The sequence below is a fragment of the Streptomyces sp. NPDC047061 genome (assembly GCF_040643955.1).
Taxonomy (GTDB): domain Bacteria; phylum Actinomycetota; class Actinomycetes; order Streptomycetales; family Streptomycetaceae; genus Streptomyces.
Genome location: NZ_JBEYVI010000042.1, coordinates 57,672 through 101,273 on the forward strand (window position 1 = coordinate 57,672; position 43,602 = coordinate 101,273).

37 protein-coding genes (1 of these 37 cut by a window edge) are annotated in these 43,602 nt (G+C 71.9%); 20 read left to right on the top strand and 17 right to left on the bottom strand.

Annotated elements, in window-relative coordinates; translation table 11 throughout:
* The 10 genes from ABZ887_RS40885 to ABZ887_RS40930 all read left to right on the top strand — a co-directional run.
* Window positions 1-473: the final stretch of an LCP family protein gene (locus tag ABZ887_RS40885; RefSeq protein ID WP_361301860.1), read on the top strand. The gene continues 1,225 nt to the left of window position 1, outside the view; the window shows 473 of its 1,698 coding nt (coding positions 1,226-1,698); its start codon lies off the left edge, out of view; its stop codon occupies window positions 471-473.
* 119 nt (window positions 474-592) lie between these two features.
* Window positions 593-2,413, top strand: coding sequence for a gamma-glutamyltransferase (locus ABZ887_RS40890; RefSeq protein WP_361301863.1), 1,821 nt, complete (start codon window positions 593-595; stop codon window positions 2,411-2,413).
* A gap of 131 nt (window positions 2,414-2,544) precedes the next feature.
* Window positions 2,545-3,393 (top strand): inositol monophosphatase family protein, encoded by an 849-nt coding sequence (locus tag ABZ887_RS40895; RefSeq protein ID WP_361301866.1) that lies wholly within the window; start codon window positions 2,545-2,547, stop codon window positions 3,391-3,393.
* Window positions 3,394-3,477: 84 nt separating this feature from the next.
* A complete protein-coding gene (locus ABZ887_RS40900) occupies window positions 3,478-4,887 on the top strand; it encodes an NAD(P)/FAD-dependent oxidoreductase (protein ID WP_361301869.1) in 1,410 nt (469 codons plus the stop codon).
* Window positions 4,884-5,393, top strand: a complete 510-nt coding sequence (locus ABZ887_RS40905) for an O-acetyl-ADP-ribose deacetylase (protein ID WP_361301872.1) — start codon at window positions 4,884-4,886, stop codon at window positions 5,391-5,393. Before ABZ887_RS40900 ends, ABZ887_RS40905 begins: the two co-directional genes overlap by 4 nt.
* 391 nt (window positions 5,394-5,784) lie before the next feature.
* Entirely contained in the window at window positions 5,785-6,666 is an 882-nt protein-coding gene (locus ABZ887_RS40910; protein ID WP_361301875.1) for a YhjD/YihY/BrkB family envelope integrity protein, read from the top strand.
* Between the two features lie 105 nt (window positions 6,667-6,771).
* Window positions 6,772-9,438, top strand: coding sequence for a LuxR C-terminal-related transcriptional regulator (locus tag ABZ887_RS40915; protein ID WP_361301878.1), 2,667 nt, complete (start codon window positions 6,772-6,774; stop codon window positions 9,436-9,438).
* Between the two features lie 111 nt (window positions 9,439-9,549).
* A complete protein-coding gene (locus tag ABZ887_RS40920; RefSeq protein ID WP_361301881.1) occupies window positions 9,550-9,747 on the top strand; it encodes a hypothetical protein in 198 nt (65 codons plus the stop codon).
* 126 nt (window positions 9,748-9,873) lie between these two features.
* A complete protein-coding gene (locus ABZ887_RS40925; RefSeq protein WP_361301884.1) occupies window positions 9,874-10,344 on the top strand; it encodes an SHOCT domain-containing protein in 471 nt (156 codons plus the stop codon).
* Between the two features lie 33 nt (window positions 10,345-10,377).
* Window positions 10,378-10,821 carry a hypothetical protein gene (locus tag ABZ887_RS40930; RefSeq protein WP_361301887.1) on the top strand — a complete coding sequence of 148 codons (444 nt, stop codon included), beginning with the start codon at window positions 10,378-10,380 and terminating at the stop codon, window positions 10,819-10,821.
* Window positions 10,822-10,861: 40 nt separating this feature from the next.
* On the opposite strand, the gene ABZ887_RS40935 is transcribed toward ABZ887_RS40930, so the two are convergent.
* Window positions 10,862-11,767, bottom strand: coding sequence for a LysR substrate-binding domain-containing protein (locus ABZ887_RS40935; RefSeq protein ID WP_361301890.1), 906 nt, complete (start codon window positions 11,765-11,767; stop codon window positions 10,862-10,864).
* Between the two features lie 145 nt (window positions 11,768-11,912).
* Here ABZ887_RS40935 and ABZ887_RS40940 point away from each other — a divergent pair, with 145 nt between their 5' ends.
* The 3 genes from ABZ887_RS40940 to ABZ887_RS40950 all read left to right on the top strand — a co-directional run bounded on the left by ABZ887_RS40940 (window position 11,913) and on the right by ABZ887_RS40950 (window position 14,869).
* Window positions 11,913-12,803, top strand: coding sequence for an SDR family oxidoreductase (locus ABZ887_RS40940; RefSeq protein ID WP_361301893.1), 891 nt, complete (start codon window positions 11,913-11,915; stop codon window positions 12,801-12,803).
* Between the two features lie 84 nt (window positions 12,804-12,887).
* Complete coding sequence (locus tag ABZ887_RS40945; protein WP_361301896.1) at window positions 12,888-14,366, top strand: AlkA N-terminal domain-containing protein; 1,479 nt, start codon at window positions 12,888-12,890, stop codon at window positions 14,364-14,366.
* Between the two features lie 20 nt (window positions 14,367-14,386).
* Complete coding sequence (locus ABZ887_RS40950) at window positions 14,387-14,869, top strand: methylated-DNA--[protein]-cysteine S-methyltransferase (protein WP_361301899.1); 483 nt, start codon at window positions 14,387-14,389, stop codon at window positions 14,867-14,869.
* A 70-nt stretch (window positions 14,870-14,939) separates the two neighbouring features.
* Here the strand turns inward: ABZ887_RS40950 and ABZ887_RS40955 are convergent, their stop codons facing one another.
* The 3 genes from ABZ887_RS40955 to ABZ887_RS40965 are packed head-to-tail and all read right to left on the bottom strand — an operon-like array spanning window position 14,940 to window position 17,329.
* Window positions 14,940-15,677 carry a Sir2 family NAD-dependent protein deacetylase gene (locus ABZ887_RS40955; RefSeq protein ID WP_361301902.1) on the bottom strand — a complete coding sequence of 246 codons (738 nt, stop codon included), beginning with the start codon at window positions 15,675-15,677 and terminating at the stop codon, window positions 14,940-14,942.
* 57 nt (window positions 15,678-15,734) lie between these two features.
* A complete protein-coding gene (locus ABZ887_RS40960; protein ID WP_361301905.1) occupies window positions 15,735-16,229 on the bottom strand; it encodes an NUDIX hydrolase in 495 nt (164 codons plus the stop codon).
* The gene (locus ABZ887_RS40965) at window positions 16,226-17,329 is read right to left on the bottom strand and encodes an ADP-ribosylglycohydrolase family protein (protein WP_361301908.1); all 1,104 of its coding nucleotides are present in this window, start codon (window positions 17,327-17,329) and stop codon (window positions 16,226-16,228) included. Before ABZ887_RS40965 ends, ABZ887_RS40960 begins: the two co-directional genes overlap by 4 nt.
* A gap of 156 nt (window positions 17,330-17,485) precedes the next feature.
* On the opposite strand from ABZ887_RS40965, the gene ABZ887_RS40970 reads away from it, so the two are divergent.
* Complete coding sequence (locus ABZ887_RS40970; protein WP_361301965.1) at window positions 17,486-18,622, top strand: glycerate kinase; 1,137 nt, start codon at window positions 17,486-17,488, stop codon at window positions 18,620-18,622.
* Window positions 18,623-18,649: 27 nt separating this feature from the next.
* Here ABZ887_RS40970 and ABZ887_RS40975 read toward each other — a convergent pair whose 3' ends face one another.
* The 10 genes from ABZ887_RS40975 to ABZ887_RS41020 form a co-directional block, all read right to left on the bottom strand.
* The gene (locus tag ABZ887_RS40975; RefSeq protein WP_361301911.1) at window positions 18,650-19,876 is read right to left on the bottom strand and encodes an alpha/beta fold hydrolase; all 1,227 of its coding nucleotides are present in this window, start codon (window positions 19,874-19,876) and stop codon (window positions 18,650-18,652) included.
* 230 nt (window positions 19,877-20,106) lie between these two features.
* Entirely contained in the window at window positions 20,107-20,931 is an 825-nt protein-coding gene (gene pssA, locus ABZ887_RS40980; protein ID WP_361301968.1) for a CDP-diacylglycerol--serine O-phosphatidyltransferase, read from the bottom strand.
* Between the two features lie 22 nt (window positions 20,932-20,953).
* Window positions 20,954-21,610, bottom strand: a complete 657-nt coding sequence (locus ABZ887_RS40985; RefSeq protein WP_361301914.1) for a phosphatidylserine decarboxylase — start codon at window positions 21,608-21,610, stop codon at window positions 20,954-20,956.
* A 169-nt stretch (window positions 21,611-21,779) separates the two neighbouring features.
* Window positions 21,780-22,985, bottom strand: coding sequence for an acyl-CoA dehydrogenase family protein (locus tag ABZ887_RS40990; RefSeq protein WP_361301917.1), 1,206 nt, complete (start codon window positions 22,983-22,985; stop codon window positions 21,780-21,782).
* Window positions 22,986-22,988: 3 nt separating this feature from the next.
* A complete protein-coding gene (locus ABZ887_RS40995; RefSeq protein ID WP_217547894.1) occupies window positions 22,989-23,501 on the bottom strand; it encodes a MaoC family dehydratase in 513 nt (170 codons plus the stop codon).
* Between the two features lie 5 nt (window positions 23,502-23,506).
* Complete coding sequence (locus ABZ887_RS41000) at window positions 23,507-24,472, bottom strand: CoA ester lyase (RefSeq protein WP_361301921.1); 966 nt, start codon at window positions 24,470-24,472, stop codon at window positions 23,507-23,509.
* Complete coding sequence (locus tag ABZ887_RS41005; RefSeq protein ID WP_361301924.1) at window positions 24,469-26,517, bottom strand: protein meaA; 2,049 nt, start codon at window positions 26,515-26,517, stop codon at window positions 24,469-24,471. The genes ABZ887_RS41000 and ABZ887_RS41005 overlap by 4 nt, the downstream gene beginning before the upstream one ends.
* Before the next feature lie 17 nt (window positions 26,518-26,534).
* Entirely contained in the window at window positions 26,535-27,878 is a 1,344-nt protein-coding gene (ccrA, locus tag ABZ887_RS41010; protein ID WP_361301927.1) for a crotonyl-CoA carboxylase/reductase, read from the bottom strand.
* A 425-nt stretch (window positions 27,879-28,303) separates the two neighbouring features.
* Entirely contained in the window at window positions 28,304-29,119 is an 816-nt protein-coding gene (locus ABZ887_RS41015; RefSeq protein WP_361301930.1) for a TetR family transcriptional regulator, read from the bottom strand.
* 136 nt (window positions 29,120-29,255) lie between these two features.
* Window positions 29,256-31,061 carry a 3-hydroxyacyl-CoA dehydrogenase family protein gene (locus tag ABZ887_RS41020; protein ID WP_361301933.1) on the bottom strand — a complete coding sequence of 602 codons (1,806 nt, stop codon included), beginning with the start codon at window positions 31,059-31,061 and terminating at the stop codon, window positions 29,256-29,258.
* A gap of 379 nt (window positions 31,062-31,440) precedes the next feature.
* On the opposite strand from ABZ887_RS41020, the gene ABZ887_RS41025 reads away from it, so the two are divergent.
* Window positions 31,441-32,016, top strand: coding sequence for an adenylosuccinate lyase (locus ABZ887_RS41025; protein ID WP_361301936.1), 576 nt, complete (start codon window positions 31,441-31,443; stop codon window positions 32,014-32,016).
* Here ABZ887_RS41025 and ABZ887_RS41030 read toward each other — a convergent pair.
* The 3 genes from ABZ887_RS41030 to ABZ887_RS41040 all read right to left on the bottom strand — a co-directional run bounded on the left by ABZ887_RS41030 (window position 32,003) and on the right by ABZ887_RS41040 (window position 35,419).
* A complete protein-coding gene (locus tag ABZ887_RS41030; protein ID WP_361301939.1) occupies window positions 32,003-32,569 on the bottom strand; it encodes a GNAT family N-acetyltransferase in 567 nt (188 codons plus the stop codon). The genes ABZ887_RS41025 and ABZ887_RS41030 overlap by 14 nt on opposite strands.
* Window positions 32,570-32,654: 85 nt before the next feature.
* Window positions 32,655-34,223: an alpha/beta hydrolase gene (locus tag ABZ887_RS41035; RefSeq protein WP_361301942.1), complete on the bottom strand. Its 1,569-nt coding sequence runs from the start codon at window positions 34,221-34,223 to the stop codon at window positions 32,655-32,657.
* A 155-nt stretch (window positions 34,224-34,378) separates the two neighbouring features.
* Window positions 34,379-35,419 carry an Rv2578c family radical SAM protein gene (locus ABZ887_RS41040; protein WP_361301944.1) on the bottom strand — a complete coding sequence of 347 codons (1,041 nt, stop codon included), beginning with the start codon at window positions 35,417-35,419 and terminating at the stop codon, window positions 34,379-34,381.
* 193 nt (window positions 35,420-35,612) lie between these two features.
* Between ABZ887_RS41040 and ABZ887_RS41045 the strand changes: the two genes are divergently transcribed.
* From ABZ887_RS41045 to ABZ887_RS41065, 5 genes are all read left to right on the top strand, one after another.
* Complete coding sequence (locus tag ABZ887_RS41045) at window positions 35,613-36,056, top strand: SRPBCC family protein (RefSeq protein WP_361301947.1); 444 nt, start codon at window positions 35,613-35,615, stop codon at window positions 36,054-36,056.
* Window positions 36,057-36,211: 155 nt separating this feature from the next.
* The gene (locus tag ABZ887_RS41050; protein ID WP_361301950.1) at window positions 36,212-38,602 is read left to right on the top strand and encodes an MFS transporter; all 2,391 of its coding nucleotides are present in this window, start codon (window positions 36,212-36,214) and stop codon (window positions 38,600-38,602) included.
* Between the two features lie 233 nt (window positions 38,603-38,835).
* On the top strand, window positions 38,836-41,283 hold the full coding sequence (locus ABZ887_RS41055) for a SpoIIE family protein phosphatase (RefSeq protein ID WP_361301953.1): 2,448 nt from the start codon (window positions 38,836-38,838) through the stop codon (window positions 41,281-41,283).
* Between the two features lie 152 nt (window positions 41,284-41,435).
* On the top strand, window positions 41,436-42,161 hold the full coding sequence (locus ABZ887_RS41060) for a class I SAM-dependent methyltransferase (RefSeq protein ID WP_361301956.1): 726 nt from the start codon (window positions 41,436-41,438) through the stop codon (window positions 42,159-42,161).
* A 128-nt stretch (window positions 42,162-42,289) separates the two neighbouring features.
* Window positions 42,290-43,507: a hypothetical protein gene (locus ABZ887_RS41065; RefSeq protein ID WP_361301959.1), complete on the top strand. Its 1,218-nt coding sequence runs from the start codon at window positions 42,290-42,292 to the stop codon at window positions 43,505-43,507.
* Window positions 43,508-43,602 lie beyond the last annotated feature (95 nt).

The following is a 43,602-nucleotide window of genomic DNA, read 5'->3' on the forward strand; positions in this document are numbered from 1 at the left end:
CCGCGACCGTCCCCGCGTCCCAGATCGCCGTGACCGTCGAGAACGGCACCGACATCACGGGCCGCGCCTCCGCCATCGCCAACTCCCTGATCTCGCAGGGCTTCAGCACCGGCACGAGCACGGCCAACGCCCCGAACTCCGCGACCACCACCACCCTGACCTACGGCAGCGGCGACAAGGCCGAGGCGCAGACCGTCGCGAAGGCCCTCGACCTGCCCAGCTCGCACGTCAAGTCGGGCAGCGGCACCGGCGTCACCCTGGTGATCGGCAGCGACTGGACGACCGGCACCTCCTTCCCGGCGAGCGCCGGCGACACCAAGGCGGCCGTCGCCAACGCCAACGCCTCGACCGCCAGCGACTCCAAGACCTGCGCCAAGGTCAGCCAGTACAAGACGGTCAGCCTCAACGGGATCGCGATGACACCGGCCCAGGCGTACGCGGCGGCGACCAACAAGCCCGACTCGGACAAGTAGGGACGCCAAGCAGGGACGCGGGAGAGGCGGGCCCCCGGGAGGGGGTTCGCCTCGCCACGGCCGTGAAAGCATGTAACCGCCAGACACCTGGCCCGGCCGTGCGCACAGCGAGGTGACCGATGCAGTTCACCACCCGTCCGACCCTCCAGGGCACCTTCGGCATGGTGTCGTCCACGCACTGGCTGGCCTCCCAGTCGGCCATGGCCGTCCTGGAGAACGGCGGCAACGCGTACGACGCGGCCGTCGCCGGCGCCTTCGTCCTGCACGTGGTCGAGCCGCACCTCAACGGCCCGGCCGGCGAGGTGCCGATCCTGCTCGCCCCGGCCGGCGGCGAGGTGCGGGTGCTGTGCGGCCAGGGCGTGGCCCCGGCCGGCGCCACCGTCGCCCACTACCGCGGGCTCGGCCTCGACCTCGTCCCCGGCACCGGCCCGCTGGCCGCGGCCGTCCCCGGCGCCTTCGACGCCTGGCTGCTCCTGCTGCGCGACCACGGCAGCAAGCCGCTGGACGAGGTCCTCGCGTACGCCGTCGGGTACGCCGAGCACGGGCACCCGCCCGTGGAGAACGTGGGCGCGACGGTGGAGAGCGTCCGCAAGCTGTTCGAGACCGAGTGGACGTCCTCGGCCGAGCTCTACCTGCCCGGCGGCCGGGCGCCCCGCACCGGCGAGCTCTTCCGCAACCCCGCCCTCGCCGCCACCTGGAAACGGCTGCTCGCCGAGACCGCGGGCGCCGGGGACCGGGAGGCCCGCATCGACGCGGCCCGCGAGGTGTGGCGCACCGGCTTCATCGCCGAGGCACTGGTCCGGCAGGCCGCCCGCCCCACCATGGACACCAGCGGCACCCGGCACACCGGCACCCTCACCGCCGCCGACCTGGCCGCCTGGTCCGCGAGCTACGAGCGCCCGGTGTCGTACGAATGGAACGGCTGGACCGTGTGCAAGGCGGGCCCCTGGAGCCAGGGCCCGGCCCTCCTCCAACAGCTCGCCCTGCTGCCGCCCGACCTGCCCGCGTACGGCTCCGCCGACTACGTCCACCTCCTCGTCGAGGGCTGCAAACTCGCCATGGCCGACCGCGAGGCCTGGTACGGGGACGCGGCCGAGGTACCGCTGGCCGACCTGCTCTCCGACGCGTACAACGCCGGGCGGCGGGACCTGATCGGTGCCAAGGCCTCCGACGAGCTGCGGCCCGGCAGCCCCGGCGGGCGCGTGCCCCGGCTGCCCGGGTACGCGCGCGTGGAGGCCGGGAGGAGCGGCGTCTTCGACCCGCTGGGCGCCGGCGAGCCGACCGTCGCGCAGTTCGCCGCCGACGGCAGCACCCAGGTCGCCGCCGACGGAACCACCCGGGGCGACACCTGCCACCTGGACGTCGTCGACCGCTGGGGCAACATGGTCGCGGCCACGCCCAGCGGCGGCTGGCTCCAGTCCAACCCGGTCGTCCCCGAGCTGGGCTTCCCGCTGGGCACCCGGCTTCAGATGGCCTGGCTGGAGGAGGGACTGCCCAACTCCCTCACGCCCGGGCGGCGCCCCCGCACCACCCTCACCCCGTCGATCGCCCTGCGCGGCGGCGTCCCGGCGCTGGCCTTCGGCACGCCCGGCGGCGACCAGCAGGACCAGTGGCAGCTGCACTTCTTCCTCGCCGTCGCGCTGCGCGGCGAGGTCCGCGGCGGCCTTGACCTCCAGGGCGCGATCGACGCCCCGAACTGGCACAACGACAGCTTCCCCAGCTCCTTCTACCCGCGCGGCCGCCGCCCCGGGAGTCTGACCGTCGAGTCGCGCACGGACCCGGAGACCGTGGCGGAGCTGCGGCGGCGCGGCCACGACGTGACGGTCGGGCCGGGCTGGTCGGAGGGACGCCTGTGCGCGGTCGCGCGGGACCCGGAGACAGGGGTGCTGTCGGCGGCGGCCAACCCGCGCGGGATGCAGGGCTACGCGGTGGGACGCTGACGCCGGCCCGCTGACCTGGTACGTCCGGTGACCGCCCGCCGGACGTCGGCACCGGTTGTTCGTCCGTATTCCATGTGGCGTACATCCGACCCGTGGGGATTGTTGTCAGTGGCGCGTGCTCTCATGGAGGCATGATCGAAGCAACGGAGACCATCGACGAGTTTCTCCTCCAGCACGCCGGTGACGTCGAGGACGCCATCCGCAAGGCCGCACGGACCGAGATCCTGCCCCGCTGGCGCCGGCTCGCCGACCACGAGGTCGACCAGAAGAGCGGCCCGCACGACCTGGTGACCGACGCCGACCGGCTCGCCGAGCGGTATCTCACCGGGGAGCTCGGCGCCCTCCTGCCCGGCTCCGTCGTGGTCGGCGAGGAGGCTGTGCACGCCGACCCGGAGACGTACGACGCGCTCCAGGGCGACGCGCCGGTGTGGATAGTCGACCCGGTCGACGGCACCCGCCAGTTCGTGCGCGGCGAGGACGGCTTCTGCACCCTGGTGGCGCTCGCCCACCGGGGCGTTCTGCTCGCCTCCTGGACCTACGCCCCGGCCCGCGAGCAACTCGCCACCGCGGTACGGGGGAAGGGCGCCTTCCTCGACGGCGAGCGGCTGCTCTCCGGTGCGCCCGAGGCGGGCCGCGACCTGCGCATAGCCACCTCCCACCCGGACTACACGACCGACGCGCAGAAGCGCGCGCTGCACGCCCTGTGGACCGACGGCGTCGCCCCGCGGGCCTGCGGTTCGGCGGGTCTGGAGTATCTCGCCGTCGCCCGGGGCGAGTTGGACGCCACCGCGTTCAGTTGGGAGGCCGCCTGGGATCACGCGGCCGGGCTGCTGCTGGTCGAGGAGGCGGGCGGCGCCCACCTCACGATCGCCGGCCAACCCTTCCGGATCACGGGCGACAACGCCCTGCCGTTCACCGCGGCCCGCGACGCCGCCACCGCCCACCGGATTGTGGACCTGCTGCTGAACCCGCACTGGTGACCCGAGCGAGGGGAGTGTCAGTCCCCCGGCATATCCTGAACCCGAGTGGCCATCGGCTGACGAAGGGGTCCGAAGGTGCCGTCGATGCTCGATGCGGTCGTGGTGGGGGCGGGGCCGAACGGCCTGACGGCCGCCGTGGAGCTGGCCCGGCGCGGCTTCTCCGTGGCGCTCTTCGAGGCGAGGGACACCGTGGGCGGCGGTGCCCGCACCGAGGAGCTCACGCTCCCCGGCTTCCGGCACGACCCGTGTTCCGCGGCCCACCCGCTGGGCATCAACTCACCGGCGTTCCGCGCCCTGCCCCTGGAGCGGTACGGCCTGGAGTGGCTGCACGCGGACCTGCCGATGGCGCACCCGTTCCCCGACGGCCGCGCGGCCGTGCTGGCCCGCTCCGTCGCCGAGACCGCGGCCTCCTTCGGGCCGCGTGACGCGGGCACCTACCGCAGGCTGGTCGAGCCGTTCCTGCCCAAGTGGGACACCCTGGCCCGGGACTTCATGTCCCTGCCGCTGACCTCGCTGCCGCGCGACCCGGTCACCCTCGCCCGGTTCGGCCTGGCCGGGCTGCCGCCCGCCACCCTGCTGCTGCGCCGCTTCCGCGAGGAGCGGGCCCGCACCCTCTTCGCCGGACTCGTCGCCCACGTCATGGCCCCGCTCAGCGGCTTCGCCACCGGCGCCGTCGGCCTGGTCTTCGCGCTCGCCGCGCACGCCCGCGGCTGGCCGGTGGCCCGAGGCGGCTCCCAGGCCATCTCCGACGCCCTCGCCGCGTATCTCAAGGACCTCGGCGGCGCGATCCACACCGACTACGAGGTCAAGCGCCTCGACGACCTGCCGCCCGCGCGGTCGTACATCTTCGACACCTCGCCCACCGCCCTGGCCCGTATCGCCGGCTTCGGCACCTACTACCAGGGCTACCGGTACGGCCCGGGCGTCTTCAAGATCGACTACGCGCTGGACGGGCCGGTCCCCTGGACGGCGCCGGAGGCCCGCCGCGCCGGAACCGTGCAGATCGGCGCGGACAGCGCGGAGATCGGTACCGCCCTGCGCGCCGCCGCCCGCGAGGGCCGCGCCCCCGACCGGCCGTTCATGATCACCGTGCAGCCGAGCGTCGTGGACCCGGGCCGTGCCCCCGACGGCAAGCAGGTGTTCTGGGCCTACGCCCATGTGCCCAGCGGCTGGATCGGCGACCTCACCGAGGTGATGGAGCGTCAACTGGAGCGGTTCGCCCCGGGGTTCCGCGACCGCGTGCTGGCCCGCGCCACCGCCGGACCCGCCGAACTCGCCGCCCGCAACGCCAACTACGTCGGCGGCGACATCGGTACCGGCGCGGTCTCCGGCCTGCAGATCATGCTGCGCCCCAAGCTGTCCCTGCACCCGTACGGCACCCCGCATCCGGCCGTCTTCATCTGCTCGTCCGCCACCCCGCCCGGACCGGGCGTACACGGCATGTCGGGGCACAACGCGGCGAAGGCCGTGTGGAGGAGGTTGCGACAGTCATGACCCGTATCTCCCTCGTCCAGGGCGACATCACCCGGCAGAGCGTCGACGCCATCGTCAACGCGGCCAACTCCTCCCTGCTCGGCGGCGGAGGCGTCGACGGCGCCATCCACCGCCGCGGCGGCCCCGCCATCCTCGCGGAGTGCCGGGAGCTGCGCGCCTCGCACTACGGCAAGGGCCTGCCCACCGGACAGGCCGTCGCCACCACGGCCGGCGACCTCGACGCCCGGTGGGTCATCCACACCGTCGGCCCCGTCCACTCCCAGAGCCTGGACCGCTCCGAGCTGCTGGCCTCCTGCTACCGCGAGTCCCTGAAACGGGCCGACGAGCTGGGCGCCCGCACCGTCGCCTTCCCCGCCATCTCCACCGGCGTCTACGGCTGGCCGATGGACGACGGCGCCCGGATCGCGGTCGAGACCGTCCGGGACGCGGACACCGCCGTCGAGGAGGTGCGATTCGTGCTCTTCGACGAGCGGGCCTACGAGGCGTTCGCCCAGCAGCTGCCCTGACGGCACCGCCCGGCACCGCCCGGCACGGGGTGCCGTCGCACCGCCCGCCCCGCACCCTGGACGGCAGGGAAAGGAGCAGGCGATGCCGACCAGCGGGCGGAGACCGCAGGGCGGGTCCCGGGCAGGCGCGTCCGGGTCCGGCGGGGCGAGAGCCGGTGGGTCCGGGTCCGGTGGGTCCGGGTCCGGCGCATCCGGATCCGGCTCCGGGTCCAGCACGTCCGGGTCCGGCGTGTCCAGGGCTGGTGGGTCCGGGGCTGGCGTGTCCGGGGCTGGCAGGTCCGAGCCCAGCTCCGGGTCCGGGGGATCCGGGTCCAGCACGTCAGGGCCCGCCGCACCCGGGTCCGGTGCATCCGGGTCCGGCGCATCCGGATCCACCGCGTCCGGGGCCGGTGTGTCCCGGTGGCGGGCGCGGGCCGCGCGTCTGGTCGGCGCCGCGAAGGCCGCGCACCGGCGGGCGGAGACCCGCTTCCCGGTCGTCACGCACCTCGCCGACCGCATGGTGTCCGTGAACATCTTCGACACCGCCACCCGCCTGGCCGCCCAGTGCTTCCTGACCGCCGTCCCGCTGCTCTTCGTCTTCGCCGCGTACGCCCCGCCGGTCGTCCGGGACCAGCTGCTCCACTCCATGCGCTCGGTCTTCGGACTGTCGGGCCCGATCGACACCGGAGTCCAGCAGCTGATGCAGCCGCCGAACGAGAGCCTGCGGCAGACCACCGGCGTGGTCGGCGGCCTCATGGTGCTGATCTCGGCCACCGCCGTCAGCCGGGCCGTGCAGCGGCTGTGCAAACGCGCCTGGGAGGTCCCCCGGGGCGGCATCCGGATCGCCCCCTGGCGCTGGGTGGCCTGGCTCGCCCTGTGGATCGCCGCCCTGCTCGTGCAGGGCACGCTGCGCAACGGCTTCGGTCTGGGCGTCTGGCTGGGCGTACCGGTCACCCTCGTCTGCCAGACCGGCCTGTGGTGGTGGACGCAGCACCTGCTCCTCGGCGGCCGGATCACCTGGAGGCCCCTGCTGCCCGGCGCCCTGCTCACGGCGGCCGCCCTCACCGCCCTGGCCGCGACCGCCCAGCTGTACATGCCGAGGACGCTCGACCGCACCGTCGCCGAGTACGGCCCCGTGGGCTCCGTGTTCGTGCTGCTGTCCTGGCTGATCGTGATCTGCCTGACCGCCACCGTCAGCGTCAGCACCGGGGCGGTCCTCGCCCAGGAGCCGTTCCTCGCCACCCGCCTCGGCAGCCCGCCGCCCGGCCGGGACCCGGACGCGCAGCTGCCCTGATGCCGGGCCGCGGGCCCCCGTGCGCCCTGCGCGGCGGCGCCGACACTGGGATCCTGATCGTGTGGAGCGCCGACCACGGCCGACCGGACCCGGGAGGTGATCTCTGTGACCGCGAGGGACGACAGCACACGGGGACCGGCCGTCGGGTACGCCGATCCACTGGGGGAGCCGTTTCTGCGCACCCGGTTCGCCGTCCCGGCCAGACCCGCCACCTTCGTCCGCAGGCCCCGGCTGACCGCCCACCTCGGCCAGGCCCTCGACACCCCGCTGACCATGGTCAACGGCGCCGCCGGAGCCGGTAAGACCCTTCTCGTCGCCGACTGGGCGGCCGGGCTCGGCCGACCGGTCGCCTGGCTCACCAACGAGGCGGGCGACCAGGGATCCGGCATGTTCTGGGCCCATGTCCTGCACGCCCTGCACACCGCCGGAACACCGCTGCCCGCCGGAATCGGCGGCTCTCCCGGCGGCGTCCGCATGGTGGACCACCGGCTGCTGGGCCGCCTCGCCGACGAGCTGAACGGCCGCGACCGGCCCGCGATCCTCGTCCTCGACGAGTTCGACCGGCAGACCGCCCCGGAGACGGCCGAGCAGCTGGAGTTCGTCCTCCACCACGCCGGACGGGGACTGCGGCTGATCCTGGTCACCCGCACCGAACCCCTGCTGCCCCTGCACCGCTACCGGGCGGCGGCGGCCATCACCGAGATCAGGAACGACGAGCTGGCCTTCACCCCCGAGGAGGCGGCCGACCTGCTGGCCCGGCACGGCCTGCGGCTGCCCGCCGACGCCGCCCGCGCCCTGGTGGAGCGCACCCGGGGCTGGGCGGCCGGACTGCGCCTGAGCGCCCTGGCCGCCCAGCAGAGCACGGATCCGGAGACGTACCTGAAGGAGTTCGAGGCCGGGCACAGCACCATCGCCGACTTCCTCCTCGCCGAGGTGGTCGGACGGCAGCCGTCCCGGACGCGGGACCTGCTGCTGCGGGTCAGCGTCCTGGACCGGTTCGGCCCCGAGCTGGCGGAGGCGCTCACCGGCCGCCCCGACGCCGGGCCGCTGCTGGCCGGGCTGTGCCGGCAGAACGCCTTCGTCGAGGACCTCGGGCACTCCTGCTACCGGCTGCATCCGCTGTTCGGGGAGATCCTCCGGGTCCATCTGCGGGCGCGCACCCCGGGCCTGGAACCCGAACTGCACCGGCGCGCCGCCTGGTGGCTGCGGGCCCACGGCGCGGTGCCCGAGGCGCTGGCCCACGGCGCGGCGGCGGCCGACTGGGAGTGCGCCGCGGGCGCCCTCGTCGACGACCTGGCGATCGGCCGGCTTCTCACGGGCCCGCGCGCCGACGACCTCACCGAGCTGTTCTCCGGGATGGGCCCGGAGGCCGGCGGAGCGGACGTGGACCTGGTGCGCGCGGCCCGTGAGCTGTCCGAGCACGATCTCGACCACGGCCTGGCCCACCTCGGCCGCGCCGAGGAGAGCCTGAACCCCGGCGCCCTGAACCCCGGCGCGACCACCGCCGCCGGCCGGCTGAGCTGCGAGCTCCTGGAATCCCTGGCGGCCAGGCTGACCGGTTCCCCGGACCGCGCCGAACAGGCGACGGCCGCGGCCGCGCGACTGCGCCGCGAGGTGCCCGCCCACCTCCTCGACAGGCATCCCGAACTCACCGCCCTGCTCCTCACCCAGCTGGGCTCGGCCCGGGTGTGGGCAGGGCACTTCGAGGCGGCCCGCGCCGCCCTGACCGAGGTGGCCGACCTCCCCGGCGCCGCCCTGACCGAACTGCGCCGGGAGGACTGTCTCGGGCATCTGGCACTGCTCGACTACCTCGACGGCTGGCCCGACCGCGCGGAGAGCCGGGCCCTGGCCGCGACGGACGTGACGCGGCACTGCGGCGGGCGCCCGTTCCCCGGCGCCGGGCTCGGACAGCTGGTGCTGGCCGCCGTGGCCGTCGACCGCGACGAGCTGGAGCGGGCCCGGGCCCTGCTGGCCGAGGCCGCCGAGTACGGTCCCGGACCCGGCGTACCCGACCCGGTGACCGAGGCGTGCCGCGCCCTGGCGACGAGCCGGCTGCACCTCGCCCTCGGCGACCCGGATGCCGCCGCGCACGCCGCCGACCCGGTCGTACGGACCCAGGTGACCTCGCCCTGGGCCCGCGCCAACGCGGCCCTGGCCGGCGCGGCCGCCCTGCTCGCCGAGGGACGGGCCGGCCCGGCCGCCGAGGTGCTGGACGGGATCGATCACCCCGGCGCACCCCTGTGCGCCGCGGACGTCGCGTGGGCACGGCTCGCCGCCGGCCGGTGCGAGGAAGCCGTCGAGACGGCCGACCGGCTGTGCGCGGAGGACGGGACCGGCCCCGGGGTCACGGTCCGGGCCACCCTGGTACGGGCCCGCGCCGCGGCCGACGCGGGGGACACCGGCACCGCCCGCAAGCTGCTCGCCAGAGCCCTGCTGGAGGCACGCCGGGACCGGCTGCGGCGCCCGTTCCTCGATGCCGGGCCGGGGATCCGCCGCCTCCTGGACACCCCGCCGCTGCACGGCCTGGCCGCGGGCTGGCTGCACGGCGACGGCCGCGGAGACTCCGCGCCGCTGCTCGTCGAGGAGCTCAGCGGCCGGGAGCGCGAGGTGCTCGGCCGGCTGGCGCAGATGATGTCCACGCAGGAGATCGCCGCCGATCTGTACGTCTCCGTGAACACGGTGAAGACGCACCTCAAGAGCATCTACCGGAAACTCGGCGTGGGCCGGCGCGGCGACGCGGTGCGCCGGGCCCGCGAACGCGGACTGCTGTGACCGCCGCCCGCCCCGGCCCCCGGTTCACCTGCGCCGGGTGAGGCCGGCGGGCGGCCGCGAGGAGCAGGATCACTGGACAGACCGCAGCAGACCCGCGGCGGGAGACGGCTCATGCGCTACGAGATCCGCGTCGAAGGGACCATGTCGGAGTTGCTGACCCGGGCCTTCCCGGAGATGGAACACGTGACGATGTCCGGCGAGACGGTCCTGTTCGGTCCCGTCGTCGACGAAGCGCATCTGTACGGCCTGCTGAACCGCTGTCTGTCCCTGGGGCTGCGGGTGGTCGAGATGCGGCGCCTGCCGGAGTGACGGGGCCGCCGACCCGGGAGCGGCGCACGATCACCCGCCCCGGGTGAGGAACCCCGGCGCCCGCCGTGCGCACGCTGGGACCGCAGGGCGCGGCCGACCGGCCGGCGCCGTGGACGGAGGACGTACATGAGCGCGCAGACCTACCTCGCATACGACTATCCGCTGCTGAGCGCCTTCTGGACGATGCTGTGGCTCTTCCTGTGGATCATGTGGCTGGTCCTGCTGTTCCGGGTCATCGTGGACATCTTCCGCGACGACTCGATGGGCGGCTGGGCCAAGGCCGGCTGGCTGGCCCTCTGCATCGTGGTCCCCTTCCTGGGCGTCCTCGTCTATGTGATCGCCCGCGGCAAGGGCATGGGGCAGCGGGAGATCACCCAGGCCCGCGACCAGCAGAAGGCGTTCGAGTCGTACATCCGGCAGACCGCCCAGGGCGGCCCCGGCCAGACCAGCAGCGTCGACGAACTGGCCAAGCTCTCCGAGATGAAGTCCCGCGGTGACATCTCGGACGAGGAGTTCCGCAAGGCCAAGGCACTGGTCCTGAGCGACTACCCGCCGGCCGAGCGCTCCGGCTCGGTGCCCACCGCCCACGGGCGCTGAGCACCCCCTCCGAGAACGAATCGAGGCAGCCCTATGACCGCCACACATCCCGCGCACCACCCGCACCAGCACACCGCCAAGATGGCGTGGGCCGGCGGACTGACCGCCTTCGCGGGCGTCATGCTCCTGATCGCCGGACTGCTCGCCGTGTTCCGGGGCATCATGGCGATCGCCCAGGACGACGTCTTCGTCACGACCCCCAACTACGTGTTCAAGTTCGACCTCACCAGCTGGGGCTGGATCCACCTGGTCCTGGGCGTGATCGCCGTGGTCGTCAGCATCGGCCTCTTCCAGCCGGCCGCGTGGGCACGCGGCGCCGGTGTGGCCATCGCCGCGCTGGTGATCATCGCCAACTTCCTGTCCCTGCCGTACTACCCGGTCTGGTCCGTGGTGATGATCGCGCTGTCCGGGTTCATCATCTGGGCGCTGTGCGTGGCGCGCGACGACTCGGCGGACACGGGCACGGACCTGGGCTGACCGGCGCGGCCGGTGCCGTATCCCGCGTGCGGGACTCGCTTCACACCGAGTCCCGCACGCGCGGCGTGACTTTCCCGTCGGGCACCAGACGCGCCTCGGCCGCGCGGCGGAACGCCGCGCCCAGCGGGTGGCGGTCGCCCGTGCGCGTGGCCAGCACCACCTGGACGGGGCCCGCGTCCACGACCGGGACGAGGGCGATGTCCGGCCGCACGTTGCCGCGGAACCCGGCCGGCGCCAGGGACACCACCTCACCGCTCGCGACCAGCTCCAGCTTGTCCTCCAGGGTCTCCACCACGGGGCCCAGGTTGGTGTGGCCGGGGGGATTCGCCCCGATCCGGTCGGAGCCGGTGAAGCGGGGGAGCGGCTCGTCGGCGAAGTCGGCGAGGGTGACCGACTCCCGGCCGGCCAGCCGGTGGCCGAGCGGCACCAGGAGGACGCGCGGCTCGTCGTAGAGGACCGTGATGTCCAGGCCGTCGGCGGAGAACACGAGCCGCGTGACCACCACGTCGACCCGGTGGTCGAGCAGTGCGTCCCGCGGTTCGTTCCAGTCCACGTGCAGGGTGCGGACGTCGGCCGCCGGGTGGCGGTGGCGCAGCTCGCGCACGGCCGGGGTGACGATCATGTTGGTGGTGTAGCCGACGGTGAACGTGCCCTGCGCGGCCGCCGAGCGCGCACTCGCGGCGGCCCGGCCCGCCGTCCGCAGCAGCTCCCTGGCCTGGGGCAGGAAGACCGCCCCGGCTTCGGTGAGCCGGGTCCCGCGCGGCGTACGGTCGAGCAGCCGGGCGCCCAGCTGGTGCTCCAGGCGCCGGATCTGACGGCTCAGCGACGGCTGGGCCAGATGCAGCGCGTCGGCGGCGCGGCCGAAGTGCAACTCCTCGGCGACCACGGTGAAGTAGCGCACCAGGCGCAGCTCCAGGTCCACCGGCGGTACGAGGGAATCGGGCACCCGTCGACTCTACTCCGGCCGCCGTGAGCTGCGGTCATGACCGGACGGGCATCACCGGGTGCGGAACAGGTCTTGGACCCGGGGTCCGGGCTGGGCGCACGCTGGAGTCATCCCAACACATTCACTCTCCGTGAGGTGATCTGTCATGCGTGTGTTCGTCACCGGCGCCACCGGTTTCATCGGCAGCGCGGTGGTCCGCGAACTGCTCGGCGCCGGCCACCAGGTGCTCGGCCTCGCCCGCTCGGACGCGGCCGAGGCGGCCCTGAAGGAGGTGGGGGCGGAGGTGCACCGGGGCGACCTGAACGACGTCGACGGGCTGCGGATCGCGGCGGCCGCGACGGACGGGGTGGTCCACACGGGCTACAACCACGACTTCTCCGACATGCCGGGTGCTCTCCGTACCGAACTCGGCGTGCTGCGGGCCCTCGGTGACGCGCTCGCCGGGTCCGGCCGGCCCCTCGTCGTCACCTCCGTGACCGGCCTCCTCGCCCCGGGCCGCCTCGGCACCGAGGAGGACGGGCCCGACCGGGCGGGCCCCGGCGTCCACCGGGCCGAGGCGGAACGCTCCGCCCTGGCCCTCGCCGACCGGGGGGTACGGGTCTCGGCGATCCGGCTCCCCCAGGTGCACGGAGCCGGCGACCATGCCTTCGTCCCGCACCTGATCGGTATCGCCCGCGAGAAGGGCGCCGCCGCCTACGTCGGTGACGGCACCAACCGCTGGGCGGCCGTGCACCGCCTGGACGCCGCCGGCCTCTACCGCAGGGCCGTGGAGACGGCCCCGGCCGGCGCGGTGCTGCACGCGGTCGCGGACGAGGGGGTCACGCTCCGAGACATCACCGAGGTCATCGGCCGCCGGCTCGACCTGCCGGTCGTGTCCCTGGCACCGGAGGAGGCGGCCGGCCACTTCGGCTGGCTGGCCCGCTTCGTCGGCAACGACAATCCCACGTCGAGCGCCGCCACCCGGAAGCGGTACGACTGGCAGCCAGAGCAGCCCGGGCTGCTGGCCGACCTCGACCAGGACCACTACTTCGGCTGAGGGCCGAAGGCTCCCGGAGGCCAGCCCACCTTCGTGTCGGATTTCCGCCAGCATCGGCCCCACCCGGTGGCCGATGCTGGATCCATGCAGAAAGGGATGCACCACGACCGCGAGCACTGCGTACGGGCCGTGCAGTCGAAGGACGCGCGGTTCGACGGCTGGTTCTTCACGGCCGTCCTGACCACCCGCATCTACTGCCGGCCCAGCTGCCCGGTGGTACCGCCCAAACCCGAGAACATGACGTTCTACCCGAGTGCGGCCGCCTGCCAGCAGGCCGGGTTCCGGGCGTGCAAGCGCTGCCGTCCCGACACCAGCCCCGGTTCCCCGGAGTGGAACCAGCGCGCCGACCTGGTCGCCCGCGCCATGCGGCTGATCGCCGACGGGGTCGTGGACCGCGAGGGCGTACCCGGCCTCGCCGCCCGTCTCGGCTACAGCGCCCGGCAGGTGGAGCGCCAGCTGCTCGCCGAACTCGGCGCCGGCCCGCTGGCCCTGGCCCGGGCCCAACGCGCCCAGACCGCCCGCCTGTTGATCGAGACGACCGCCCTGCCGATGGCGGAGATCGCCTTCGCCGCCGGCTTCTCCTCGATCCGCACCTTCAACGACACCGTCCGCGAGGTCTTCGCGCTCTCCCCGAGCGAACTGCGCGACCGGCGCCCCAGGTCGGCGCATCAAGCCCCGGGTGCACTCACCCTCCGCCTGCCCTTCCGCGCCCCCCTCAACCCCGACAACCTCTTCGGCCACCTTGCGGCCACCGCCGTACCCGGCGTCGAGGAGTGGCGGGACGGCGCCTACCGGCGGACCCTGCGGCTGCCGTACGGCCACGGCATCGCCGCCCTCGCCCCGAAGCCCGACCACATCGCCTGTCGGCTCACCCTCAGCGACCTGCGCGACCTGCCCGTCGCCATCAGCCGCTGCCGGCGCATGCTCGACCTGGACGCCGACCCGGTGGCGATCGACGACCAGCTCCGCACGGATCCCTTCCTGGCGCCGCTGGTGGACAAGGCGCCCGGCCGTCGGGTGCCGCGCACCGTCGACGAGGCGGAGTTCGCCGTCCGGGCCGTGCTCGGGCAGCAGGTCTCCACGGCCGCCGCCCGCACCCACGCGGCCCGCCTGGTGACCGCCCACGGCACCCCGGTGGACGACCCCGAGGGCGGCCTCACCCACCTCTTCCCGTCCCCGGAGGCGCTCGCGGAGGCGCCCCCCGACTCCCTGGCGATGCCCCGCACCCGCCGCACCACCTTCACCACCCTGGTGGGCCAACTCGCGGACGGCACCCTCCACCTGGGCGTCGAGAGCGACTGGGCCGAGGCGCGCGCCAGGCTCCTCGCCCTCCCCGGCTTCGGCCCGTGGACCGTCGACGTCATCGCCATGCGCGCCCTCGGCGACCCCGACGCCTTCCTCCCCACCGACCTCGGAATCCGGCGCGCCGCCCAGGAGTTGGGCCTGCCCGGTACCCCGGCCGCGCTCACCGCACGCGCGGCGGCCTGGCGCCCCTGGCGGGCCTACGCCGTCCAGTACCTGTGGGCGACCGACAGCCACCCGATCAACTTCCTGCCCGTGTAAGCACGTTCAAGGACATTGCCGTGAAGAACCACACCGTGACCGACAGCCCCTATGGCCCCCTCACCCTGGTCGCCGAGGACGGCACCCTCTGCGGCCTCTACATGGAGGACCAGCGCCACCGCCCACCGGAGGAGACCTTCGGCACCCGCGACGACGACCTCTTCGCCGAGACCCAGGACCAGCTCTCCGCCTACTTCGCGGGCGAGTTGAAGGAGTTCACCGTCGAACTGTGCCTGAACGGCACTCCGTTCCAACGCAGCGTCTGGGAGCAGCTGTGCCTGATCCCCTACGGCGAGACCCGCTCGTACGGCGAACTGGCCGAGGCCCTCGGCAACCCCCAGGCCTCCCGCGCGGTCGGCCTCGCCAACGGGAAGAACCCGGTCGGCATCATCGTGCCCTGCCATCGCGTCATCGGCGCCAACGGCGGCCTCACCGGCTACGGCGGCGGCCTGCCCCGCAAGCAGCGCCTGCTGGACTTCGAACGGGGAGAGGGCCTCTTCTGACCGGATCCGTGGCCCGGAGGACCTGGATGTCGTCGTGACGCAGGTGCGCCCCGCCCGGGCCCAGGAACCGCTAGGAGTCGTTCTCCGCGCTCAGCCGATGGACCAGCTTGGGCAGCGCGGTACCGATGGGCTCGCGGATGACTTCGGCGGCGAGTTCGTCGTACGGCGTGGGCTCCGCGTTGACGATGACCAGCCGGGCGCCGTGGTCGGCGGCCACGCCCGCGAGTCCGGCGGCCGGCTGCACCTGGAGGCTGCTCCCGACGGCGATGAACACCGTGCACGCCTTGCTGATGGCGAGGGCCTCGCCGAGGACGTCCGGGTCGAGCCGCTCACCGAACATCACGGTCGCCGACTTGAGGATGCCCCCGCACTCCAGGCACGGCGGGTCCTCCTCGCCGGCCTCGACGCGGGCGAGCGCGTCCGCCATCGATCCCCGGGCGTGGCACCTGGTGCACACCACACTGCGCGCCGAACCGTGCAGTTCGAGCACCTTGCGGGCGGGCATCCCGGCAAGCTGGTGCAGCCCGTCGACGTTCTGCGTGATCACCCGTACGGGTGTCCCCGCCTGCTCCAGCTCGGCGACGGCCCGGTGCGCCGCGTTGGGCTCGGCCTTCAGCGTCCGGTTCTTGCGCCGCATCTGCCAGGACCGGCGCCGGATCTCCGGGTCGCCCATGTAGTACTCGTACGTCACGAGCTTCTCGGCCTCGGGATCCTTGCGCCACAGCCCGTTCGGGCCGCGGTAGTCGGGGATCCCGGAGTCGGTCGAGATACCGGCGCCGCTGAGGATGGCGACGAGGGGCTTGGTCATGTGTTCGAGGGTAGGGCGGGGCCGGTGCGGGCGGCGAGCGGATATCGGTCCGGCCGGTCACCCCACGCGGTTGCCGTTCTCCAGCTCGGCGGGGCCCGTGCCCTCGGCCAGTACGTCCAGCGCGACCAGGACGCGACGGCCCAGCGAACCCGGGAGGTGGGCGGTGATCTCCTCGCGCGGCACCAGCCGCCAGGACAGCAGCTCCTCCTCCTGGAGCCTGATCGCCCCGAGGTCCGCGTCGGCGAGGACACCGCCGTCGTACACGTAGGCCACGATCGGCGGACGTCCGGCGCCGTGCACCCAGTCCACCGTCAGCAGCCGGCCCATCTCCCGGTCCAGGCCGATCTCCTCCAGGGTCTCCCGGCGGGCGCCCTGGCGCGGGGTCTCCCCGTCGTCGGACTCGACGGTCCCGCCCGGCAGCGCCCAGCCCTCCCGGTAGTTGGGCTCCACGAGCAGAACCCGTCCCTCCGTGTCCCGGAAGAGGGCGGCGGCCCCGGCGAGGATCCGGGGGAGGCTCGCGATGTACGCGGCGTAGGCGTCAGTCGTGGTCACTCGGGAAGCGTAGCGAGTGCGGACCCGCTGCCGGTCCGGGCGACGTGTACGGTGCGTGCCGCCAGCTCGCCGACGCGGGCCCCGTCGAAGCCGAGGACGGCGCTGCGGACCGTGTCCTCCAGGGGGTCCTTCCACTGGCCCGGGACGGCCGCCGCGCCGGTCAGCACCCCGGCCACCGAACCGGCCGTCGCCCCGTTGGAGTCGGTGTCCAGGCCGCCGCGCACGGTGAGGGCGATGGTCCGGGTGAAGTCGCCGTCGCCGTACAGCAGCCCGGCGGTCAGGACGGCCACGTTCGGGACGGAGTGGATCCAGCCGAGGCCGGAGGTCTCGGCCGAGACGGTGGTGAGGGTGTCCTCCCAGCTCAGCCGGGTCTCGTGGAGGGAGACGACCCGGCGCACGGTCCTGGCCAGCCGGCAGCCCGCCGGTACGACGGTGAGCGCGGTGTCGACCGCCTGCCGCACCGTCGGCGCGGTGAACGCCGCCGAGATCAGCGCGGCGGCCCACATCGCGCCGTACACCCCGTTCCCGGAGTGGGAGAGCACCGCGTCGCGGCGGGCGAGGGCGGCGGCCCGCCGCGGGTCGCCGGGGCAGGTCCAGCCGAAGACGTCGGCGCGGATCAGGGCGCCGATCCACTCCTGGTAGGGATTGTCGTAGGTGGCGGTGAGGGGCGGTCTCAGCCCGTTGACGAGGTTGCGGTAGGCGGCCCGTTCCGCCGTGAAGGTCTGCAGGTACGGCAGCCTCTGCAGCCACAGTTCGCCGACCTGCTCGGTGCTGAAGCCGAAGCCGTGGGTCTCCAGGAGGTGCAGGCCGAGGATCGCGTAGTCGACGTCGTCGTCGCGGCAGCTGCCGTGGATCCGGCCGCGCACGCACTGGCGCCACTCCGGGCGCAGCGCGCGGGCGTCGCTCTCGTCGGCGGGCTCGGGGAGGTAGTCGGTGAGCGGCAGGGCGGCGGCCCGTCGCAGATAGCCGTCGATGCGCTGCCGGGTCCACACGTCGCCCTGCTCGACCGGTTTGCCGAGCATGTTGCCCGCGATCCGGCCGAGCCAGCCGCCGAGCACCCGGTCGGCGAACTCGGGTACCGGAGGTCCGAGACTGCTCATGGCTGTGGTGTACCCGTTTTCCGGTGTCCTGTCCTCCCAGCCGGTTCCCAGCCCCTGCCCAGGCTTCGGGCCGGGCATGACGGGGAGGGTGTCCTCCGGTTAAGGTCACAGCGGCGCGACTGGCCTTGACGTGCACGAGGCCCGGAGAGCAAGGGGATACAGGTGACACAGCGCGTGCTCATCGCCGCGGACAAGTTCAAGGGCTCGCTGACGGCCGTGCAGGTCGCCGAGCGGGTCACGGCGGGGCTCAGGCGGATCGTGCCGGGCCTCGACGTCGAGGCGCTGCCCGTCGCGGACGGCGGGGACGGCACGGTGGCCGCGGCCGTCGCGGCCGGATTCGAACGGCACGAGCGGGAGGTCGCCGGTCCGCTGGGGCAGGAGGTCACCGCCGCGTTCGCGCTGCGCGGCGACACCGCGGTCGTGGAGATGGCCGAGGCGAGCGGCCTGCAGCGACTGCCCCGCGGTGTCTTCGCACCCCTGACGGCCTCCACGTACGGCTCCGGAGAGCTGCTGCGGGCCGCACTGGACGCGGGTGCGCGCACCATCGTCTTCGGGGTCGGCGGGAGCGCCACGACCGACGGCGGCGCCGGGATGCTGTCGGCGCTCGGGGCGCGGTTCCTGGACGAGGACGGCGAACCTGTTGCGCCGGGTGGCGGCGGTCTCGCCGACCTGGCCCGCGTGGACCTGTCCGGCCTGGACCCGCGCCTGTCCGACGTCGACCTCGTCCTCGCCAGCGACGTCGACAACCCGCTCACCGGCCCCAAGGGCGCGCCCGCCGTGTACGGCCCGCAGAAGGGGGCCTCGCCGGACGACGTGGCGACCCTGGACGAGGCGCTGAGCCACTTCGCCAAGGTCGTGGAGGCCGAGGCCGGTCCGCGCACCGCCGGGTACGCGACCGCGCCGGGCGCGGGGGCGGCCGGGGGCATCGGATACGGCGCCCTGCTGCTCGGCGCCCGTTTCCGGCCCGGCATCGAGGTGATGCTCGACGTCCTGGGCTTCGCGCCCGCGCTGGAGCGGGCGTCGCTGGTGATCACGGGCGAGGGCTCGCTGGACGAGCAGACCCTGCACGGAAAGGCACCGGCCGGAGTGGCGGCCGCGGCCCGCGCCGCCGACAAGGAGGTCGTGGCGGTCTGCGGCCGCCTCGCCCTGCCGCCGGCGGCGCTCGGCCGGGCCGGGATCCGCCGCGCCTACCCGCTGACCGAGGTCGAACCCGACGTGGTGAAGTGCATCGCGGACGCCGGGCCGATCCTGGAGCGGGTGGCGGAGCAGATCGCGCGGGACTTTCTCTGCTGAGGGCGGCCTGGCTCTGCTGAGGGCGGCCTAGACCGGCGTCAGGACACCTGTCGAGTCTCGGTAGTAGCTGCCGCTCGTGAGGCCCCACACCTTGTGCTTGTTGTGGAGCCACTGGAACGCGATCTCGTGCACGATCGTGGCGGGGCGCTCCCAGACTACGGAGTGTCCCGCACCCTCCAGCTCGAACATCAGTTTCTCGGGCCCTCCGATCGCCTTGTAGAGGGCCGGCACGGAGAAGCGCAGGGGCGGGGGAACCGGGACGTTCGGCTGGGTGTTGGCCGTCTTGTCCAGTTCCCCGTAGACGATGGCGACGGGAACCCGGTCACCGAGGATGTAGTTGGCCAGCGCGTCCTGGTAGGGCACCGTCTCCTTGGTCCAGCCCCAGAAGTAGGGGTTCCGGAACCGGTGGATGCCCTCGTACGCGCCGGACGGCAGCTTCTGGCCCCATGTGCTGCCGACAGGGTCGTTCGCCATCATGGCGGCCCATACCCTGTCCTCCATGCCGGGCTCCCGTTGGGGTGGGTCGCCCTGCTCGCGGTTCCACGCGTCCACGAAGCCCTGCTTGCTGCTGACGAACATCGGGAAGCCGTACAGGGTGGGCGGTTCGGAGACCGGCAGCTGGGTGCCCGGCGGGATCGCGAAGGGGTCCGCGGGGTCGCCCGACCACCGCCCTGCAGGCGGGAAGACGGGGGCGAGCAGGAAGAGGCTCTTGACCATCTCGGGGTGCTGGAGGGTGTACGGCCCCATGGACGGTGCCGCGGCGGACCAGCCGATGAAGTCCATCGGCTTGTTCCTGCCGGGCAGCGACCTGATGAAGTCGACCACGGTGGCCAGCTCCGCGCATTCGCTGTCGGTGTTGCTCAGCTGGTGCGGGTACAGCGGCGGCCCGGTGTACGGGGGCGACAGCGGATTGGGCGACAGGACGCTGCGCTGTGCCGGGCTGGCGTTGCGGGGCTCGTCCATCTTCGGGCGTGGCGACCGCCCGTTGCCCTGCAGGTCCATCATGAAGACGTCGTAGTGGTGCTTGGCCAGGTCCTGTGCCCAGTTGTAGTCGATGGCGGACCCGGGGACCGTCAGGTCGTACCCGGCGAGGACCGGCACGCTCCTGCCGTGGAGCATCAGTACCACCTCGTGAGGCTGGTTGCCCTGGGTGCCGTCGTACTCCCGGACGAAGAGACTGACGGTGTCGCCCTCGTTCGCCGGGATCTTCGAGACGTGCGGGACCGAGTAGTCCTTGGGGGTGGGTGCGGGCATGGCTGTCCTCCGATCCGTAAGAGGCGGGTCATCCCCATCCCCGAATGGGGACAAATCCCCGTAAAATTCAACCCGATTCCACCGTCCTCTCCTGCCCGGTCCCCTGCAACTCGGCCCCGGCGAGGGGTGGTTGACCGGTCAATGGCCAACGCCGTACGCCCTTGAACGCGAAACGGGTGTGGCCCGAGCCTCGAAGGCTCGGGCCACACCCGTCGGCGGTACGCGGAACGTCAGGGCAGCTGGGCCGTCCGCGCCTCGCGCCTGTTGTCGCGGAAGTTGTTCACCCGGCGGGCCGTGGCGAACAGCGGGATCACCGCGCCCATCACCAGCTGCAGCGCGCAGCCGGTCTGGAGGAGCAGCTGGCCGCCGGGGGCGTCGAAGGCCCAGGCCGCCAGGAGGCCCATCGAGAGGACGATCCAGGCCAGCATCGCCCCGGCGAGGCGGCCGCGCGGCTTCGGGTACTCGACCCGGCTCACCATCAGCCACGCCGTGCCGAGGATCGCCAGGAGCGTCGCGAAGAACGGCAGCTCCAGGAGGACGATCGAGACGACGGTCAGCGCCCCGAAGGGGCTCGGCATGCCCTGGAACATGCCGTTCGGCGGCGTCACGCACGAGAAGCGCGCGAGTCTCAGCACCACGGCGAGGAGCACCACGACCGCTCCGACGGCGGCGACCTTCTGGTACGCGTCGTCGGCCACCATGCCGTAGACGAGCACGAAGTACGCCGGTGCGAGGCCGAAGCTGATCAGGTCGGAGAGGTTGTCCAGCTCCGCGCCCATGGGGGAGGAGCGCAGCTTCCGTGCCACCAGGCCGTCGAACAGGTCGAAGACCGCCGCGCAGAGCATGAGGATGACCGCGGTGGCGGCGCTGTGGCGTGCCATGCCGGCCGACTGGTCGTCCCCGGTGAGGTGCGGGATCAGGATGCCGGTGGTGGTGAAGTACACCGCCATGAAGCCGCACGTGGCGTTGCCCAGCGTGAGGGTGTCCGCTATCGACAGGCGGAGAGAGAGGGGCATCTCCTCCTCGTCCTCGCCGATCTCGTCGGCCTCGGGCACCCAGCCCGCCTGGGTCTCAGGATCAATCACGGTCAATGCGAGTCACCCCAGCCACGGTCTTCTGGCCGACCTCGACCGCGACCTTCACGCCCTCCGGCAGGTAGATGTCGACGCGCGAGCCGAAGCGGATCAGACCGATGCGGTCACCCTGCTCGACCTTCGTGCCCTGCGGGACGTAGGGGACGATACGGCGGGCCACCGCGCCGGCGATCTGGATCATCTCGATGTCGCCGAGTTCGGTGTCGAAATGCCAGACTACGCGCTCGTTGTTCTCGCTCTCCTTGTTGAAGGCGGGAACGAAGCCACCGGGGATGTGCTCCACCGACGTCACCTGGCCCGAGAGGGGCGCGCGGTTGACGTGGACGTTGAGCGGGCTCATGAAGATGGCGACGCGGGTACGTCCGTCCTTCCACGGCATGATGCTCTGCACCACACCGTCGGCAGGGGAGATGACACGGCCCTGGGCGATCTCACGCTCGGGGTCGCGGAAGAACCACAGCATGCCCGCCGCGAGCGCGGTGGCGGGCAGGGCGACGGCCTTGGCGGCGCCGGAGCGACGGGCGCGGAGCAGGCTGACGGCTGCGGTGGCGACGGTCGGGAGAAGCCACGGCGATGCTCCGCGCGCGAGGCGTACGCCGGCCAGGCTGTCTCGATGTGCAGAGGTTTGGCTGTGGGGCATGGATGACCTTCGTAGCGGATGATGCCGCGCAGGATACGGGGACGGCGGCTTTCCGGGATCGTACCGGTCGGGGGCCACAACTGGGCAAGCCAGGAAGACGAGTCGGCGGCCGAAGACCGTTGACGGGGTGTGATCTTCTTCTCGAAGAAAACACCCCGTACCGGGACAATCAGCCCTGGAATCGATACTCTTCGAGCAACCTTCGCCCGATGATCATTTTCTGGATCTCGGCGGTACCTTCGCCGATCAGCAACATCGGCGCCTCACGGTAGAGGCGTTCGATCTCGTACTCCTTCGAGAAGCCGTAGCCGCCGTGGATCCGGAAGGCGTCCTCCACGACCTCCTTGCAGTACTCGGAGGCGAGATACTTCGCCATCCCTGCCTCGAGGTCGTTTCGTTCCCCGGAGTCCTTTTTGCGTGCAGCGTTGACCATCATGGCATGCGCGGCCTCGACCTTGGTGGCCATCTCCGCCAGCTTGAACTGGATGGCCTGGTGCTGGGCGATCGGCTTGCCGAAAGTGTGACGCTGCTGGGCGTACCGGACGCCGAGCTCGAACGCGCGCTGGGCGACACCGCAGCCGCGCGCCGCCACGTTGACGCGGCCGACCTCGACTCCGTCCATCATTTGGTAAAAACCTCGGCCGGTGACCCCGCCGAGCACCCGATCGGCCGGGATCCGCAGCCCGTCCATGATCAGCTCGGTGGTGTCGACACCCTTGTAGCCCATCTTGTCGATCTTTCCGGGGATGGTGAGGCCGGGGCGGACCTCTCCGAAACCGGGCTCCTTCTCGACGAGGAAGGTCGTCATCGACTTGTGGGGGGCTGTGCCCTCGGGGTGTCCTTCGTCACTCCGGACGAGGACGGCCACCAGGGACGACGTGCCGCCGTTCGTGAGCCACATCTTCTGGCCGTTCAGGACGTACTCGTCGCCGTCCTTCACCGCCTTCGAGGTGATCGCCGACACGTCCGAGCCGAGCCCCGGCTCCGACATCGAGAACGCGCCCCGGATGTCGCCGGCCGCCATCCGCGGCAGGAAGTGCTCCTTCTGCTCCTGCGTGCCGTGCTGCTTGAGCATGTACGCCACGATGAAGTGCGTGTTGATGATCCCGGAGACGGACATCCAGCCGCGGGCGATCTCCTCGACGCACAGCGCGTACGTCAGGAGGGACTCGCCCAGGCCGCCGTACTCCTCGGGGATCATCAGGCCGAAGAGGCCGAGCTCCCTGAGGCCGTCGACGATCGCCTGCGGGTACTCGTCGCGGTGCTCCAGCTCGGTGGCGACCGGGATGATCTCCTTGTCCACGAAGTCGCGGACGGTGGAGAGGATCTCCTGCTGGACGTCGGTCAGACCGGCGGTCTGGGCGAGACGGGCCATCGCTTACTTCCCCTGTTCCTTCAGCTCGGGGCGGCCCGGCTGCTCGCCGCCGCGCTCCTTGATGTACGTCTCGGTCGGCACCATCACCTTGCGGCGGAAGATGCACACGAGCGTGCCGTCCTGCTTGTAGCCCTTGGTCTCGACGTAGACGATCCCGCGGTCGTTCTTCGACTTGGACGGCCACTTGTCGAGCACGGTCGTCTGGCCGTAGATCGTGTCGCCGTGGAAGGTCGGCGCCACGTGCTTGAGCGACTCGATCTCCAGGTTGGCGATCGCCTTGCCCGAGATGTCCGGTACGGACATGCCGAGCAGCAGCGAGTAGATGTAGTTCCCGACCACCACGTTCTTGCCGAAGTCCGTCGTCTTCTCGGCGTAGTTCGTGTCCATGTGGAGCGGGTGGTGGTTCATGGTGAGGAGACAGAACAGGTGGTCGTCGTACTCCGTGACCGTCTTTCCGGGCCAGTGCTTGTACGTCGCCCCGACCTCGAACTCCTCGTACGTGCGTCCGAACTGCATCGCGCTCAGCCCTCCGGGATCTCGAACTTCGACGTACGGGTCATCCCGGCGGCCCGGCCCTTGCCGGAGATGACCAGGGCCATCTTGCGGCTGGCCTCGTCGATCATCTCGTCGCCGAGCATCGCGGAGCCCTTCTTGCCGCCCGCCTCGGACGTGTAGTAGTCGTACGCGTCCAGGATCAGCTCGGCGTGGTCGTAGTCCTCCTGCGACGGCGAGAAGATCTCGTTGGACGCCTCGACCTGGCCCGGGTGCAGCACCCACTTGCCGTCGAAGCCGAGGGCCGCTGCGCGCTGGGCGACCGCGCGGTAGCCGTCGATGTTGCGGATCTGGAGGTAGGGGCCGTCGATCGCCTGGAGGTTGTTGGCGCGGGCGGCCATCAGGATCTTCATCAGGATGTAGTGGTAGGCGTCCGCCGGGTAGCCGGGCGGCTGCTCGCCCACGACCAGCGACTTCATGTTGATGGACGCCATGAAGTCGGCCGGGCCGAAGATGATCGTCTCGACGCGCTGGGAAGCGGTGGCGATCTCGTTGACGTTGTTGAGGCCCTGAGCGTTCTCGATCTGTGCCTCGATGCCGATCTTGCCGACCTCGAAGCCCATGGTCTTCTCGATCTGGGTGAGGAGCAGGTCGAGCGCGACGACCTGCTGGGCCGTCTGGACCTTCGGCAGCATGATGCAGTCGAGGTTCTGGCCGGCGCCCTCGACGACGGTCACGACGTCACGGTACGTCCACTCGGTCGTCCAGTCGTTGACGCGGACCACGCGCGTCTTGCCGGTCCAGTCGCCCTCGTTGAGGAACTTGACGATGGTGTGCCGCGCCCCGGGCTTGGCGAGCGGCGCGCACGCGTCCTCCAGGTCCAGGAAGACCTGGTCCGCCGGGAGACCCTGCGCCTTCTCCAGGAAGCGGGGGTTCGAGCCGGGCACGGCCAGGCAGGAGCGCCGCGGGCGGAGCCGGTTGACGGGCGTGGTCATGCGGGGACCTCCAGGGGGTCGAGCTTGTTCGCTTTCCGGATCTCGTCGACGATGCGGCCGATGATTCCGGTGATGTCGAAGTCCTTCGGGGTGAAGACCGCGGCCACTCCGGCTTCCCTGAGCTGCGCGGCGTCACCATTCGGGATGATGCCACCGGCGATCACCGGTATATCTGTGGCACCGGCCACACGGAGTCGTTCCAGGACGTCCGGGACCAGCTGGGCGTGCGACCCGGAGAGGATCGACAGGCCGACCGCGTGCACGTCCTCGGCGATGGCCGCGTCCACGATCTGCTCGGGCGTCAGCCGGATGCCCTGGTAGACGACTTCGAAGCCGGCGTCCCGGGCCCGCACGGCGATCTGCTCGGCACCGTTGGAGTGCCCGTCCAGGCCCGGCTTGCCGACCAGGAAGCGGAGCTTGCCGGAGCCCAGGTCGCGGGCGGTCGCGTCCACCTTGGCCCGCACCTCGGCGAGCGCCGAGCCCGCCTCGACGGGGACGGCGACGGGAGCGGAGGACACCCCGGTGGGCGCCCGGAACTCGCCGAACACCTCCCGCAGCGCCCCGGCCCACTCACCGGTCGTCACGCCCGCGCGGGCGCACTCCAGGGTGGCCTCCATGAGGTTGCCGGTGCCCTTGGCGGCCTCCTTCAGCCGCTCCAGGGCCTTGCAGGGCCGCGGGTGGTTGAACGGCGGCTGGTAGCGCGTGTCGCGCCAGTGCCCGATCGCCGCCACCACCTTCGCCTCGACCGCCGGGTCGACCGTCTGGATCGCGGTGTCCAGGTCGGCGGTGAGCGGGTTCGGCTCGGTCGTCTCGAAGATGTTGACGCCGACGATCTTCTCCTGCCCGGACTCGATCCGGGCCCGCCGCTCCGCGTGGGACGAGACCAGCTGCGACTTCAGATAGCCCGACTCGACGGCGGCCATCGCGCCGCCCATCTCCTGGATCCGGTCGATCTCCGCGAGGGAGTCCCCGACCAGCTGGGCGACCTTCTTCTCGATGACGTGCGAGCCCTCGAAGATGTCCTCGTACTCCAGAAGGTCGCTCTCATGGGCGAGCACCTGCTGGATCCGCAGCGACCACTGCTGGTCCCAGGGCGTCGGCAGCCCGAGCGCCTCGTTCCAGGCCGGCAGCTGCACGGCACGTGCGCGTGCGTCCTTCGACAGCGTCACCGCGAGCATCTCCAGCACGATCCGCTGGACGTTGTTCTCCGGCTGCGCCTCGGTCAGACCCAGGGAGTTGACCTGGACGCCGTACCGGAACCGCCGCTGTTTGGCGTCCTCGATGCCGTACCGCTCGCGGGTGATCTGGTCCCAGATGCGGCCGAACGCCCGCATCTTGCACATCTCCTCGACGAACCGGACGCCCGCGTTCACGAAGAAGGAGATACGGGCGACGACGTCACCCATGCGCTCCTGCGGCACCTGGCCGCTGTCGCGCACGGCGTCGAGGACGGCGATCGCGGTGGACATCGCGTACGCGATCTCCTGGACCGGCGTGGCGCCCGCCTCCTGCAGGTGGTAGCTGCAGATGTTGATCGGGTTCCACTTCGGGATGTGGGAGACCGTGTACGCGATCATGTCCGTCGTCAGCCGGAGGCTCGGCCCCGGCGGGAAGACGTGCGTCCCCCGGGACAGGTACTCCTTGACGATGTCGTTCTGGGTCGTGCCCTGGAGCTTGGTGATGTCCGCGCCCTGCTCCTCCGCGACGACCTGGTAGAGCGCCAGCAGCCACATGGCGGTGGCGTTGATCGTCATCGAGGTGTTCATCTGCTCCAGGGGGATGTCCTGGAACAGCCGGCGCATGTCACCGAGGTGCGAGACGGGCACGCCCACCCGGCCGACCTCGCCGCGGGCGAGGATGTGGTCGGGGTCGTAGCCGGTCTGCGTCGGCAGGTCGAACGCCACCGACAGGCCGGTCTGGCCCTTGGCGAGGTTGCGCCGGTACAGCTCGTTGGACGCCTCGGCCGTGGAGTGTCCGGCGTACGTGCGCATGAGCCACGGCCGGTCCTTCTCCCGCTTGCCTTCGGCATTCTGACGCTCAGTCATCTATGACCTCGGGTGTCTCAGATGTTGCGGAAGCGGTTGATGGCGTCGAGGTGCTTGGCCCGCATCTCCCCGTCGCGCACGCCGAGGCCCTCCTCGGGAGCGAGGCAGAGCACGCCGACCTTGCCCTGGTGGAGGTTGCGGTGCACGTCGTAGGCGGCCTGGCCGGTTTCCTCCAGGGAGTAGGTCCTCGACAGCGTCGGGTGGATCTTGCCCTTCGCGATCAGCCGGTTGGCCTCCCAGGCCTCGCGGTAGTTGGCGAAGTGCGAGCCGATGATCCGCTTCAGGGACATCCACAGGTAGCGGTTGTCGTACTCGTGCATGTAGCCCGAGGTGGAGGCGCAGGTGGTGATGGTGCCGCCCTTGCGGGTGACGAAGACGGAGGCGCCGAAGGTCTCGCGGCCGGGGTGTTCGAAGACGATGTCGATGTCCTCGCCGCCGGTGAACTCGCGGATGCGCTTGCCGAAGCGCTTCCACTCGCGGGGGTCCTGCTCCCGCTCGTTCTTCCAGAACTTGTAGTCCTCGGCGTTGCGGTCGATGATCGCCTCGGCGCCCATGGACCGGCAGATGTCCGCCTTCTGCGGCGAGGACACGACACAGACGGGGTTGGCGCCGCCGGCCAGCGCGAACTGCGTGGCGTACGAGCCGAGTCCGCCGCTCGCGCCCCAGATGAGCACGTTGTCGCCCTGCTTCATGCCGGCGCCGTTGCGGGAGACCAGCTGCCGGTAGGCGGTGGAGTTGACCAGGCCCGGGGCGGCGGCCTCCTCCCAGCTGAGGTGGTTCGGCTTCGGCATCAGCTGGTTGGACTTGACGAGCGCGATCTCGGCGAGGCCGCCGAAGTTGGTCTCGAAGCCCCAGATCCGCTGCTCGGGGTCGAGCATCGTGTCGTTGTGCCCGTCGCTGGACTCCAGCTCCACGCTGAGGCAGTGCGCGACGACCTCGTCACCGGGCTTCCAGGCGTTGACGCCCGGGCCGGTGCGCAGGACGACGCCCGCGAGGTCGGAGCCGATGATGTGGTACGGCAGGTCGTGCCGCTTGGTCAGCTCGCTGAGGCGGCCGTACCGCTCCAGGAAGCCGAAGGTCGACAGCGGCTCGAAGATCGAGGTCCACACCGAGTTGTAGTTGACACTCGATGCCATGACGGCGACCAGGGCCTCGCCCGGGCCCAGCTCGGGCAGGGGGACCTCGTCGAGGTGGATCGACTTGCGCGGGTCCTTGTCGCGGGTCTCCAGGCCCGCGAACATGTCCGTCTCGTCCTTGTGCACGGTGATCGCGCGGTACGACTCGGGGAGCGGCAGGGCGGCGAAGTCGGCCGGCGTAGATTCCGGCGACTGGATCGCGTCCAGAATGGCCTGAGTGGTCACGGTGTTGCCTCCGGCGATGCGCGCCCCCGAGGGAAGGGGCGCTGAGGGTTACGTCGGTGCTGCTGAGGGTTTGGGGAGAGGTGCCGTCGGTTCGGCGGGGGTGGTGCTTCGGCAGCGCTTTGTGGCGCGGGAGGTTGCCTGTGACGCAGGCGTCCGGCGGGCGAACTGGTGGGTTCGCCGGGACAGGCCGGACACCATCAACGTATGACACCGCGTGTCAGGTGGCAAGGCACTGAGTGCCAGGAATCGCTCTCAGATGAAATCTTTACGTAACAAATGAGCGATGATCGATCAAAGTTCCCGACAAGTAGGCACTAAAGCGCACTTTTCAGCCCGGGCTGTGGGTACCCACTCAGCCCGTCCGGCGTTTGAGGACGAGCGGCGGAGCCGCGGTTCGGTGACCGCAACCCGCCACTACCGTCGTGCTACGACCGCTCCTTCAGCGCCTGCTCGATCGTGCGCATCACTTCGTCCAGCGGCGCATCCGTGCGAGCCACCGTCACCAGCACCTCACCCTGCGAGGCCACTGAAGCCGGCGCGGCCGGCCGGGGCGCAGCCTCCCTGCCCGCCCCGATCCCGTTCCCGAACGTCTTGCGGACGATCGCGAAGGCGTGGTCCAGCTGCAGCTCGACGTCACCTTGTCCCCCCGCCCGCAGCCAGCGCCGCAGCACGTGGTTGTGGGCGGTGACCACCGCCGACGCCGCGACCTCGGCCAGCAGCGGGTCGTCGTTCGCGTCGTCCGCGTGGGCGTGCTCGTCGAAGTGGCCGAGGAGGTAGCGGGTGAAGAGCCGCTCGTAGCGGGCCACCGAGGCGATCTCGGCCTCGCGGAGGGTGGGCACCTCGCGGGTGAGCTTGTAGCGGGCGACCGAGATCTCCGGCCGGGCCGCGTACATCTTCATGACTTCCTTGATGCCGCGGCACACCGTGTCGAGCGGGTGTTCATGGGCCGGCGCCGCGTTCAGCACGGCCTCGGCGCGGATCAGCGTGTCGTCGTGGTCGGGGAAGATCGCCTCTTCCTTGGAGCGGAAGTGGCGGAAGAAGGTGCGCCGGGCGACCCCGGCCGCGGCCGCGATCTCGTCGACGGTGGTCGCCTCGTACCCCTTCGTCGCGAAGAGCTCCATCGCGGCTGCCGCCAGTTCCCTGCGCATCTTGAGCCGCTGGGCCGCCGCGCGGCTGCCCGCGGCACTCTCCGGCGCGTCGGGCGTGGCGGCGGTACGTGAGGACTTCGCGGGCTGGGGCATGACCCGAACGTACTGCATGTGCGCAGCTTGATGCGCATGTCCGGGGTTTCCCCCGCCCGCGAAGGGCGGGGGGCCGGCGGTGGGGTCGAGCAGCCCGCCCCACTCCTTCTCGTCCCGGAACCAGTCGCCGACGCCGTCAGCGGCGGGCATATTCGCGGAAGCCGCGGCCGGTCTTGCGGCCGAGGCAGCCCGCGGCCACCAGGTGCTCCAGGAGCGGCGCGGGCGCGAGGCCCGGGTCGCGGAACTCCCGGTGCAGCACCTTCTCGATGGCGAGCGACACGTCCAGGCCGACCACGTCCAGGAGCTCGAACGGACCCATCGGGTAGCCGCCGCCCAGCTTCATCGCCGCGTCGATGTCGTCGAGGGACGCGTAGTGCTCCTCGACCATCTTGATCGCGTTGTTGAGATACGGGAACAGCAGCGCGTTGACGATGAATCCGGCCCGGTCGCCGCAGTCGACCGCGTGCTTGCGGATCTTCGCGCAGACCTCGCGGACCGTGGCGTGGACGTCCTCCGCCGTCAGCACGGTACGGACGACCTCGACCAGCTTCATGGCCGGCGCCGGGTTGAAGAAGTGCATGCCGATCACGTCCTGCGGACGCGAGGTGGCGCGGGCGCAGGCGACGACCGGCAGCGAGGAGGTGGTGGTGGCGAGGACCGCGCCCGGCTTGCAGACCTTGTCGAAGGTCGCGAACAGCTGCCGCTTGACCTCCAGGTCCTCCGCGACCGCCTCGACGGCGAGGTCGACGTCGGCGAAGGCGTCGTACGAACCCGCCGGGGTGATCAGGTCCAGGGTCTGCGCGGCCGCCTCGGCGGTCATCCGGCCCTTGCCGACGGAGCGGTCCAGGGACTTGCCGATCCTGGCCTTCGCCGCCTGCGCCTTCTCCTCGCTGCGGGCGGCGAGGACGACCTCGTACCCGGCCTTGGCGAAGACCTCGGCGATGCCGGAGGCCATGGTGCCGGAGCCGGCGACACCGACCGAGCGGACCGTACGGCCCGGGGTGGGCGCGGCCCCGTCCAGCGGGGTGAGGGCGTCGCGGACGACGGTGGCGCTGCCGGGGGCCTCGTAGGTGTAGAAGCCACGCCCGGACTTGCGGCCGGTCAGGCCCGCCTCGCTGAGCTGCTTGAGGAGGGGCGCCGGGGCGTGCAGGCGGTCGCGGGACTCGGCGTACATGGCCTCCAGGACCGTACGCGCGGTGTCGATGCCGATCAGGTCGAGCAGGGCGAGGGGGCCCATCGGCAGGCCGCAGCCGAGCCGCATGGCCGCGTCGATGTCCTCGCGGGAGGCGTACTTCGCCTCGTACATCGCGGCAGCCTGGTTGAGGTAGCCGAACAGCAGGCCGTCCGCGACGAACCCGGGGCGGTCGCCGACCGCGACCGGCTCCTTGCCCAGCTCGATCGCCAGGTCGGTGACGGCGGCGACGGCGCCCGGCGCGGTGAGCACCGAGGAGACCACCTCGACCAGCTTCATCGCCGGGGCCGGGTTGAAGAAGTGCAGGCCGAGGACGCGCTCGGGGTGGGCCGAGTCGGCGGCGAGGCGGGTCACGGAGAGCGCGTTGGTGCCGGTCGCGAGGATCGTCCCGGGGCGGACGACGGCGTCCAGCTCGCGGAAGATCTGGTGCTTGATGTCGTACGACTCCGGGACCACCTCGATGACGAGGTCGGCGTCGGCCGCGGCCGTCAGGTCGGTGCCGGTGCGGATCCGGCCGAGGACGTCGGCGCGCTCCTGCTCGGTCAGCCTGCCGCGGGCCACGGCACGGGCCGTGGAGGTCTCCAGCGCGGCGACGGACCGGGCGGCCTGGGCCTCGCTGACGTCGATGCCGATCACCTCGCGGCCGGCCTTCGCGAGGACCTCGGTGATACCGGTGCCCATCGTGCCGAGGCCGACGACGGCGATCGTCTTGAGCGGGGACAGAGAAGAGTCGGACTGGGGAGTGGCCATCGCGGGACTCCAGGAATGAGGGTGACGACTGGAAACGCGCCCGGGTGCGCCGAGGGGGCGCACCGGGTGCGGAGAGAGCTGCGTGAATGCGGGTGTCGCCGGGCTGCGAGCGCACACGCCCGGTGCTGCTGCCGCGGGCGTGCACACGCCCGGGAGCGGCGGATTCCGACCGGCCCTGTCCCAAAGCCGAGTCGTACTGCGGTACCGAGGTACCGAACCGACCTGATACTCACGCGGCTGCGTCACCAAACCGGCGTGAGCGTTACTGCGAGTGGGTGACTCGCTCGATTGAGCTTAACCGGCGGGTAACGAGCGCGCCAGCCCCCGGACTTTGTGATGTACGTCCCCCTGCTCCCGCGACCCCTCTAATCTGGGCTTCGTGGACGAAGAGTTGCGATCACTCACGGAGCGTTTGCGGCAGGAGTCGCAGGGGACCGCCGCCTACCACCGGCTCCTGGCCACCGGGGACCACGACGAACTGGCGGAGGTGCTCACCGCCGCCGGACAGCCCCTGTGGGCCAGGGAGCTGGCGGCGTTCCGGCTGGGGACGGCCGGTGACCGGCGGGCCTTCGAGACCCTGGTCCTGCTGCTCAACCACCGTGACCCACCCCGCTGCGCCTCCGCGGCCTACGCCCTCTCCCGACTCCAGGACCCGCGCACCGCCCGCGCGGCCGCCGCCCTCGCCACCAACGAACTCCGCGTCGCCTACGCCCTGCACCCCGTCCGCCTCCTGGTCGAACTCCGGGCCCCGGAGTCCGTCCCCGCCCTGATCACCACCCTGGAACGCCGGCTGCGCCCGCACGATCCCTATCGCAAGGTCGCCCTCGCCTGCGTGGACGGCCTCGGATGCCTCGGCGACACGCGCGCCCGCCGCGTCCTGAACGAGGCCCTGGCCCATCCCACCCTCGCCGAAGCCGCGGTCCAGGCCCTGGCCCGCATCCCTAGGCCGAGGTGACGCCGGGCTCGATGACGTACCGCACCTCGGGCACCGGCACCCCGTCGACCACGTACGGCTCCTCGGCGCCGTCCGCCGCGAAGCCCGCGATCTCGTAGAACCGCCGGGCGCGCGCGTTGCCCTTCAGCACCCACAGGTACACGCGCGCGTACCCGGCGCACTGCCCGAGGACCGTCGCGAGCAGCGCCCGCCCGGCGCCGGTGCCCAGGTGCGCGGCGTCCACGTAGATGGCGTACAACTCGGCGTCCCCGGTGCGCACTTCGCCCTCCCGGTACGGCCCGTGCGCGGCCCACCCCACGATGGCGCCGTCCCGCTCGACGACCAGCTCCGTCACCCCGTCCCCGCCGTCCAGGAACCGGGCCCGCCGCCGCTCAGCGTCCCGTTCGACACTGAGCCCGTCCAGGAACGGCTGCGGCATGAGACCCCGGTAGGCGTACTGCCAGCCCCGGACGCGTATCTCCGAGACCCGGTCGCAGTCGTCGAGTGTCATCGGGCGGACCTGGAGGGAGGGGGCGTCGGGGGCGGGGCCGCGGAGCGGGTTCTCGTCGTTCATGACGGCACCCTAGGGGAGGGGACGGCCCCGCCCGCCCGGGATCCGGCGGCGGCCGGCCACCACCGCCAGGGCCTTCAGGGCCGGTTCAGCCGCGGAAGCCCAGCAGGCCGTGCAGGGTCGAGCCGCGGGACGACGTCGAGGCCGCCTTGGCGGTGAGGGGCTTCGGGTCCGGGGTTTTCCGGCAGACCGCGTCGGCGGTGCCGTCGCCGTGCGGGACCGTGCCGTCGGTCAGGTACGTGGCGAGGTACGTGTCCAGGCAGGTGTTGCCGCTGAGGGTGATGCCGTGGTTGCCGCCGCCCTGTTCCACGACCAGGCCGGAGCCGGCCAGCAGCCGGTGGACCGTGACGCCGCCCTGGTAGGGCGTGGCCGCGTCGTCCGTCGCCTGGAAGAGGAGGGCCGCCGGCAGCTTGCCGTTGGCGATGTTCGGCGGCTGCAGCGTCTTCGTCGGCCAGTACGCGCACGCCGCGTTGTACCAGGCGTTGTTCCAGACCATGAACGGCGCCTTCTCGTACGCCGCCCAGTTGTCCTTGCGCCACTGGTCCCAGTCCCGCGGCCAGGAGGAGTCCCGGCACTGGACGGCCGCGTAGACGCTGTACCCGTTGTCGCCGGACGCGTCGACGGCGGCGAAGTTCTCGTACGCCTCGACCAGCGCCGCCGTCTTCCTGCCGTTGACGTAGGCGGAGAACGCGTCGGCCAGGTAGGGCCAGTAGCCGTTGTAGTAGCCGCCCGGGATGAAGGTGTCCTCCAGTTCGGAGGCGCCCACCTTGCCGCCCGCCGGCTTCTTCGCCAGTGCGGCCCGCATGGCGTACCACGCGGCCTCCACCTTCGCCGGGTCGGTGCCGAGCCTGTACGTCGAGTCGTACTTGGCGATCCACGCCATCAGGGCGTGCTGGCGGTCGTCGAACGCGTAGTCCTGGCTCAGGTTGTCCTCGTACCAGACGCCCGTGGGGTCGACGATCGAGTCCAGGACCAGGCGGCGGACCCGGTCCGGGTGCAGCTTCGCGTACACCGCGCCCAGGTAGGTGCCGTAGGAGTAGCCGAAGTAGCTGATCTGCCGGGCCCCGAGGGCCTCGCGGACCGAGTCCATGTCCTGCGCGGCGCTGACCGTGTCGAGGTACGGCAGCACGCTCGCGTACTTCTTGCCGCAGGCCGCCGCGAACGACTGCACCCGCTTGAGGTTCGCCTGTTCGAGAGCGGGGGTGGCCGGGACCGAGTCGGGGCGCACCGGCTTGAAGTAGCCGGGCGCGCAGTCGACCGCCGGACCGCTCCTGCCGACCCCGCGCGGGTCGAAGCCGATGACGTCGTACTGGGCCGCCACCTTCTTGGGCAGCGTGGACGCCACGAAGCCCGCGAGGGCCAGCCCGCTGCCGCCGGGGCCGCCCGGGTTGACCAGCAGCGGCCCCTGAGAGGCCGGCGCGGTGTGCGGGACGCGGGAGAGGGCGAGGGTGATCTGCCTGCCGCGGGGGTTCCGGTGGTCGAGGGGCACCCTGACCGAGCCGCACTGGAGCGTCGGGTAGTCGGTGGTGCCGCACTTCTTCCAGGTGACCGGGGACACCTGGACGGGGGCTCGGGTGGCGGCGCTCGCGGGCAGGGCGGTGACCGAACCGGCCACGACAGCGGCGGCGGCGCACAGCACGGCTGCGCGTGTTCGCATGGGGTCCTCCCAGGACGGAGGGTCGCGGACCGCACGTGTCACGGTCCCTCGCCGCATAGTCCCGGCAACGGCCCCCGGAAGAACCCATTCTGACGATTAATGACCCAATTGCGCCCAGGTGTGCGCCCGAACGCCCCCTCCGGTCGCCGACGCCCTCAGAGCAGCGTTAGCTGCGTCGGCTCCGGCAGCGCGGGCTCCTCGACCGCCGCCGGCACCGGGATCCGGCGGGGGGTGTCCGCGCGGTTCGGCCCGATGCCGTACTCCTGGGCCAGCTCGTGCACCTGACGGGTGATCCGGCGCTGGTACCACTTGGGCGCGTAGGCGCCCTCCGCGTACAGCCGCTCGTAGCGCCGCACCAGATGCGGGTGATGCGCCGCGAGCCAGCTCATGAACCACTCGCGGGCGCCGGGCCGCAGATGCAGCACCAGGGGCGTCACCGAGGTGGCCCCGGCCGCCGCGATCGCCCGTACGGTGGCCCGGAGCTGGGCCGGGTGGTCGCCGAGGAAGGGGATCACCGGCGCCATCAGGACCCCGCAGCCGATGCCGGCCTCGGCGAGGGCGCGTACGACGTCCAGCCGGCGCTCGGGGGCGGGGGTGCCCGGCTCCACCGTGCGCCACAGCTCGGGGTCGACGAAGCCGACCGAGACCGAGATCCCGACGTCCGTGACGTCCGCCGCCCGGCGCAGCAGGTCGAGGTCGCGCAGGATCAGGGTGCCCTTGGTCAGGATCGAGAACGGGTTCGCGTGCTCGGTGAGGGCGGAGAGGATCCCCGGCATCAGCCGGTAGCGGCCCTCGGCGCGCTGGTAGCAGTCGACGTTGGTGCCCATCGCGATGTGGTCGCCGAGCCAGCGGCGTGAGCCCAGCTGGCGGCGGAGCAGGTCCGGCGCGTTCACCTTGACCACGATCTGGCTGTCGAAGCCGAGCCCGGTGTCCAGGTCCAGATAGCTGTGGGTCTTGCGGGCGAAGCAGTACACGCACGCGTGCGTGCAGCCCCGGTACGGGTTCACGGTCCACTCGAACGGCATCCGCGAGGCGCCGGGCACGCGGTTGATGATCGACCGCGCCCGCACCTCGTGGAAGGTGATTCCCCGGAATTCAGGCGTGTCGAAGGTCCGGGTCGTGACCACGTCCGCGCCGAACAGCGCGGTGCCGGCCCGGGCGGGCCCGGTCTCCTCGGTGAGGTTCTCCCAGCGCATGACGCCTCCTCGGTAGCACTGCCCCAGAGAATAGAACATCTGTTCCCATGATCGTGCGAACGATCTGTGGAGACCGCGCGGACACCGATTCCGATCGCGTTTCCGACCGCTTCCGGCACCCCGATTTGGGCGGCCGGGCGCCGGGGTGATTGGCTTGGCGCAACCCCGAGAACTCAGGTGCTGGAGGAAAGCGATGGCGCAGGTCGAGGCCACTACGGAGCGGGTCGTCGCCGCGGACGCGGAGACGGTGTTCGACGCGATCGCCGACTACAGCGGCACGCGCGCGAAGCTGCTGCCCGAGCACTTCAGCGAGTACGAGGTGCGCGAGGGCGGCGACGGCGAGGGCACCCTGGTCCACTGGAGGCTCCAGGCCACCAGCAAGCGCGTCCGCGACTGCCTCCTGGAGGTCAGCGAGCCCACGGACGGCGAGCTGGTCGAGAAGGACCGCAACTCCTCCATGGTCACCACCTGGCGCGTCACCCCGGCCGGCGAGGGTCGGTCCAAGGTGGTCGTGCACACCACCTGGCAGGGCGCCGGCGGTATCGGCGGCTTCTTCGAGAAGACCTTCGCGCCCAAGGGCCTCGGCCGGATCTACGACCTGGTGCTCGACCGGCTCGAAGCCGAGGTCGGGAAGTAACCTCCCGGAGATCCGGGCCTGTTGGCCCCTCACCGGTTCGAGTGGATCTACGGTCCGGCCGGTCGCGTGCCGTAACTCGTCGTGCTTGCTCGCAGTTGTCGCCCTACGGGAAATAAGGCGGGAATTGTGCGCAGGCGCGACGAGGGGAGCGGTACGTGGGCGGAACGACGCTGGTGCAGTACGAGGAACCGGCCGCGGCGCCCGTGGACGCCCCCGTGCCGGAACCCGCCCCGGCCTCCGGACTCGGCCCGCGCCGCACCCGGTTGGTGTTCTGCGGGCTGATGCTCGCCCTGCTCCTCGCCGCGCTGGACCAGATGATCGTGGCCACCGCGCTGCCGAAGATCGTCGGCGAGCTGCACGGCCTCGACAGGATGTCCTGGGCGATCACCGCCTACCTGCTCACCGCCACCGTCGGCCTCCCCGTCTACGGCAAGCTCGGCGACCTCATCGGCCGCAAGGGCGTCTTCCAGTTCGCGATCCTGGCCTTCGCCGTCGGCTCCGCGCTGGCCGGACGGGCGCAGAGCATGGACCAGCTGATCGCCTTCCGCGCCGTCCAGGGCGTCGGCGCGGGCGGGTTGATGATCGGGGTGCAGGCGATCATCGCCGACATCGTGCCGCCCCGGCAGCGCGGCCGCTTCATGGGCCTGATCGGCGCCGCCTTCGGCCTCGCCTCCGTCGCCGGGCCGCTGCTCGGCGGCTACTTCACCGACCACCTCACCTGGCGCTGGTGCTTCTACGTCAACGTGCCCTTCGGGCTGGTCACCCTGGCCGTCATCACCCTCGTGCTGAAGCTGCCCAAGCCCCGGGCCCGCGGCCGTTTCGACGTGCTGGGCGCGCTGTTGCTCGCCACCACCTCCACCTGCCTTGTCCTGCTGACCAGTTGGGGCGGCACGGAGTACGCGTGGGGCTCGCGCGCCATCATCGGGCTGGGGGCCGGCGCGGTGGCCGCCACCGTGCTGTTCCTCGTCGTCGAGCACCACGCGGTCGAACCCCTCATCCCGCTGCGGCTGTTCCGGGACTCCGTCTTCAACGTGAGCGGACTCGTCGGACTGGTCGTCGGCGTCGCCCTGTTCGGCGCGGCCAGTTATCTGCCGACCTTCCTGCAGATGGTCGACGGCGCCTCGGCGACCGAGTCCGGGCTGCTGATGCTCCCCATGATGGGCGGGATCGTCGGCGCCTCGATCGTCTCGGGACAGCTCATCAGCCACACCGGTCGCTACCGCATCCACCCGGTGCTCGGCGGCGGGCTGTCCGTCGTGGGGATGTGGCTGCTGTCCCGCCTCGAAGTCGACACCCCGCGCTGGCAGTACAGCATCTGGATGGCCGTGCTCGGCGCCGGGATCGGCATGGTGATGCCGGTGCTCGTCCTCGCCGTGCAGAACTCCGTACGGCCCGCCGACCTCGGCACCGCCACCAGCGCCAACAACTACTTCCGGCAGATCGGCGGCAGCGTCGGCGCCGCCGTCTTCGGCACCCTCTTCGCCGACCGGCTCACCGACGCCCTGCACCGACGTCTCCCCGCCCGGGCCGGCACCCGCCTGCCCGACCCCGAGTCCCTCACCCCGCAGGTCGTGCACGCGCTGCCCCCGGCGCTGCGCGACGCCTACATCCGCGCCTACGCCGACGCGATGCCCCGGATCTTCCTCTACCTGGTCCCGGTGCTCCTCCTCGGCCTGCTCGTCGCCTGCTTCCTCAAGGAGAAACCGCTGGTGTCCCACCCCACCACCGAAACGGAGTCCGAAGCCGTGAACGCCCCGATCCCGCAGGCCCGGTCGCCGTACGCCGGCGCCGGGATCCCCGTCTGCGGCACGGTGCAGCATCCCGACGGGACCGTGGTGCCGCGCGCCGCGCTCACCCTCATCGACGCCGTCGGCCGGCAGGTCGGCCGGGGCGCCAGCGGGGAGGACGGCCGGTACGCCCTGGCCACGCCCGGCTCCGGGTCGTACGTCCTGATCGCCGCCGCCGGCGGCCACCAGCCGCAGGCCGTCACCGTGACGGTCGGCGAGCGGCCCGTCGAGCTGGACGTCGTCCTCGGCGGCGCCGGACGGCTTGCGGGCAGCGTGCTCACCGCCGACGGCACACCCGTACGGGACGCCACCGTCACCCTCACCAACGTGCACGGCGAGGTCGTCGCCAGTGTGCGCAGCGGCCGCGAGGGCGGCTATGTCATCAGCGAGCTGGTGGCCGGCGAGTACACCCTCGCCGCCAGCGCCCCCGCCTTCCGCCCCGCCGCCCTCCCGGTCACCGTCCAGGCCTCCCGGGAGACCCGGCAGAACGTCGAACTCGCGGGCGGCGCCGTGCTGAAGGGCACGGTCCGGGCCGGGGGAGGCCGCCCTGTGGAGGACGCGCGGGTGACGCTGCTCGACGCCGCCGGGAACGTCGTGGACACCCTCACCACCGGCGCCGACGGAACGTTCCGGTTCGTGGACCTGTCCTCCGGCGAGTACACGGTCATCGCCGCCGGTTACCCGCCGGTCGCCACGGTCCTCCAGGTCGCGGGCGGCGGCCGCACCGAACGCGATCTCCAGCTCGGCCACGAGGACTGAGCAAAGGCGGAAGGCCGAGGGCAAGGTCCGTTGGCGAGGGCCGAGGAGGGCGAGGACCGGCACCGGCACGGTGGACACGGTTCGCGCGCCGCACAGGGGCGCGGACCTGCGCGCCGGTGTGACCCGGTGAAACCAATTCCAGGATTGCCACACATCGCAACCGGCGGCCACCGTACGGTAGTGACGGGCGGCACAGATCTTTTGCGGAGCCGTGGGGAGAGAGGGCCTGGGCAATGGACCATGGCAGCGAGCGGGACGTACATCCCAGCCTCGGTGCTGGGGAGGGCGCTCCGGGCCGCATCCCCCTGGCCGTGGTCGTCGTCGACCGTGACGGCCGGGTCTCCCACTGGAGCAGCGGCGCCCGACGGCTCTTCGGCGCGGCCAAGGAAGAGGCCATCGGCCGCTCCGTCCTCGACCTGCTGCCCGTCTCCGGCGCGCTCCCCGACGACGACGAGATCACCCCGTACGGCGCCTACGCCGCGTACGACGGACTCGGCCCCGACCTGGAGTCCTCCCTCGACGGACGGCTGAACTTCCCGGCCGCCGGCCGCGCCCGGATCACCGTGCCCGACCGCGACCGCGCCGATGTGCTCTGGTGGTCCTACCCGCTGGTCGGGCCGGGGGACGAGCGGCTGCTGGTGCTCGCCGCCGACGCCGAGCGACTGCGCCGGACCGAACACGACGAGGGCATCGCCTTCGAGCGGATCGCGCCCGGCTTCGCCCTGCACACCGACTTCCCCGGCGCCGAGGAGCTGGCCCGCAGGCTCCCCGAGATCCTGCCCAGCATGAGCGTCGACGAGAGCGCCCGGATCGTCGCCCAGGTCCTCGAACTCGGCTACCCCATCCTGGAGTTCAGCCAGAACGACCGGGTGCCCGTGACCCCCGACTGGGGCGTCGCCCGGCGCACCGAACGGATGGCCCGCCGCGAGCGGGCCGCCCGGGTGGCCGCCGAGGGCCTGCCGGTGCCCGCCGAACTCGCCGACGACGAGGGCGAGGACCTGGAGTACGCGGCCGTCCGCGAGCGCCTGGAGTTCCTCAACGAGGTCAGCGGGAAGATCGGCACCTCGCTCGACCTGTCCCGCACCATCATCGAGGTCAGCAGAGCCGTCGTACCCCGGTTCACCGATGTCGCCGGCACCTATCTGCGCGAACAGGTCGTCGCCGGTGAGGAGTTCCCGGACGGCGTCCCGGACACCACCACCATGTGGCACCGGGTCGCCGTCGAGCACACCGACGAACCCGGCCGCTGGGACGACGTCATCCCCGTCGGCGAGGCCATGCCGTTCCCGGCGCACACCCCGTTCTTCCAGTGCATGACCACCGGCGATCCGGTTCTGGTGCCGCGGATCAGCGTGGAGATGGGCCACGCCATCGCCTCCCAGTTCGAGAAGCGCGACATCCGGCCGCTGATCACCGGCCGCTCGATGCTGGTCGTCCCGCTGAAGGCACGCAACGTCGTGCTCGGCTTCATGGTCCTGCTGCGCCACCCCGAGCGCGAGCTGTTCAACGACATGGACCGGGTCACCGGCGCCGAACTCGCCGCCCGCGCCGGGCTCGTGCTCGACAACGCCCGCATGTACACCTTCCAGGAGAGCGTCGCCGAGACCCTCCAGGACAGCATGCTGCCGCACATCCCGCCGCGCATGGCGGGCTGCGACATCGCCACCCGGTACCTGCCGGGCACCCTGCTCGGCCGCGTCGGCGGCGACTGGTTCGACTCCGTGAAACTCCCCGGCGCCCGCACCGCCCTGGTCGTCGGCGACGTGATGGGCCACGGCCTCAACTCGGCCGCGATGATGGGTCAGTTGCGGACCGCAGTGCAGACGATGGCGGCCATGGACCTGCCGCCCGCCCAACTCCTGCGCAACCTCGACGACCTGGCACAGCGCCTCGGCGACAGCTACCTCGCCACCTGCCTCTACGCCGTCTACGACCCGATCGAGGGCGAACTGCACCTCGCCAACGCCGGCCACATCCCCCCGGTGCTGGTGCGGGCGGTCGACGGGCGCAGCGAACTCCTCGACCTGCCCACCGGCGCGCCCATAGGCGTCGGCGGAGTCGCCTTCGAGTCCCTGCGGGTGCGCGTCGACCCCGGCGACCGGCTGGTCATGTGCACCGACGGACTGGTCGAGATGCGCGGCGAGGACATCGGCGTCGGCCTCGCCACCCTCTGCGAGTCCGCGGCCCACCCGGCCGCCTCCATGGACGACGCCTGCGACACCATCATCCGCTCCCTCAACACCCGCGGTGGCCGCAAAGACGACGTCGCGCTGCTGATGGCCCGCCTCAACGGCATCGAGCCGGAGGACGTCGCCGAATGGCGGCTCGCGCTAGATCCGGCCGAGGTCCGCCGGGCCCGCGCCGCTGTCCGCGAGCAGCTCCACGACTGGGGCCTGGCCCGGCTCGCCGACCCCGCCGAACTCATGGTCAGCGAACTCGTCACCAACGCCATCCGGCACTCGCACGGCCACCCGGTCCAGCTCCGGCTGATCCGCGGCGAGACCCTGCTCTGCGAGGTCGATGACGACGACCACACCCTGCCGACCCTGCTCGGCGCCGACCCCGGCGCCGAGACGGGACGCGGACTGCGGGTGGTCTCCACCCTCGCCCGGGAGTGGGGCACCAGCCGTACGGCCGCCGGGAAGACCGTCTGGTTCGAACTCACCGCACGGCGCCGCTGATCCGGTCGCCGTCGGCCCAGGGGGCGCACGCCCGTCGAACGGGTGGTGAAGGAAGGCGCCAGGTGCTTGTGGCCGAAACCCGCGCAGGGTAGACCGTACTGGCCCGTCACTTACGACGGGTCAAACACGGCTGCATCCTGGGGAGTTGGGCCATGAGCGTGACGAGTCGGTACCGCAATGCCTGGGAGGGCTTCTGGCGCGAGGCGTCCGACGAGCCGGGCGCGGTGTTCTGGGACGCCGAGCCGGCCGTGACCGCCGCCGTCCACGTCGCCCTCTTCGAACCCCACCTCGCCGACCCGGGCCTGCCCCTGGTCGACCTCGGCTGCGGCAACGGCACCCAGACCCGCTTCCTCGCCGGTCGCTTCCCCCGTGTCCTCGGCACCGACGTCGCCGAGGCCGCCCTGGACCACGCCCGGCACGCCGACCCCGCCGGACTGGCCGGCTACCGGCTCCTCGACGCGGCCGAGAAGAGCGAGGCCGAGGCCCTGCACGCGGAGCTCGGCGACGCCAACGTCTACATGCGGGGCGTCCTGCACCAGTGCGAACCCGACGACCGGCAGCCGGTGATCGACGCCGTCGCCACCCTCGTCGGCCGCCGCGGCCGGGCCTTCCTCGTCGAGCTCTCCGAGGCCGCCCGCCCCGTCCTCGGCGGCCTCGCCCAGAGCCCGTCGGGACCGCCGCCCAAACTCGCCCCGGTCTTCCGGCACGGCATCGCCCCCGGCGAGGTCCCGGACGCCGCGGTCCCCGAGTACCTGCGCAACGCCGGCCTCACCGTCCTCGCGAGCGGCGACCTGCCCCTGACCACGACCGAGTCCAGACCGGACGGTGAGCCGATCGTCCTGCCGTCGAGGTGGGTGCTGGCGGGACGGGAGAGCTGAGGGGCGGCACCGGACGGCGACCGACCCGCCGGGCGCACGGTGGCCCGGGCACGACCTCGCCCTTCTTGACGTGCACCTGTTGGCCAGCAGTCCTACGCTGATGAGGGGAGTCTTTACTGGAGGTCGGGATGACCAACGGGAAAGCCTTCACGGGTTCGGAAAGCACGAAAACGCCCAGAGGCAGCGTCGCTGTCTTCACACTCCTGTGGATCGCTTCGCTCATGGTCAGGCGCACGCCGACGCCGGAGAAACCGACGTGCGCCCACCCCTGCGGGCCGACCCGACGAAAGAACGTGGCTCAGCTCCCCACCATGCCCAAGGGGCTGTTCAGGGCTCATAGAACAGCCTGGCGCGAGCGTGCTGCCGCGCGCGTTCTGTTCCTGGAACAGCAGGCGGACCGTGAGCGGTGCCGAGAGGCAGCGGACCGGGCTGAGCAATGTCGGCGAGAGAAGACACTGGAGGGGATCGCGCGGCAACTGAAGGAGGCAAGGTGCGCCATCTCCGCGCGGCGCCGCCTCTTCTCCGGGGCCGCGGCCCTCGAGCGGACCTGGGCCAATGTGCGCGCGACCGACGTGATGCTGCTGACGCTGTGTGCGGACGAAGACCTGCCGGGCCGCAGCACCGACGTACTGAGCCACGTCGAACAGCATCTTCGCCCGGTCGACCCGCTTCGGATACAGGTGAGTGCGGTCGCGGAACGCATGGGGACGAAAGGACCGCTGCCGGGCGACCGAGGGCTCCTCGCCCTCGCTCTGAGCGCTTCGTACGACGCGCTGGACGCCGAATTCAGCAGAGTCCGCAGCCTCAGCATCATTCTGCGGGTTGCGACGTTCTTCGTTCTCCTCGGCGCGGCCGGGCTCGCGGTCTGGGGCTGGTACTGCCCGGATTCGCTGAACATGTGCTTCCTCCCCGGGGGGAAGACGTTCGCCGCATGTCCTTCCGGGGAGGTTCCCCTGAAGAAGGGGAACGTTCCGAGCGACTACGCGCAGCGGGTCGACGTGCTCGTCACCGAGGCGGCAGGGCTGGCCGGTGCGGCTCTCACGGTCATTGCGTCGCTACGCCGGATCAAGGGGACGAGCAGTCCTTATATGCTGCCGCTTTCGGCAGCCCTGTTGAAGTTCCCCACCGGGGCCCTGACCGCGTTCGTAGGAGTGCTGCTCATCAGGGGTGCGTTCATTCCAGGTCTGAGCGATCTGGATTCCAGCCCGCAGATCATGGCCTGGGCCGTCATTTTCGGCGCTGCCCAGCATCTCGTGACCCGCTTCGTCGACGAACGGGCCCGCGAGACGCTGTCGGACGTGGGACGCCCGCCCTCCGACCCGGAACCGGACGGCCCGAAGCCGTGAAGCCGGCAGCCGCCTGCGAACTCACCATGATCGAACCTCCGGCCCACGGGGCCGTCCTCGGCCCGCGACAAATGAAGATTATAGGCATCTTCCTG

What these genes read in the sequence shown, in the direction of transcription:
- ABZ887_RS40890 (WP_361301863.1), top strand. Translation starts at nt 593, where the DNA reads ATGCAGTTCACCACCCGTCCGACCCTCCAGGGCACCTTCGGCATGGTG.
- ABZ887_RS40895 (WP_361301866.1), top strand. Translation starts at nt 2,545, where the DNA reads ATGATCGAAGCAACGGAGACCATCGACGAGTTTCTCCTCCAGCACGCC.
- ABZ887_RS40900 (WP_361301869.1), top strand. Translation starts at nt 3,478, where the DNA reads ATGCTCGATGCGGTCGTGGTGGGGGCGGGGCCGAACGGCCTGACGGCC.
- ABZ887_RS40905 (WP_361301872.1), top strand. Translation starts at nt 4,884, where the DNA reads ATGACCCGTATCTCCCTCGTCCAGGGCGACATCACCCGGCAGAGCGTC.
- ABZ887_RS40920 (WP_361301881.1), top strand. Translation starts at nt 9,550, where the DNA reads ATGCGCTACGAGATCCGCGTCGAAGGGACCATGTCGGAGTTGCTGACC.
- ABZ887_RS40925 (WP_361301884.1), top strand. Translation starts at nt 9,874, where the DNA reads ATGAGCGCGCAGACCTACCTCGCATACGACTATCCGCTGCTGAGCGCC.
- ABZ887_RS40930 (WP_361301887.1), top strand. Translation starts at nt 10,378, where the DNA reads ATGACCGCCACACATCCCGCGCACCACCCGCACCAGCACACCGCCAAG.
- ABZ887_RS40940 (WP_361301893.1), top strand. Translation starts at nt 11,913, where the DNA reads ATGCGTGTGTTCGTCACCGGCGCCACCGGTTTCATCGGCAGCGCGGTG.
- ABZ887_RS40945 (WP_361301896.1), top strand. Translation starts at nt 12,888, where the DNA reads ATGCAGAAAGGGATGCACCACGACCGCGAGCACTGCGTACGGGCCGTG.
- ABZ887_RS40955 (WP_361301902.1), bottom strand. Translation starts at nt 15,677, where the DNA reads ATGACCAAGCCCCTCGTCGCCATCCTCAGCGGCGCCGGTATCTCGACC.
- ABZ887_RS40965 (WP_361301908.1), bottom strand. Translation starts at nt 17,329, where the DNA reads ATGAGCAGTCTCGGACCTCCGGTACCCGAGTTCGCCGACCGGGTGCTC.
- ABZ887_RS40975 (WP_361301911.1), bottom strand. Translation starts at nt 19,876, where the DNA reads ATGCCCGCACCCACCCCCAAGGACTACTCGGTCCCGCACGTCTCGAAG.
- ABZ887_RS40985 (WP_361301914.1), bottom strand. Translation starts at nt 21,610, where the DNA reads ATGCCCCACAGCCAAACCTCTGCACATCGAGACAGCCTGGCCGGCGTA.
- ABZ887_RS40990 (WP_361301917.1), bottom strand. Translation starts at nt 22,985, where the DNA reads ATGGCCCGTCTCGCCCAGACCGCCGGTCTGACCGACGTCCAGCAGGAG.
- ABZ887_RS40995 (WP_217547894.1), bottom strand. Translation starts at nt 23,501, where the DNA reads ATGCAGTTCGGACGCACGTACGAGGAGTTCGAGGTCGGGGCGACGTAC.
- ABZ887_RS41000 (WP_361301921.1), bottom strand. Translation starts at nt 24,472, where the DNA reads ATGACCACGCCCGTCAACCGGCTCCGCCCGCGGCGCTCCTGCCTGGCC.
- ABZ887_RS41005 (WP_361301924.1), bottom strand. Translation starts at nt 26,517, where the DNA reads ATGACTGAGCGTCAGAATGCCGAAGGCAAGCGGGAGAAGGACCGGCCG.
- ABZ887_RS41015 (WP_361301930.1), bottom strand. Translation starts at nt 29,119, where the DNA reads ATGCCCCAGCCCGCGAAGTCCTCACGTACCGCCGCCACGCCCGACGCG.
- ABZ887_RS41020 (WP_361301933.1), bottom strand. Translation starts at nt 31,061, where the DNA reads ATGGCCACTCCCCAGTCCGACTCTTCTCTGTCCCCGCTCAAGACGATC.
- ABZ887_RS41030 (WP_361301939.1), bottom strand. Translation starts at nt 32,569, where the DNA reads ATGAACGACGAGAACCCGCTCCGCGGCCCCGCCCCCGACGCCCCCTCC.
- ABZ887_RS41035 (WP_361301942.1), bottom strand. Translation starts at nt 34,223, where the DNA reads ATGCGAACACGCGCAGCCGTGCTGTGCGCCGCCGCCGCTGTCGTGGCC.
- ABZ887_RS41040 (WP_361301944.1), bottom strand. Translation starts at nt 35,419, where the DNA reads ATGCGCTGGGAGAACCTCACCGAGGAGACCGGGCCCGCCCGGGCCGGC.
- ABZ887_RS41045 (WP_361301947.1), top strand. Translation starts at nt 35,613, where the DNA reads ATGGCGCAGGTCGAGGCCACTACGGAGCGGGTCGTCGCCGCGGACGCG.
- ABZ887_RS41055 (WP_361301953.1), top strand. Translation starts at nt 38,836, where the DNA reads ATGGACCATGGCAGCGAGCGGGACGTACATCCCAGCCTCGGTGCTGGG.
- ABZ887_RS41060 (WP_361301956.1), top strand. Translation starts at nt 41,436, where the DNA reads ATGAGCGTGACGAGTCGGTACCGCAATGCCTGGGAGGGCTTCTGGCGC.
- ABZ887_RS41065 (WP_361301959.1), top strand. Translation starts at nt 42,290, where the DNA reads ATGACCAACGGGAAAGCCTTCACGGGTTCGGAAAGCACGAAAACGCCC.